Annotated in this window: 46 protein-coding genes (1 of these 46 only partly in view); 20 read left to right on the plus strand and 26 right to left on the minus strand. The window is 68.4% G+C overall.

Annotation, left to right across the window (positions count from 1 at the left end; genetic code table 11):
* Positions 1–243: the end of an alpha/beta fold hydrolase gene (locus EER30_RS49815; protein WP_127506379.1), read on the plus strand. The gene continues 1,905 nt to the left of window position 1, outside the view; 243 of the gene's 2,148 nt are visible here — the last part of the coding sequence; its start codon lies off the left edge, out of view; its stop codon occupies positions 241–243.
* A gap of 5 nt (positions 244–248) precedes the next feature.
* On the opposite strand, the gene EER30_RS38565 is transcribed toward EER30_RS49815, so the two are convergent.
* Positions 249–950: a GOLPH3/VPS74 family protein gene (locus EER30_RS38565; RefSeq protein ID WP_164842638.1), complete on the minus strand. Its 702-nt coding sequence runs from the start codon at positions 948–950 to the stop codon at positions 249–251.
* Positions 951–1,029: 79 nt separating this feature from the next.
* On the minus strand, positions 1,030–1,542 hold the full coding sequence (locus EER30_RS38570) for a small multidrug efflux protein (protein WP_127506381.1): 513 nt from the start codon (positions 1,540–1,542) through the stop codon (positions 1,030–1,032).
* A gap of 273 nt (positions 1,543–1,815) precedes the next feature.
* Here EER30_RS38570 and EER30_RS38575 point away from each other — a divergent pair, with 273 nt between their 5' ends.
* Positions 1,816–2,823, plus strand: a complete 1,008-nt coding sequence (locus EER30_RS38575; protein ID WP_127506383.1) for a zinc-dependent alcohol dehydrogenase family protein — start codon at positions 1,816–1,818, stop codon at positions 2,821–2,823.
* 37 nt (positions 2,824–2,860) lie between these two features.
* Here the strand turns inward: EER30_RS38575 and EER30_RS38580 are convergent, their stop codons facing one another.
* The 4 genes from EER30_RS38580 to EER30_RS38595 all read right to left on the minus strand — a co-directional run bounded on the left by EER30_RS38580 (position 2,861) and on the right by EER30_RS38595 (position 6,203).
* Positions 2,861–3,511, minus strand: a complete 651-nt coding sequence (locus EER30_RS38580; protein WP_127506385.1) for a hypothetical protein — start codon at positions 3,509–3,511, stop codon at positions 2,861–2,863.
* A gap of 127 nt (positions 3,512–3,638) precedes the next feature.
* Positions 3,639–4,343 carry a GOLPH3/VPS74 family protein gene (locus EER30_RS38585; RefSeq protein WP_164842639.1) on the minus strand — a complete coding sequence of 235 codons (705 nt, stop codon included), beginning with the start codon at positions 4,341–4,343 and terminating at the stop codon, positions 3,639–3,641.
* Positions 4,344–4,380: 37 nt separating this feature from the next.
* On the minus strand, positions 4,381–5,130 hold the full coding sequence (locus EER30_RS38590) for a MerR family transcriptional regulator (protein ID WP_127506386.1): 750 nt from the start codon (positions 5,128–5,130) through the stop codon (positions 4,381–4,383).
* 410 nt (positions 5,131–5,540) lie between these two features.
* On the minus strand, positions 5,541–6,203 hold the full coding sequence (locus EER30_RS38595; protein WP_205650600.1) for an NAD(P)H-binding protein: 663 nt from the start codon (positions 6,201–6,203) through the stop codon (positions 5,541–5,543).
* Between the two features lie 255 nt (positions 6,204–6,458).
* On the opposite strand from EER30_RS38595, the gene EER30_RS38600 reads away from it, so the two are divergent.
* Positions 6,459–7,586: an alkene reductase gene (locus tag EER30_RS38600; RefSeq protein ID WP_127506388.1), complete on the plus strand. Its 1,128-nt coding sequence runs from the start codon at positions 6,459–6,461 to the stop codon at positions 7,584–7,586.
* A gap of 50 nt (positions 7,587–7,636) precedes the next feature.
* On the opposite strand, the gene EER30_RS38605 is transcribed toward EER30_RS38600, so the two are convergent.
* The 4 genes from EER30_RS38605 to EER30_RS49820 form a co-directional block, all read right to left on the minus strand.
* Positions 7,637–8,551 carry a MerR family transcriptional regulator gene (locus EER30_RS38605; RefSeq protein WP_164842640.1) on the minus strand — a complete coding sequence of 305 codons (915 nt, stop codon included), beginning with the start codon at positions 8,549–8,551 and terminating at the stop codon, positions 7,637–7,639.
* Between the two features lie 64 nt (positions 8,552–8,615).
* Positions 8,616–9,488: an alpha/beta fold hydrolase gene (locus EER30_RS38610; RefSeq protein ID WP_127506392.1), complete on the minus strand. Its 873-nt coding sequence runs from the start codon at positions 9,486–9,488 to the stop codon at positions 8,616–8,618.
* Between the two features lie 82 nt (positions 9,489–9,570).
* Entirely contained in the window at positions 9,571–12,327 is a 2,757-nt protein-coding gene (locus EER30_RS38615) for an ATP-binding protein (RefSeq protein ID WP_240670567.1), read from the minus strand.
* On the minus strand, positions 12,288–12,560 hold the full coding sequence (locus EER30_RS49820) for a hypothetical protein (RefSeq protein ID WP_349290912.1): 273 nt from the start codon (positions 12,558–12,560) through the stop codon (positions 12,288–12,290). Before EER30_RS49820 ends, EER30_RS38615 begins: the two co-directional genes overlap by 40 nt.
* A 243-nt stretch (positions 12,561–12,803) precedes the next feature.
* Here EER30_RS49820 and EER30_RS38625 point away from each other — a divergent pair, with 243 nt between their 5' ends.
* Together EER30_RS38625 and EER30_RS38630 are read left to right on the plus strand one after the other, a co-directional pair.
* Positions 12,804–13,229: a MerR family transcriptional regulator gene (locus EER30_RS38625; RefSeq protein ID WP_127506394.1), complete on the plus strand. Its 426-nt coding sequence runs from the start codon at positions 12,804–12,806 to the stop codon at positions 13,227–13,229.
* A 140-nt stretch (positions 13,230–13,369) separates the two neighbouring features.
* Entirely contained in the window at positions 13,370–13,693 is a 324-nt protein-coding gene (locus tag EER30_RS38630) for an MFS transporter (RefSeq protein WP_127506396.1), read from the plus strand.
* A gap of 51 nt (positions 13,694–13,744) precedes the next feature.
* On the opposite strand, the gene EER30_RS38635 is transcribed toward EER30_RS38630, so the two are convergent.
* Together EER30_RS38635 and EER30_RS38640 are read right to left on the minus strand one after the other, a co-directional pair.
* On the minus strand, positions 13,745–14,929 hold the full coding sequence (locus EER30_RS38635) for a GDSL-type esterase/lipase family protein (protein WP_127506398.1): 1,185 nt from the start codon (positions 14,927–14,929) through the stop codon (positions 13,745–13,747).
* Between the two features lie 28 nt (positions 14,930–14,957).
* Positions 14,958–15,527 (minus strand): TetR/AcrR family transcriptional regulator, encoded by a 570-nt coding sequence (locus tag EER30_RS38640; protein WP_127506400.1) that lies wholly within the window; start codon positions 15,525–15,527, stop codon positions 14,958–14,960.
* Between the two features lie 196 nt (positions 15,528–15,723).
* Here EER30_RS38640 and EER30_RS38645 point away from each other — a divergent pair, with 196 nt between their 5' ends.
* The gene (locus tag EER30_RS38645) at positions 15,724–16,218 is read left to right on the plus strand and encodes an FBP domain-containing protein (RefSeq protein WP_127506402.1); all 495 of its coding nucleotides are present in this window, start codon (positions 15,724–15,726) and stop codon (positions 16,216–16,218) included.
* A gap of 97 nt (positions 16,219–16,315) precedes the next feature.
* Here the strand turns inward: EER30_RS38645 and EER30_RS38650 are convergent, their stop codons facing one another.
* Positions 16,316–17,176, minus strand: coding sequence for a helix-turn-helix transcriptional regulator (locus tag EER30_RS38650; RefSeq protein ID WP_127506456.1), 861 nt, complete (start codon positions 17,174–17,176; stop codon positions 16,316–16,318).
* 165 nt (positions 17,177–17,341) lie between these two features.
* Between EER30_RS38650 and EER30_RS38655 the strand changes: the two genes are divergently transcribed.
* Positions 17,342–17,971 (plus strand): class I SAM-dependent methyltransferase, encoded by a 630-nt coding sequence (locus EER30_RS38655; protein ID WP_127506403.1) that lies wholly within the window; start codon positions 17,342–17,344, stop codon positions 17,969–17,971.
* 37 nt (positions 17,972–18,008) lie between these two features.
* Here EER30_RS38655 and EER30_RS38660 read toward each other — a convergent pair whose 3' ends face one another.
* From EER30_RS38660 to EER30_RS38685, 6 genes are all read right to left on the minus strand, one after another.
* Positions 18,009–18,155 (minus strand): hypothetical protein, encoded by a 147-nt coding sequence (locus tag EER30_RS38660; RefSeq protein ID WP_240670568.1) that lies wholly within the window; start codon positions 18,153–18,155, stop codon positions 18,009–18,011.
* A gap of 36 nt (positions 18,156–18,191) precedes the next feature.
* Positions 18,192–20,897, minus strand: a complete 2,706-nt coding sequence (locus EER30_RS38665; protein ID WP_127506405.1) for an ATP-binding protein — start codon at positions 20,895–20,897, stop codon at positions 18,192–18,194.
* 450 nt (positions 20,898–21,347) lie between these two features.
* Complete coding sequence (locus tag EER30_RS38670; protein ID WP_240670569.1) at positions 21,348–22,244, minus strand: aldo/keto reductase; 897 nt, start codon at positions 22,242–22,244, stop codon at positions 21,348–21,350.
* A gap of 331 nt (positions 22,245–22,575) precedes the next feature.
* On the minus strand, positions 22,576–23,709 hold the full coding sequence (locus tag EER30_RS38675; RefSeq protein WP_127506407.1) for a DNA alkylation repair protein: 1,134 nt from the start codon (positions 23,707–23,709) through the stop codon (positions 22,576–22,578).
* A gap of 285 nt (positions 23,710–23,994) precedes the next feature.
* Positions 23,995–24,336, minus strand: a complete 342-nt coding sequence (locus EER30_RS38680) for a nuclear transport factor 2 family protein (RefSeq protein WP_127506409.1) — start codon at positions 24,334–24,336, stop codon at positions 23,995–23,997.
* A gap of 161 nt (positions 24,337–24,497) precedes the next feature.
* Positions 24,498–24,635, minus strand: a complete 138-nt coding sequence (locus tag EER30_RS38685) for a hypothetical protein (protein WP_205650601.1) — start codon at positions 24,633–24,635, stop codon at positions 24,498–24,500.
* A gap of 754 nt (positions 24,636–25,389) precedes the next feature.
* On the opposite strand from EER30_RS38685, the gene EER30_RS38690 reads away from it, so the two are divergent.
* The gene (locus EER30_RS38690) at positions 25,390–26,025 is read left to right on the plus strand and encodes a MarR family winged helix-turn-helix transcriptional regulator (RefSeq protein WP_127506411.1); all 636 of its coding nucleotides are present in this window, start codon (positions 25,390–25,392) and stop codon (positions 26,023–26,025) included.
* Between the two features lie 16 nt (positions 26,026–26,041).
* On the opposite strand, the gene EER30_RS38695 is transcribed toward EER30_RS38690, so the two are convergent.
* From EER30_RS38695 to EER30_RS38710, 4 genes are all read right to left on the minus strand, one after another.
* Positions 26,042–26,326: a hypothetical protein gene (locus tag EER30_RS38695; protein WP_127506413.1), complete on the minus strand. Its 285-nt coding sequence runs from the start codon at positions 26,324–26,326 to the stop codon at positions 26,042–26,044.
* 56 nt (positions 26,327–26,382) lie between these two features.
* Positions 26,383–26,532, minus strand: coding sequence for a sigma factor-like helix-turn-helix DNA-binding protein (locus tag EER30_RS50105; protein WP_127506416.1), 150 nt, complete (start codon positions 26,530–26,532; stop codon positions 26,383–26,385).
* 79 nt (positions 26,533–26,611) lie between these two features.
* Positions 26,612–29,368: an ATP-binding protein gene (locus EER30_RS38705; RefSeq protein WP_127506417.1), complete on the minus strand. Its 2,757-nt coding sequence runs from the start codon at positions 29,366–29,368 to the stop codon at positions 26,612–26,614.
* Between the two features lie 232 nt (positions 29,369–29,600).
* On the minus strand, positions 29,601–30,485 hold the full coding sequence (locus tag EER30_RS38710; protein ID WP_127506419.1) for an AraC-like ligand-binding domain-containing protein: 885 nt from the start codon (positions 30,483–30,485) through the stop codon (positions 29,601–29,603).
* A 135-nt stretch (positions 30,486–30,620) separates the two neighbouring features.
* Here EER30_RS38710 and EER30_RS38715 point away from each other — a divergent pair, with 135 nt between their 5' ends.
* The 4 genes from EER30_RS38715 to EER30_RS38735 all read left to right on the plus strand — a co-directional run bounded on the left by EER30_RS38715 (position 30,621) and on the right by EER30_RS38735 (position 34,914).
* Positions 30,621–32,138 (plus strand): GMC family oxidoreductase, encoded by a 1,518-nt coding sequence (locus EER30_RS38715; RefSeq protein ID WP_127506421.1) that lies wholly within the window; start codon positions 30,621–30,623, stop codon positions 32,136–32,138.
* 180 nt (positions 32,139–32,318) lie between these two features.
* Positions 32,319–33,407: an acyl-CoA dehydrogenase family protein gene (locus EER30_RS38720; protein WP_127506423.1), complete on the plus strand. Its 1,089-nt coding sequence runs from the start codon at positions 32,319–32,321 to the stop codon at positions 33,405–33,407.
* Entirely contained in the window at positions 33,407–33,916 is a 510-nt protein-coding gene (locus EER30_RS38725) for a flavin reductase family protein (RefSeq protein ID WP_127506425.1), read from the plus strand. The genes EER30_RS38720 and EER30_RS38725 overlap by 1 nt, the downstream gene beginning before the upstream one ends.
* Before the next feature lie 251 nt (positions 33,917–34,167).
* Complete coding sequence (locus EER30_RS38735; protein WP_127506427.1) at positions 34,168–34,914, plus strand: DUF2625 family protein; 747 nt, start codon at positions 34,168–34,170, stop codon at positions 34,912–34,914.
* 618 nt (positions 34,915–35,532) lie between these two features.
* On the opposite strand, the gene EER30_RS38740 is transcribed toward EER30_RS38735, so the two are convergent.
* The gene (locus EER30_RS38740; RefSeq protein WP_205650603.1) at positions 35,533–35,877 is read right to left on the minus strand and encodes a winged helix-turn-helix transcriptional regulator; all 345 of its coding nucleotides are present in this window, start codon (positions 35,875–35,877) and stop codon (positions 35,533–35,535) included.
* An 85-nt stretch (positions 35,878–35,962) separates the two neighbouring features.
* Here EER30_RS38740 and EER30_RS38745 point away from each other — a divergent pair, with 85 nt between their 5' ends.
* The 4 genes from EER30_RS38745 (at position 35,963) to EER30_RS38760 (ending at position 40,104) form a co-directional block, all read left to right on the plus strand.
* On the plus strand, positions 35,963–36,850 hold the full coding sequence (locus EER30_RS38745) for a pirin family protein (RefSeq protein ID WP_127506429.1): 888 nt from the start codon (positions 35,963–35,965) through the stop codon (positions 36,848–36,850).
* Positions 36,851–37,102: 252 nt separating this feature from the next.
* Entirely contained in the window at positions 37,103–37,573 is a 471-nt protein-coding gene (locus EER30_RS38750; RefSeq protein WP_240670570.1) for a MarR family winged helix-turn-helix transcriptional regulator, read from the plus strand.
* A gap of 146 nt (positions 37,574–37,719) precedes the next feature.
* The gene (locus tag EER30_RS38755) at positions 37,720–38,343 is read left to right on the plus strand and encodes a flavodoxin family protein (RefSeq protein ID WP_127506431.1); all 624 of its coding nucleotides are present in this window, start codon (positions 37,720–37,722) and stop codon (positions 38,341–38,343) included.
* Between the two features lie 288 nt (positions 38,344–38,631).
* On the plus strand, positions 38,632–40,104 hold the full coding sequence (locus EER30_RS38760) for an MFS transporter (RefSeq protein ID WP_127506433.1): 1,473 nt from the start codon (positions 38,632–38,634) through the stop codon (positions 40,102–40,104).
* A 27-nt stretch (positions 40,105–40,131) separates the two neighbouring features.
* Here the strand turns inward: EER30_RS38760 and EER30_RS38765 are convergent, their stop codons facing one another.
* Positions 40,132–40,488: a winged helix-turn-helix transcriptional regulator gene (locus EER30_RS38765; protein ID WP_127506465.1), complete on the minus strand. Its 357-nt coding sequence runs from the start codon at positions 40,486–40,488 to the stop codon at positions 40,132–40,134.
* A gap of 340 nt (positions 40,489–40,828) precedes the next feature.
* On the opposite strand from EER30_RS38765, the gene EER30_RS49500 reads away from it, so the two are divergent.
* The 3 genes from EER30_RS49500 to EER30_RS38780 all read left to right on the plus strand — a co-directional run bounded on the left by EER30_RS49500 (position 40,829) and on the right by EER30_RS38780 (position 42,869).
* Positions 40,829–40,960 carry a hypothetical protein gene (locus tag EER30_RS49500; RefSeq protein WP_255437093.1) on the plus strand — a complete coding sequence of 44 codons (132 nt, stop codon included), beginning with the start codon at positions 40,829–40,831 and terminating at the stop codon, positions 40,958–40,960.
* Between the two features lie 320 nt (positions 40,961–41,280).
* The gene (locus tag EER30_RS38775) at positions 41,281–41,982 is read left to right on the plus strand and encodes an alpha/beta fold hydrolase (protein ID WP_127506435.1); all 702 of its coding nucleotides are present in this window, start codon (positions 41,281–41,283) and stop codon (positions 41,980–41,982) included.
* 50 nt (positions 41,983–42,032) lie between these two features.
* Entirely contained in the window at positions 42,033–42,869 is an 837-nt protein-coding gene (locus tag EER30_RS38780) for an alpha/beta fold hydrolase (RefSeq protein ID WP_127506437.1), read from the plus strand.
* A 157-nt stretch (positions 42,870–43,026) separates the two neighbouring features.
* Here the strand turns inward: EER30_RS38780 and EER30_RS49060 are convergent, their stop codons facing one another.
* Positions 43,027–43,269, minus strand: a complete 243-nt coding sequence (locus tag EER30_RS49060) for a hypothetical protein (protein ID WP_240670573.1) — start codon at positions 43,267–43,269, stop codon at positions 43,027–43,029.
* On the opposite strand from EER30_RS49060, the gene EER30_RS38785 reads away from it, so the two are divergent.
* Entirely contained in the window at positions 43,225–45,966 is a 2,742-nt protein-coding gene (locus EER30_RS38785; RefSeq protein ID WP_240670572.1) for an ATP-binding protein, read from the plus strand. The genes EER30_RS49060 and EER30_RS38785 overlap by 45 nt on opposite strands.
* The last annotated feature ends 239 nt before the right edge of the window (positions 45,967–46,205 follow it).

Consider the following 46,205-nt stretch of genomic DNA (forward strand, 5'->3'; position numbering starts at 1 on the left):
TGGGAGAGCTTCCGCACCTACCGCGACCCGAAGGTCGACGTGCCGGTCGGCGTCAGCCTCTTCCCCGGCGACATCTATCTCGCCGGACGTCGCTGGGTGGAGGCGCGTTACCCGAACCTCGTGCACTACAACGAGCTGCCCAGGGGCGGGCACTTCGCCGCCTGGGAACAACCCGAGCTGCTGGCCGCGGAGGTGCGCGCCACCTTCCGCCACGTACGCCGAGGGCCCACAACGAATTCGTAGCTCGTTCATCGCCGGGGCAGGACGGCCGCCGCGAATATCACGTTGTCGACGATGGTCGCGGCGAAGCTGCGAGCGATCGCGTCGGCGGCTGCATCGGCGGCCCAGACGCCGTGCTCGAGTTGCTTGGCCCGGGCGGTGCTCGCGGGGGTCCGCGAGATCTCGGGATGAAACTGCGGCAGCATTCCGCTTCCGGACAGCAGTGCCACGAGCGCAGCGAGGCGGGGTTCCGGCTCCGCCTCGCCGGCCAGCACGTGCCGTACCCCGCGGAGCAGGCTCCTCCGGCGCCCGGATTCGCCGTCCGTCAGAATCTCCCTCGTGGGCGCTGCGGTCTCGGCGCCGGTTGATCGGTGGACGTCGTTGCGCTCGATGAGACGTTCGAGCAACGGACGGCGCAGCGCCGGACCGATCAGGGCGAGCGTCGCCTGGACGCCTCGCGGCCTCGAGACGAGATAGTCCCACGCGGATCGCAGGAGGTCATCTGCCGGTGGCCGCTCGGCGACGGCTTCCACCCGGGTCGACCCGCTCCACCCGGGTACGGTTCGCACGTGCCGGCCGATGCTGAGATCCGCAAGCATCGCTCCGGCGAGGACGTAGGGAAGCGTTTCCTCGCCGGCGACGACTCCGGTGCCCGCCGGCCCGGAGGACGGCTGGAACAGGAGCAGCAGAAGGTCTTCGGCCAGGATCGGCGGGCCGAGCCGCTGTGTCATCGGGTGATCCTTTCGACGGGGAATGCGACGCGAGTCCGGGAACCGCGACGCAGTCGACAGGGGCGGGTGCAACCGGAGGTCAAGCCACCACGGACGAGACGACACCCCAGACCAGGGTGGTGGTCAACGTCGTCCAGAAGACGATGGCGATCGCCTGCCACAGCAGCACCCAGGAACGCGAGGTCCCCGAGGCGATGAGCATGGCCGCGGTGAACTGAGTCGGAATGGCCAGTGGCCCGAGCATGCTGGCTCCGGGCACGCCGAAGCGCACGAGGTAGCGGCGGAAGCGCTGCCGCCCCTTGGATTCGGGACGCTCCTCGCGGCTGCTCGGTCGGTGTCCGTGGGCGAGCGCGGCGGCGCGGGCGCGCGAGCTGATCAGCACGACGACGAGGACGCAGAGGAAGTTGCCCGCGGCCGCGGCGACCCCGGCCGCCACGGGATGGATCCCACCGACCACTCCGATCGGGGAGGCGCCCTCGCCTTCGATGAACGGGATGGCGCCGGCCAGCATGACGACGAACGGCTGGACCAGTTCGGGCACCTCGGCCACGAGGTCGCGGAAGTTCTGAACGAGCGTTTCGAAGGGATTCACGGCGGACTCCTCGAGCTGGGAGATGCGTCACCACCGAGTAGAGACCGTGTGCTCAGCACAGAGTCAAACGCCCTGTTCCTGGCGCTCCTGACGATCAGACGCGTTCCCCGCCGGGTCCGCCTCGCGCCACCGGCTCAGTGATGGGCAAACCAGGCACGGTGACCCCGTTCACCGGCCTACGGCTGGACTGTGTGCTAACCACACCGTTTTCACTGGACGCATGCCGGCCTGGCCGTCGCGTCACGCACCAGAACCACGATGAGGAGCACTGATATGACTGATTCGATGAAGGCTGTTGTGCTTGCCCGTTTCGGTGGGGCCGACGCGTTCGAGTTGCGCGATGTTTCCGTGCCGCGAGTCGAGCCCCGCCAGGTGCGGGTGCGGGTGCATGCGAGCGCGATAAATCCGCTCGACTATCAGATTCGGCGCGGAGACTATGCGGATTATGTGCCGCTTCCGGCGATCACCGGGCACGACGTCTCGGGGGTGGTCGAGGAGGTCGGTTCGGACGTGACCGAGTTCCGGGTCGGTGATGAGGTGTACTACACGCCGCGGATCTTCGGCGGTCCCGGTTCCTACGCCGAGCAGCATGTCGCCGACGTCGATCTCGTCGGTCGCAAGCCGGAGAACGTCAGTCATCTGGAGGCGGCGAGTCTGACTCTGGTGGGTGGCACGGTGTGGGAGGCGTTGGTGACGCGGGCTCAGCTCACCGTGGGGGAGACGATCCTGATCCATGGCGGTACGGGTGGTGTCGGCACGATCGCGATTCAGGTCGCGAAGGCGATGGGGGCGCGAGTGATCACGACGGCGAGGCCCGGCAATCATGAGTTCGTGCGTTCTCTCGGGGCGGATGAGGTGATCGACTCGTATTCGGCGGATTACGTCGATGCGGTGGCCGAGCTGACTGGCGGCCGGGGGGTTGAAGTCGTCTTCGACACGATCGGCGGTGACACGCTGACCCGGAGCCCGTTGACGCTCGCGGATGCTGGGCGGGTCGTGAGCATCGTCGACATCGCGCAGCCGCAGAATCTTATCGAGGCGTGGGGTGTGAACGCGGCCTATCATTTCGTTTTCACGCGGCAGAACCGGGGGAAGCTGGACGCGCTCACCACGTTGGTCGAGCGTGGTCTGGTGAAGCCGGTGATCGGTGCGACTCTTCCGCTGGCTCGAGTGGGTGAGGCTCACGGGCTGCTGGAGGACAGGGGCTCGTACATGCTGCGCGGCAAGGTCGCGATCGATGTGGCGGGCGAAACCGTCGCGCTTCCCCCACGCAACTCGTAGCGGTACCGGCCAGGCACGCGCGCGATGACGGCGGTGGTCAGCAGGGGAGGCTGCGATCGACGGTCCGGGCCCGCCGTCTCACCTGGGCCATGGCGAGCAACAGTCCACCGGTCAGCACGGCGTCGATCCCGGCGGAGCTGGGCCGGAACCGCGGGACGTCGAGACCTCTGATGCGCAGCTCGGCCGACAGGTCGTGCCGGAGCAGCCGGTCGTTGCTGGTGGTCGTGCCCCAGATGACGACCGGCTGAGGCCGGCCCGCGCGAAGCAGCGGTTCGGCGAGGTCGGCCAAACGTTCGATCAGCAGCGGGTCGATCGCTCCGTCCAGGACCGCGAACTCCTCGTGGCGCAACGAGCCGTTGCGGAAGAGCCCAGCCTCCACGTGGCGCTGGGCCCGGATCAGCAGGAAGTCACCGGCCCCGATGAGGACCTTGGCCCGCGCGGCAGCCTCGGCCGTCGCCGCCAGCTCTATCGCCGTGTGCACGGATGCCGGCACCGGCAGGCCGAACTCCAGACTGGTGGCGAGCACGTCGCGCCAGTAGCGGCCGCCCGGAACGTGGCGCAGCATGCGGGCGTTGCGCAGGCTGTCGAACGAGGCGCCGACCACCAGGCTTGCCAACGACTCGGCGGGGAGACCCGCTTTCGCGGAGACCTGCCGGACGGCCGCGATCACCGCGGCGTCGAAGGTCACGCTATGACGGTACGGCGTCGTCACTGTCGCACGAACCGGTCCCGCTGTCGCGGCGCAGACCGCGGTTACCCGACCTCGCTGGATGTGGACGGCGGTGACGTACGCCTCGTTCATGCCCCGCGGCCCACTACTGGTTCTGCGGCGGCAGGACGGCTGCCGCGACGATCACGTTGCTGACGATGGTCGCTGTGACGGTGCGGGCGACCGCTACGGCGGCAGCTTCGGCTCCCCAGTTGCCCTGCTCGAGCTTCTGGGCGCGGGTGATGACGGACGAGGTCCAGGGGATCTCGGGATCGAACTGCGGGAGCGTACGGCTTCCCGACAGCAGCGCCGCCAGCGCGGCGACTCGGGGTTGCGGCTCCACGCCGTCGACCAGCACCGCCCGTACGTCGGAGAGAAGACCGGCCCGCCGGCCGGTTCCGCCGTCCTCGAGAACCTTCATGTCGAACAGGCCTAGCGCCTTGCGGGTGGACTCGCGGATGTCGCCGCGGACGATGAGCCGGTCGAGCAACGGGCTACGCAGGGACGGCCCGATCGCGGCGAGAGTCGCCTGCACGCCCCGGGGCTTCACGGCGACGTAGTCCCATGCCGATCGCAGGGTGTCGTCCGCGGGGGGACGGTCCGAGACAGCCTCCACCCGGGTCGATCCACCCCAGCCGGGGATGGTTCGCACGTGTCCGCCGAGGCCGAGATCGGCGAGTACCGCACCCCCGAGCACGTAGAAGAGCGTGTTCTCGCCGGCGATGACACCGGTGCCCCGCATCCCCGCGTTCGGCTGGAACAGGAGCAACAGGAGGTCTTCGCCCAAGGTGGCGGTCCCGAGCTGAGCCATGAGGCCTTCCTTTCGCTTCAGGATGCGTCGCGGGTGCTCAGGCCGGATGGTCAAGCCCCTTTTCGCGGCGCAGGTGCTCCTGCGCGAGGACGCTGGCCCGGCCCAGCACATCGACTTGGGCGGCGTTGTAGAGACCGACGACGGCGTCGATGAACGTCTGGCGGGTGACGTGCTCGCTCTTCGACAAATGCCGGGCGGGATCGCGCAGCCAGGGATAGTCGACCAGATGCTGCGCCAGCCGCACGGCGAGCTTCTCGGCGAGGTTCTGGCGAGTCGCCTCGTCGGCGTCGGGCGGAAGGGTGTCGATGTCATGGCTGATGGGATCCGTTTCGGCGTCCACCATGTGCCGCAGGTCCTTCATCGCGTCGTCGTCGTAGAGCTGGCTGAAGACGTGGATGAGCGAGGTGTCGGACGCGGTGAGCCGCGGCGCGACCGACTCGAAGCCCGCGGGCGCGTCGGCCGGCGCCCCGTCGCGCAGAATGATCGCGATGTCGGAACGGGCCCGGCGCAGACGCTCGACCTCGGCCGCCAGGTCGGCGTCGACCTGACGCAGCACTTCCGGGGCGGGGGCGCCGCCCGAGGTGATCGCGCCGATCCGGGAAAGGGGCACACCCAGCTCTACGAGCCGCCGGATGCGCAGGAGGACGACGAGATGCGGTACCCCGTACTGCTTGTATCCGTTCGGACGGCGCTCGGGCTCGTCGAGCAGGCCGAGCCGGTGGTAGTGCCGAATCGTGTTCACCGTGGTGCCGGCGAGTTCCGCGAGCTCACGGGTGCTCCAGGCCACGTCGGTTCCTTCCTGGGTCTGACCCGGCGGTCGGCGTCAGTTGCTGGCTCGCAGTCGACACCGTGTTCCCACCACAGAGTCAAATGCGCCGATGACCCGGATCTTGAAAGCTTCCTTAAGTCGCGCCCGCATTTCGAACACCGCCGTGTCCGGCTCCGTCGTCCGGGCTGGTGCGCGCGGACGTGCGCAGAAAATGGAGGCAACGGTGCGAAAGACTTCACGTGCCCGTACCCGGGTACTGGCGGCCATCGGCATGGCGAGCCTGGTCGGGGCGCTGGTGCGAGGACGGCGCCACGAAGGCGGTCCCGTACGGGGCGATCTATGTTTTCTGGGTGGGCAAGCGCGGCTGATCGCAGCCTCGTTGCCCGCCGTGCGTGGCGGGCAACGAGGCCGGACTCTTGCGCCGATCTCTAGCGGACGTTTGCCTGGACGGCCGTGGAGATCGGTGTCGAGCCTTGGTTGAGCTCAAGAATCTGCCGCCTCAACCGGGGCTCGTGCAGTAGTTCCAGCAGAGTCGCGGCGACGTCCTCGCGGGCGATCTCGTCGTGCGGTTGGGCCGGACCGAGGGAGACCGCACCGGTTCCGGCCCGATCGACGAGCATGGACGGCCGGAGGATCAACCAGTCGAGGACGGACTCGCTGACGGTGACGTCGACCAGCTTCTTCACGGCGAAGTAGAACTCCACGTCATCGTCGAGGTGTTGCCCGCGCCCAGCCTCGGGAAGCACGGACACCAGCGTGAAACGATCCACCCCGGCCAGACTCATCGCCTCGAGGGTTCGCATCACACCGTCCCCGTCGATGGCCGAGGTGACCTCCCGGGCGCCGCCGTTCGACCCGGCGGTGTACACGACCACGTCGAATCCATTGATCATGGCGGCCAGGGAATCGGCGGTCAGGTCCGCGAGCTCGCCGACGTACGCGTCGGCGCCTTGTGCGGCGAGCTCGGCCCGCTGATCGTCGCGGCGCACGAGACCGCGGACTATGTCACCGCGGTCGGTCAGCTTCCGGGCCAGCAGCCTCCCGACCTTTCCGCTGATCCCGAAGATGAACACCTTCAATAATTCCTTCATGCGTCCCAGCCTTCTTTGGGGGATGGCACAAGTGCCGCGGAAGACGAACTGCGAGGGGGACGTGCGCTGGTCACTGTGGATCAGGGTCGCACCGGTGACGGTGCCTTCGCGTCGGTGAAAGTTCCTTAAGGGGGGCGCGAGGCCACGGGTAAGGGACTTTCACCGACGCGAACGCCGCCCGGTCGTTGCGAGCATGACGGTACGGCGGCGACCGGCAGCGACGCGATCAGCCGACGACAGATCTCAAGGAGAATGATGGCCTCGCTTTTCGACCCGGTGCACGTCGGGGACCTTTGCCTGCCCAACCGGCTGGTCATGGCTCCGATGCCTCGGGTGCGGTCCGACGATCTCGGGCTCGCGAACGCGTCGACCGCCGCGCACTACGCGCAGTGCGCGAACGCGGGCCTGATCATCACGGAGGGCATCCAGACGAGCCGGATCGGGCAGTCCAACCCCCGGACGCCGGGGCTGCACACCGTCGAGCAGGTCGAATCCTGGCGCCCGGTCACCTCGGTGGTGCATCGTCGAGGAGGACGGATCTTCGCGCAGATCATGCACGCCGGCCGGGTGAGCCACTCGGAGACGACCGGGCACCAGCCGGTCGCCCCGTCCGCGATCGCCGCACGCGGCGTCAGTATGTTCACGCCGTCCGGGCTGCAGCCGGCCCCCGTCCCGCGGGCCCTCTCGACCGCGGAGGTCGCGGGCGAAGCCGCCTGCTACGCGGCCGCCGCGCTGAACGCGATAGACGCCGGGTTCGACGGCGTCGAGCTCCACGGCGCGAACGGGTACCTGATCGCCCAGTTCCTTTCCAGCAACGCCAACCTTCGTACGGACCGTTACGGAGGCTCGATCGACGGACGCATCCGGTTCGCGGTCGAGGCTGTGTCGATGACGGTCGACGCCGTCGGGGCGGGTCGGGTCGGCCTGCGGCTGTCGCCCGGAGCGGGCATCGCGGACGCCGCCGAGACCGACGTACCCGAGATGTACGGCGCGCTGCTCGCCGAGCTGGCCTCGCTCGGGCTCGCGTACGTGCACCTCACGGCGAGCGTCAATCAGGACCTGTTCGCCGGATTGCGTCGCGCGTGGCCCGGCACGCTGATCGTGAACCCGTCGATGCCGACCGATCCCGCCCTGTCGAGCCGGCTCGATGCCGAGTGCTGGATGGCGAAGGGCGCGGACTTGATCTCTTTAGGTCGCGCCTTCCACGCCAATCCCGACCTCGTCGAACGGCTTCGCTCCGACCTGCCTCTCGCAACCGCGGATCCGGCGACCGTCTATCAGAGCGGCGAAGAGGGTTACCTCATCTACCGAAGCTACCCGTCGGAACGGCCCGAGCCGGCCGACGCCGATGCACGCGGCCGCAAGGAGTTCTCCGATGGCTGATCCTGAGTCGGCCGCTCCGACCATGGCGATCGGCTGGATCGCCGGAGACCTCATCCACCGCTGATCAACCTCGTCGCCAACGCCTTCCGGCACGCACCGAAGCCGGCCAGGTCATACTCGACGCGGATCCGGCCGTCGGCCGGTGGTCCGGCGAGGACGGCCACCAGGCGTCGGTACCTGTCGAGGCGGTCGTTCTCGAGCAGATGATCCACCGTTCCCTCGCGGACGAGCTCGGCGGCCAGTTCGCGAACATGGGGGGAGTCGGGTGTCAGGCCGGTGCGGTGAGCGGCCAGCAGCCTGCCGATGAATTCCTCCCGGGCATCGCGACGCAGGCCCGGCCCTTCCCCGTGGTCGCGGGCGGCCGCGCGAAAGCGCTCGTCGCGCAGCAGCCCGGTCAGCTCGATCCAGGCGTGCAACTGCGCGACCGTCGGCTCGTCCGGCAGCCGTGGCCGTGGCGGGCCGTCGGGTGTCCGGAGGTCATCGGCGAGGCGCTCGCGTTCCTCGTCGGGCATCGCGATGAGTTCGCGCATCATGGCCGAAGGGTCGTCCAGTCGGCTCAGCACGCGCAGCACGGCTCGCCGGGCCCGCAACTCCCGCTCCTGGCGTTCGAGTATTGCCTGATGCTGGAGGAGCACGTCGCTCGTGCTCGTCGCCCCAGCCAGCGTCCAGCGGATGTCGTCCAGCCCCACGCCCAGCTCGCGCAGCGTCCGGACGAATTCGAGCTGGACGACGGCTCGCAAGTCGTAGCTCCGGCGGCCGCTGTGATCGATGGCCGAGGGGACAACGACGCCCTGGTCGGAGTAGAAGCGGATGGCGCTCACCGCCAGTCCGGTCCGGCGGGCCACTTCCCGGATGGAGTAGAGGTCATCGTGCTGCGTACCGCCGACGCTCTTCCAGGTGTGAGGCAAGGCGTCTCGTCCCTTGCTGGAGATGCTGGGGCCGAGGAACCCCTCGACCTCTGCCACCACTTAAAACCGTGTTCCCGCCACAGAGTCAATGAGGGTGGTGTTCGGTCGCGTCCGACGTCTATCAGGCCCGGCTCGTCAGCGCCCGGCCGAGGAAGTCGCGGATCAGGTCGGCTACGTCATCCAGGTGGCTCTCCAGCAGGAAGTGCCCGCCGTTCATGAGGTGCACCTCGGCGTCGGGCAGGTCGGCGCCGAAAGCCTTCGCCCCGTCGGCCGAGAAGATCTCGTCGTTGCGGCCCCACACCGCCAGCACGGGAATCCGGTTGGTGCGCAGATGATCCTGCAGCTGCGGATAGAGCGCGCGGTTCGTCGGATAGTCCGCGAAGAGCCGCAGCTGCACCTCGTCGTTGCCCGGCCGTTGAAGCAGCGCGTGGTCCAGGGTCCAGGTGTCGGGGCTGACCACGCTCCGGTCCGGAACGCCGTGGGTGTACTGCCAGATGATCGCGTCCACGCTCAGGGCCGTGCGCATGGCCGCCTCGGTCTCGGCGTTCCTGTTCTCGGCGTACGCCCAGACGGGCGCCCAGAATTCGGGCACGAAGCCGGCCTCGTAACCGTTGCCGTTCTGGGTGATGACGGCGGTCACCGGCGCGTCGGGTCGCAGCGCGAGCCGCCATCCGATCGGCGCGCCGTAGTCCTGGACGTAGATGGCGTACCGGCGGAGTCCGAGCTGGGCGAGCAGGTCCGCGGTGAGCCGCGCGAGGGCGTCGAAGCTGTAGGAGAACTGCTCCACCGTGGGGGTGTCGGACTGGCCGAAGCCGAGGTGGTCGGGCGCGATCACATGGTACCGGTCAGCCAGCCTTCCGATGAGCTCGCGGAACATGAACGAGCTGGTGGGGTAGCCGTGCAGCAGCACAACGGCCGGAGCGTCAGGGTCTCCCGCTTCCCGGTAGAAGAGCCGATGTCCATCGACGGTGGCAAACCGGTGCAAGACCCGCATCGCTGACCTCCCGAAGTTCACTCAGGGACTAGGGAATCCAGCCGACACTGTGTTCCTGGCACACGGTCAAGACGCCGCGGAGTCACGCGCCGGGCATCCCGGGCAGATTCAGCTCCCGGAGCTGACGGCGGGAGGTGATGCCGAGCTTGCGGAAGATGTTGCGCAGGTGCGCTTCGATCGTGCGCGGGCTCAGGAACAGCTGGGCTCCGACCTCCTGCGACGTCGCCCCCGTGGCTACCAAACGCGCGACGTGCAGCTCGTGGGCCGTGAGAGCGTCGGCCGTCGCCGCGGTTCGTTTGCGGGGGTACTCGCCGGTGGCTCGCAGCTCCCGGGCGGCACGGGCCGCGAATCCCTCGAGGCCCATGTTCGACAGCAGCTCGTGGGCGGTGCGAAGCTGTTCACGGGCGTCCAGGCGGCGGCCCTCGCGGCGCAGCCACTCGCCGTAGACCAGATGCGTACGGGCGAGGTGCCCGGCCATCCGGCAGGCCTGGAGCCACTCGATCGCCTCACGGTAGTGCTTTTCGGCACCCGGCCCGGTGCTGATCAACGCTTGAGAGCGCGCCGCCAGGCCGAGCGCCCACGGGCTGCGGCTGGCCCGGGCCCGTTCGCTGAGCAGCTCGACCGCGGTGGCCGCGCGCTGCGGCTCACCCGCGCGGGATGCCGCCTCGATGAGCTCGGGCAGGTTCAGGTTGCTGTACAGCGTCTCGTCGGTTCTGGCCGCGCTTCGTGCGGCGTCGAGCGCGGCGGGATAGTTGCCCAGACCGTTGTGCAGCACCGTCAGGGCGTACTGGGCCATCGTCACCGCGGTGCCCTCGCCTCGGGCGGTCGCCTGTTCGACGCTGGCCGCGTGCAGCCGGGTGGCCTCGGCCTCGTTGCCGCGCCAGGCGGCCAGCACGAGCTGGGCGTGCAGCAGAGGCACGCCCCCGGTCGCCTGCGTGATGCCGACCTCTTCGGCGGCCAGCTCGCCGGCGTGCTCGACCTCGCCGGCGAAGACCAGCACGACGGATTGGAAGAGGAGCGCGGGCGGCAGCACCCCGAGCGCGCCCGCTTCGCGGGCGAGCCGGACGTTGCGGTCGGCCAGCGCGAGGACCGAGTCGTCGTCGAACAGGGCCAGGGCGATGCGGCTGGCCAGCCAGAGCCACCGATGGTTGCCGGCGACCTCCTCGGCCGGCTGGTCGCGGAAGGCCTGCACCGCGCGGCGCAGTTCGGGCACGCCGGCCTCGTATCCGTGGAGGAACGCGGTCACCAGCGCGTCGAGCAGCATGTCGGCCGGCCTCGGCGGCCCTGGCGGGGCGGGCGCGTCCTTGGCGCTCTCGGCGACCTCCCGCACGCCGCGTTCGTGGCCGACCTCGCCGGTGATGATCGCCGTGTCGAACGCGTCCAGGTACGTTTCGCGGGCCAGCGCGGCGTCCAGCGGGCCGAGCGTCCTGGCCGCGTCCAGCAGCATTCCCGGCACGTCGCTGCCGCGGGTCAGATAGAAGGCGATACGAGCACGGACCAGTTGCAGCCGGCCGCGTTGCCGGGCGTCCAACGGTCCGGCCGCCGCAACCGCCAGCAGTTCGAGGGCGGCCTCGGGTGCACCGGCCTCCTGTTTGGCGTCCGCGGCCTCCAGCGCCCGCCTGGCCCGGTCGGCCGGTTCGGGCGTCAGCTCGGCCGCTTGCTGCAGGAACGCCGCGGCGGCGGCCGACCCGCCCCGCGCCCGGGCGCGTCCGGCCGAGCGCTCCAGACCTGCCGCGACCTCCTCGTCGGGGCCCAGGACCGCCTGCGCGAGGTGCCACACCTGCCGGTCCGGATCGACGAGAGGATCGATGGCGGCGGCGAGCGCGCCGTGGGCGCGGCGGCGATCCGGTGGTGAGGCCGCTCGATAGACCGCTGAGCGCACCAGGGGATGACGAAACCGCACCCGTGTGCCGATCTCCAGCAGGCCGGCGGCTTCGGCCGGCAAGGCCGCCTCTTTGGCGATGCCCAGTTTCTCGCCCGCACGCCACAGCAGGGTCACATCGCCGGTCGGCTCGGCCGCCGCGATCAGCAACTGCAATTGACTCTCGGCCGGCAGGCTGCCCGAGCGGCGCTGGAAGATTTCCTCGACGCGGCGCGGAACGCTCAGCGCGTCGGGTAGCTCGAACCCGCCGGCCAACCGGCCGGGTTGTGCGCTTCTCGGCAGTTCGAGCAGGGCCAAGGGATTGCCCCGGGCTTCGGCGACGATGCGTTCCCGCACTCCGTCGTCGAGGGGGGCCGGGACCGCACCGGTCAGCAGCGCTCGCGCGTCGGCCTCGCCGAGTCCGTCCAGGCGCAGCCCGGGCAGTCCGTCGAACACCCGGATGTCACTCTCGGTGGGGTCGCGCAGCGCGAACATCAACGCGAGCCGTTCGGCCGCCACCCGACGCGCGACGAAGGCCAGGACCTGGGCGGACGCCTGATCGAGCCATTGCGCGTCGTCGACCAGGCACAGCAGCGGCCGTTCCTCGGCCACCTCGGCCAGCAGGCTGAGGGTCGCCAGCCCGACGAGGAAGCAGTCCGGCGCCATCCCAGCCTGCCGCCCGAATGCGACTCCGAGGGCAGCCTGTTGCGGCTCGGGCAGCGCTCCGGCGCGGTCCAGCAGCGGCTCGGCCAGCTGATGCAGACCCGCGAAGGCGAAGTTGGTCTCGGATTCCACCCCGACCGAGGTCGCCATCCGAAACCCCGATCCGCTCGCGATGTCGCGGGCGTGTTCCAGCAGCGCGGTCTTGCCGATGCCGGCTTCCCCCCGCACCACGAGGGCAGCGCTGTGGCCGGACTGCGCCCGGACCAGAAGTTGTTTCACCGCTTCGCGCTCGGTGTGGCGGCCCAGCAGCTCCACGAGCTCCGCACCTCCGTCCAGCCGGGTGGCCGAATTAGGTACCGCCCGGTACTTAAGTGCGACAGCGTATCAGCAAGACCCTGTGCCCGGAACAGTCTTGCCCTTCCGCCCGTCAGCGAGGGTGGACCGGGCCGTTGTCGAACGCGAAGATCACCACTTTGGATCCGGTCGCGAGCGCCGATCTTGAACAGGACACGTCCGACGTGCTTCTTCACCGTCGACTCGGTCAGCATGAAGCGTTCGGCGATCTCGGTGTTGGTGGCCGCCGCGCCCGATCGCCTCGAGCACCTCGCTCCCGCTCGCTCAGCGTAGGTCCGGGCCGTACCCCGATCGTGGTACCGCGGTCGGCTCTTCCTGCCCGTCGTTGGTACTCAGGTTCTACGGGCCGTCGCTACGTAAGGGTGTTTCACCGACGCGAACGCCGCCCCGCCGATGCGAGCGTGGAGCCATAGCCGTACCAGGGGGGAGGAGCTGACGTGGCCTGGAGCACCCGGGAGCTCGCGGAGCTCGCCGGCACGACGGTCAACGCGATCCGCCACTACCATCGGATCGGCCTGCTCGACGAGCCCACGCGCCGATACAACGGATACAAGCAGTACGGGGTGTCCGACCTCATGCTTCTGCAGCGCATCCGGTGTTTGTCCGAACTCGGCGTGCCGCTCTCCCAGATCCGTGAGATCTGCCGGAACGGCGCGGCCGCGCCGGAGGTTCTGAGGCAGGTCGACGCCAGCCTCGCCTCGGAGATCGAGCGGTTGAGCAAGGCCCGGAGCGACATCGCGACCATTCTGCTCACCCGTGCACCGGTGGGGAGCGACCTGCTGGTCTATTCCGGCGTCGCGCCCGGGGACCTTCATGCCGGTCGCGAGCGCCGGGTCGCCGGCCGCGGCGCGGTTCACGGATGATCCGGTGAAGGCGCACCGCGGCGAAAGGCGACGACCATGTCGTTGACTCGAGGCACGCGGACGCCCGGAACGCAGCCGGTGTCGCCGCGCTGACGGCACTGATTCACGACGCCGTAGCCACCTTCGTCGTCTGGCAGGTCGTGATCGGGGCCGGCAACGGCGTGGTGCTGGCCGCCCTCTCGACATATGTGGTGACTCGGGCGCCCGCGGATGCGGTCGGCATCAGCTCCGGCGTGTTCAACACTGCTCGGGCGGTCGGAGGCGCTGTGTCCGGTGCCGCCTTCGCGGCCGTCATGTCGGCCCTGTCGAGCCACGTGCCCGGGGTCGCAACGCCGGTGACCGGTGAAGCCGGCTACGTGACGGTCTGGCTCGCCTGCGCCGTCCTGGCGATCGTCGTGGCCGCTATGGCGCTCCGTCTTGCCCACGAGAATGAGTGTTCGAACTCGAAATCCTTCGCGAGCTGACCAGGGACCTCGACGGAGGTCTGGCGGACGGACAAGCTGGCCTATCGGCGGTCATGGCCGCGACCGGATCGAGACGGCGAAGGGGTGGCTGTCGGCGAAGGCCAGCTTCGCGAAGCGTTCGCCCATGATGAGATGGGTGGCGGCGTCGGGGTGCAGGCGATCCGGGAGCGGATGGTCGGCGGCGTCCGCCTCGCCGTAGAGATCGAGCCCGTCCAAGTAGTGCAGGTTCGCGTCGGTAGCGGCGCGTTGCCGCACGATCCGGGTCAGCTCGTCGCGGATCAGCCGCAGAGTCATTTTCCCCGCGGCGCGTTCGGCGGGATCGCCGGTGGCCTTGAACTTCACCAGGCCCTCCTGCAAGGCCTCGAGGTCGAATGCACCGGGTCCGGGGGTGTCTTCGTGGATCGGGCAGTGGATCGGGGAGATGACGAGCAGTGGAGTGCTGGGATGACCGTCGCGGATGGTGTCGAGGAAGCCGTGCACGGCCGGGGTGAAGGCACGCATGCGCATCAGGTCGGTGTTGACCAGGTTGATGCCGATCTTGACACTGATCAGGTCTGCCGGGGTGTCACGCAGGGTGCGGGCGGTGAACGGGTCGAGCAGGGCGCTGCCGCCGAGTCCGAGATTGACCAGCTCCACCCCGGCGTGGGTAGCCGCCAACGCCGGCCACGTGGTGGAAGGGCTCGCGGCGTCTGAGCCCTGGCTGATGGAGCTGCCGTGGTGCAGCCACACCGGACGGCCGTCGCCGGTGAGCGGGGTGATGGGCGCATCTGTGCGCAGGGCGACGAGTTCGGTGGCCTCGTTGTGCGGCAGCCAGATCTCGACGTTCTTGTCGGTGTCGGGAAGGCCGGTGAAGGACACGGTGCCCGTCGGCCCGGTGCTGTGCTCGGTGGTTCCACTGGCCATGTCGATGGTCAGGAGGTTGCCGCCGGGCATGGTGCCCTGACCGGTCAGGGCACCATCAACGAGCAGGTCGTACACGCCGGGCGGGCGGGCCGACAGGCCGACGTAGGCGCGGCGGGACGCCAGGGCTTCCAGCTCGACGGCCGTCGAGCGGGTGCGGAAGCTGATTCGTACGCCCGAGGGCTGCGCCTCGGCCATGTGCAGCTGCGGATCGGGGGTCTGTGCGCGCGCCCGAGCCGGCAGCCGGTGCGGGCGCAGGCCGTGCTCCGTGGGCTCCATTTCGCCGGCGCCATGAATGAGGTCGGCGGTGATCGGTGTGGTGATCCAGGCGTTCATGACGTCACCTCGGGTCGAAGGGGGTGGGTCATTCGATGGGCCAGTTGCGCAACAGGGCGTCGAGCGCGTCCAGGACGCGGATCCAGGACTGCTGCGGATCTGGACTGCTGTGGTCGAAGCCGCCGGCCAGCTCGAGACTGATGTAGCCGTGGAAGGTGCTCCCGATGAGGCGGACGGCGTGAGTCTGGTCGATCTCACCCAGGCGATAACCCCGCAGGACGGCGCGCATCATCTGCGAGAGTCGCGGCCCGGCGCTGGCGGCCGCCGCCTGCGGGTCGAGCCGCAGGCGAGCCGCGGTGTACCGGCCGGGGTGTTCGCGGGCGTAGTCGCGATAAACGTTCCCCAGGGCGATCAGGGCGTCCTTGCCGGCCCGTCCGGCCATGGCCGCGGCACTGCGGTCGGCGAGCTCGGCCAGGGCGAGCAGCGCGATCCGGGTCCTGAGGTCGTGCGAGTTCCTGACATGCGAGTACAGGCTGGGAACTTTGACGCCGAACTGCCGGGCGAGCGCGGAGATGGTGACCTCGTCGAAGCCGACCGAGTCGGCCAGCTCGGCACCGGCCTGGACCAGGCGTTCCGGCGTGATACCTGCACGTGTCATCCGAAGTTCCTCCCTAGTAACATTATGCACGCGCCTAATGGTATTAGGAATCGAAGTGGCGACGATCACGGCGGTACGCCGGCCCTGCCGTGTTCGACCCTCGACGTCGGGGATGCACCCAGGCAGCCTGCCTACAAGTATTAGGATAAAACCTAGAAGCTTGTAGCCTTTTGCTATGGCATGTAGCTTGTCGGGCATGGAGCCGCTTACTGAGCGCGAGATCCGCGCGTCCTTCGTGAACTGCACCAAAGGTGAGACCAAGCGCTTGGCGGTGCCCTCGGACCTGGTCGAGCGCCCGTGGAGCGACCTGGACTTCCTCGGATGGCGTGACCCCGCCTCCTTGCAGCGTGCCTATCTGGTCGCCGAGGGCAGTAGAGGGCTGGTAGGGGTAGCGATGCGGCTGGCGTCGCCGAGCGCCGGGCAGCCTCGGCGCAGCATGTGCTCGCTCTGCCTGACCACGCACAACCCCGGCGGCGTGTCCTTGATGACCGCAGCCAGGGCAGGGCGTAGTGGTCAGAGCGGTAACTCCGTCGGCACCTACATCTGTGTCGACCTGGCCTGCTCTCTTTATCTGCGTGGCAAGAAGAAGGCCGGACCGGCCACGCGCTTCCAGGAGTCACTCACCGAAGAGGAGAAGATCGATCGTACGGTCGCTAAGGTCGCAGCCTTTCTGGCCAGTGTGACCCGCTGACCACCGAGAACCAGAGCGGGCAGTGATCCCGCTTCGGTGGGAGTCATTCGCCGTCGCCTGACCGGGGGTGGCAGGCGTGTCCTTCATGGCCACTCGGTCAGCGGCGCCGCCATAGCGCGGGCGTGATCTGGTGCTCGGTCCGGAAACGTCGGATGAAGTAGCTGGCGTCGGGAAAGCCGACCCGGTGGGCGATCGCCGCCACCGTCAGGTCGGTCTCGGTCAGCAGCCGCCGGGCCTCCTGCATCCGCCGCTCGGTAAGCCACTGCTGCACGGTTCGGCCGGTCCGGCGGCGTACCGAGGTGGTCAGGTGCCCCGGGGTCAGCGCCAGTTCGTCGGCCACATCGGCCAGCGAGATCGGCTCGGCGAACCGGTGCTCGATCACGTCGAACACCGCGGCCAGCAGCGGCTCGTCGGCCGCGCGCAGGTCACCGGCGACGTCACCGGCCAGCCGGGCCGCCGCGACCAGCACCAGCATCAGGTGTGCGAGCGACGCCTCCGACCATCCGGTTCCACGGGTCTGCAACTCGCCGTCGAGTGCGCTGATCCGCTCCACCCAGCCGGGCCGCTGCTCCCGTGGGACCCGCAGCCGCTGCGTCCGGTCGGCGCCGCAGGCGAACGGGAACAGCAGCGGGTGGGTTCGCCACGAGTACGCGCCGCCGCGGATCACATCGGCCGGGAAGAACACCACCCATCCGTCCTCGATCATTCGGTCGGCCGGCTGCGGAAAGGACAGCACCTGGCCTGGCGCAATCACAAACAGATCGCCGTCGCCCACGGTCCATGCGCGGTCGTCGATCAAGAAGCTGCCGCCAGCGCGATGTGCGTACAGCAGGACCAGGAAGTCGTGCGTATGCGTCTGCGGGCCGGGTAGCGGCTGCGGCGTCAGCGGCCGGTCGGGCAGCCGGGTCACCGCCACCGGCGGGATGCTGGGTAACCGGCGGAACACCGCGACCGGCACGCCGCCGGTGGTCCGCCGAGCCATCCGAGTCGGCCGGGCGTGCGCCGGAGCATCTGAAGAATGTCCTATCCCGGCCACGGATCCGGCGATGTCCTCGCTCTGCTTGGGCACAACGCTGAGAGTACGACCGAAGTTCGTCTGATCACTACACTGCGGGAGGCTGTCATGACCGGAGCCGTACGGCCGTACATCCCGGCGATGGGCCGGCATTGGATGCTGTTCCTCTACGACCCGTTCACCCGGGCGGCCGGCATCTCCGAGGTGCACGGGCAGCTGCTCGACCGCGCCGGCGTTCAGCCCGGCCACCGGGTGCTGGAGGTCGGCTGCGGACCCGGCGACCTGCTCATGCAGCTCGGCCGTCGAGTGCCGGAAGCCAACCTGATGGGGATCGACCCCGACCCGGCCGCGCTGCGCAAGGCTCGCCGCAAGGCCGCCCGCCGCGGCCTGACGGTGCAGTTCAAGCTCGCGTACGCTGACGAGCTGCCGTTGCCGGAAGACAGTTTTGACCGGGTGCTGTCCTCCTACATGCTCCACCACCTCGACGAGGAGCCACGGGTGGCGGCGATGCGCGAGATCCGCCGGATCCTGCGCCCCGGTGGCGAGCTGCACCTGCTCGACGCGGACGGGACACCACGCCCGGGTACGCGAGGCCACCAGCACCCGCGATTGGCCGGACACACCCCGGAACGGATCCAGGCGGTCATGCGCCAGGGCGAGCTGACCGAGGTCTCCCAGACCGGCCACGGCAGCCGCCGGATCGCCGGGCACTACTCCTTCTTCCGCGCAGTCGCCTGAGACAGCGCTCCAGGACTGGGCCGGCGCGCGCCGCTGGTCAGCTGCGGGCGTCGGCCGGCGCGTGCAGCGTGAGGTGCGCGGACAGGGCGTTGAGGAAGTCGGGGGCGTCGAAGACCGCGCCGGCGGAGACGACGCCGGTTGCCCGGGTCCGGCCGGTGAGGAGGCGGTCGACGCGTGGCCGCATTGTGGAGTGTCTCGCGGAAATCTGAGAGGGCGGGGCTCAGGCTTCGTTGAGGGCGTCGCGTAGCCCGGCCCGGGACGAGACGCCCAATTTGGGGAAGATGCGGTAGAGGTGAGCGCCTACCGTGCGGTGGGACAGGTAGAGGCGCTGGGCGATCTCTTTGTTGGTCAGGCCGGCGGCGGCCAGTCCGGCGATCTCGAGTTCCTGGGCGGTCAGGGCGGCCGGCGGCTGCTCGGTGACGGCCGGCCGGTAGCCGGTGGCGCGCAGTTCCCCAATGGTGCGGGCCAGCCACGGTTCGGCGCCCATTGCGGCGAAACCGGTGCGGGCGGCGAGCAGATGCGTACGGGCGCGGGTGTATTCCTTACGCCGTCGCAGTTTTTCGGCGAAGACGAGCCGTATGCGTGACGACTCGAACAACCACCGCTCGGTGGCGGGGTCGGTCAGCGTCCGTTCGAGCCGGTCTTCGGCCTCGTCATCGAGCGTGAGGGCGTCGACGCCGTGCTGGATCAACCGCATGCGGGGGGACAAGGCGGCCACGTCGGCTGCGCGCACGGCCTCGGCGTGGGCGCGCGCCTCGGCCTCGCGGCCGGTGCGCAGGGCGGAATCGACAACGTCGAGGATCACCCAGGTGGCGATCGGCACGTACGGCGCCAGCACCCCGGCCGGGCTGACGGCCGTCGCGTGCTGGTAGGCGGCCTCGTAGTCGCCTCCGGCCGCGGCGGCCAGCGCGCGGGGGAGGTGCGCGATGGCCAGCGAGCTCGCGACGCCGCGCGGCGCTGCCCAGTTGGTGATCTGGTCGGCCAGCTCGTACGCCTCACTGCACCGGCCACGGCCGGCCGCGATGACAGCCCGGTTGAGCAGGAAGTACCACCGCAGGAAAGGAACACCGTTGTCGACGGCGACGCGCTCGCCCTCACCGGCCAGCTCGTCGACCTCGTCCCAGCGTCCGGTGAGGTAGTAGTCGTCGCACAGGTGTATCAGCCCGGCCAACTGCCAGTGGGGCGCGCCGCCTTCGCGTCCCTGACGTACGAGCCGCCACGAATGTTCCCGGATCTCGCCCAGCCGGTCGACGTTGGAGGTGGCGGGGCCTATTCGCACGATCCGGGCCAAGTCCGTCTCGCCGCGCAGGGTGGCGATCAGCGCTTCGAGGTCGGGCAGGGCCGCGGCGCTGGTGCGTACGGGGTCGGGGAAGGTCCGGCTCAGCACCGACATGATGTCGGTCGGTGCCGGGGTGAGCCGGCCCAGGTTCCGGTGGAAGACGGTCCAGTGGTCGGCGCCGCCGGCGAACCAGGACACCAGCAACAGTGTGTGCATGGCCTCGTCGAGGGCCGGGTCGTCGGCACGCCAGCCGTGCCCGCCCGTTTCGATGGCGCCGGCGAGCAGACGGTGGGCGGTGTGCACGTCACCGTCACCATTGATCATCAACAGCGCGGTCGCGTTGGCGGCGCGCAGCGCCGCGGCCGGGTCCTGCGCCATCGTCTGTGCATCGGCCAGCAGCGTCGTGGTGTCACCGGCGCCGCCGGCTTCCGCGCCGATGTACGCGGCCTCGGCCAGCCGCCGCGCGGTGTCCTCGGGTGTGCCGCTCATCTCGGCGGCGCGGACGAGCGCGTCGATGGCGGCCAGGACGTCGCCGCGTCGCAACACCACGTGCGCGGCCTCCTCGAGCTGTACGGCGACGGCCTCGTCCGGGCCGGTAGTGGCCGCGGCGAGGTGCCAGGCGCGGCGCTCGGGATCGTCCGGCAGGTTGGCGGCGATGGCCTGGTGGGCCTGCCAGCGCTCCTCGTGGGTGGACATCGCCACGATCGCCGACTGGATCAGCGGGTGGCGGAAGACGATGCGCCCGGCGGCGTCGTCCACCCGTACGAGTTGGGCTCGATCGGCCGGTGCGAGGTGGGCCAGGTCGGTCAGGCCGCGCAAGGCGCGCAGGTCGCCGCTTCCTTCGAACGTGGCGAGCAGCAGAAGCAAACGGGCGGACTCGGGCAGATCGGCGATGCGGTGGGCGAAGATGGCCTGCAGCCGGTCGTTGAGCGGCACGACCTCCACCGGTTGGGTGGAGTCGGTGAGGCTGCCTGGCAGTTCTACCAGCGCCAGCGGGTTGCCTTGGGCGAGGTCGAGCAGGCGCTGCCGCATCCGACCGATCATGGCCGGGAAGCGGGTGTCGATGAGCCGGGCGGAAGCCTCGTCGCTCAGAGGTTCGACTGTGACCTCGGTCAAGCCGCCGCGGTCGACGAAGCTTTCCATGCCGGTCCGGGAGGCGGTGATGACGCCGACGGGCGTTCCCTGTACGCGCCGGGCGACGAAGCCGAGGACGACGGCGCTGGGCCGGTCGATCCATTGCAGGTCGTCGACGATCAGCAGGACGGGCTTCGTCCTGGCCGCGGTGGTGAGCAGGAACAGGGCGGCGTTGCACACGAGCAGGGCGGCGGGCGCCGGTCCGGGGCCGAATCCGAGGGCGACGGTGAGCGCGTCGCGCAGTGCCGGCGGCAACCGCTGGATATCGGCATAAAGCGGCAGCAACAGTTGGTTGAGCAGGGAGTAGCTGACGTCCGCCTCGAACTCGGAGCCGTTCGCGCGCAACACCCGCATGCCATCGGCGCCGGCCAGATCCGCCGCCGCGGCCAGCAACGCCGATTTGCCGACCCCGGGCTCGCCCCGGACCATGAGCACGTCGCCGCTGACGCGCGTCGACTCCAGGAAACGGTGGAGGTGCGTCAGCTCCACCTCGCGTCCGAACAGCTCCTCCATGACGGTCCCCCCACGGCATTGCACGCTGTGCAGGAACCAGAGTCAAGGGATGGCGCGTCACCCGGTCGAAGGTCGTGCCCGCCGGTAGCGATGATGCGGAATTTCGGGCAAAAGGAAAGATCGTGCGGCGTGCAATCCTTTGCCGCGTATTCCCCGAACTCTTTCCTTGATTGGGTGACGCGGCTAACCGACGTGATCTCAGCAAGATCCTGGCAGGTATTTGTATTCGAAGTGGGTCAAGTGCAGTGCGGCAGCGACAACTCGGCCGATTTCGATCAGGCGAGTACCGCAGTTCGGATGGCGACCAGCCGGTGAATTGCCGGTTCAGAACTTCCGGTTGTGCACTCACAACGACGCCAGGCTGTGCCTTCCAGTGGGAAGGCGCAGCCTGGCGATTTCGCATCCGAAACTGGTGGGTCGCCCGGCCTGCGTCCGAGGACGAGCCGTTGATCAGGCGGCTTGATCGAGCCGGGCCAGTTCCTCGGGGGTGAGGGTCAGTTCCGGGGCCTTTGCGTTGTCCGTGATGGATTCCGGCCGGGTGGCGCCGGGGATCGGGATCACCCTTTCGCCGTGAGCCAGGATCCAGGCCAGCGTCACCCGCTGCGGACTGACGTCGTGCGCCTTCGCGACCTCGCGGAATGCGCTGATGCCGGCCAGCTCACCGGCCTTGCCGATGCCGCCCAGAGGCATCCACGGCAGAAAGGCGATCCCCATCTTCTCGGTGAGCCGCAGTTCGTCCAGCGAGGAGCGGAAGACGGGGGAGTACTGGTTGGACACCGCCATCAGCCGGCCGCCGAGGATCTCCTGCGCCTGGTGGATCTGTTCGATGTTGGCGTTGGAGATGCCGGCCATCCTGATCTTGCCCGCGTCGAGCAGCTCGGCGATGGCCCCGATGGAGTCCGCGTACGGAGTGTCCGGATCCGGGCGGTGGAACTGGTAGAGACCGATCGCCTCGAGGCCGAGCCGCTTGAGCGAGCCTTCGACGGCCCGGCGCAGGTGGGCGGGGGAGCCGTCGAGCGTGAACTCCTCGCCGACCCGCACGTGACCCCCCTTGGTGGCGATCAGTACGTTCGAGGTGTCGCCGCCCCAGGTCGCCAGGGCCCGGGAGATCAGGTACTCATTGTGCCCGACTTCGTCGCCGGCCGATTGATAAGCGTCGGCCGTATCGATCAGAGTCACTCCGGCGTCGAGTGCGGCGTGAATGGTGCGGATTGACTGGTCGGCGTCGGGACGGCCCTCGAGGGACATCGGCAGGCCGCCGAGACCGATAGCGCTGACCTTGACGTCGCCAATTGTTCGCTGTTTCATGTCTGCATTTCTACACAGCCGGACGTCCGATGCACGCATGAGAACTGCCACAGAGGGCTGTCTGAACTAGCGGTCTTCTGATGCGTCTGGAAATCGAAATCCGGCCCGTAGCGGTGGGGGTTCAGATTCCCGTCGACGCTCGGCAGTCGTTCGTGCTGCTCGTTCAATTCGATCAAGACCTGATGGCTTACTCAAATGCGGGAGTCGAGCGGGACAGGAAGGGAGCCGCGCTGTTCGCCGACGAGCTCAGGGCGGCCATGACTTGGGGCCGGTGCCGGTGTCGGTGCCGGTGCGGATCTGGTATCGGGACCATTTGTGTTCGAACCAGCGCACGCGACCCGGTAGCGCGTGTCGGCGGCGCTGCGGGCGATCAGATATCGTCGCCGAACGAGGCTTGTTGATCCGGCACGAGGAGCTCGAAGTCGACCGGATCGGTGGTCAAGCCGTTCACCTGCAGGGCGACGGCGTGGCCGCCGGGATAGTAGCGGCGGGTGGTGATCGGCCGGAACGAATGCTCGCGGCTGACGGTCATGGTCTCGCCGGCCGCCAGCGTACGGGTGGTGAGCTTGAACGTTTTGCCGCTGAGGCTGCCGTCGGCTCGGCGGTGGTGGACCACATAGTCGATCGCGAGCCGCGCCGGCTCGGGACCGGGGTTGTGAACAGTGGCACTGAAGGCGAGCGTGCCACCGTACGGGATTACGGTCTGGTCGAGGACGGGCCCATCGATCTTCACGGTCGCCGGGGCGAAACCGAGTAGTTCGAGGGCACCCCGGTGGCCGTGCTTGACCAGGGTACGGAGCCCGTGGCGTACCAATTGCCTTGTCTGGGCCCCGGGCGTGGCGAGCCAGCGGCGCGCGGTGTCGACCACGAGGTCGGGCTGGTCGCGGCTGAGGTCGTTGAGATGGTTGGCGACCGAGCGCCGCACGTACTCGCTGTCGTCGCGGTACAGGGCGTTCAGGACCGGCACGGTGACCCCGGGCCGGGCGAGGATCTGCGGCACGCGGGTCGCCCATGGCAGGTAGGGACGGGTGCCTTCGGTGGCGAGACGGCGAACGTCGACGTCGGAGGAGGCAGTCCATTGCTGCACGATGGGCAGCGCCCGGTCGAGGTCGTGGCGCAGCAGCGCTCGGATGGCGAACTCGGCGGACAGTCGCTGGGTGAGCTCGGCCATGACGTCCATCGCGTCGTCGAAGGCCGCGCTCGTGTTGTCGGCGATGGCCTTCTGCGCGATGGCAGCGGTGACCGGCCAGATCAGCCAGCCGTCGAACGGCTCGCTGCCGACGGCCGCGGCCCGCACCACCTCGGCGACGTCGTCGTAGCTGCCGGGCAGGTCGCTGAGCAGGGCGTCGCGCAACAGGTCGGCCCGTTCGCGGAGAGTCAGCCCGGTGAGCGCGCCCAGGGCGGCCCGCAAGGCGACCAGGTCATGGCCGGGGGCCGCTCGGGCAATCGCGGTGACGAGGCGTTGCGCGGTATTCGTTCCGATGAGTTCGTCGGCAAACGGCATGATCGACTCCTGCGGTGCGGTGACGGCGCTGGTGATGCTTTCATGATCAGCTCCGACCGGCGGGGAAGTCGACGCCGCGGGAGATTTCTTCCGTCGCCCGGATCCCAGGCTGATAGCTGGTCGGGTTTGCGGGTGATCAAGGCGGTTCGGCCGCCGGGGCCCAGGGCTTCGTCAGCGAAGGCAGGGCCGAAGCCGCCGGGAGTGCCTCCGGTGTTGAACCAGGATTTCATCATGATCTGAAGACCTTTCGATAGGGATCTGAGAGCCGAGGCGGCCGCTCCACCGTCAGCCGGCGTACGTGATGGCCAGGCCGGAGATGCTGGTGAAGTCGGCGTCGCTCGGTCGGAAGCGGAACACGAACGGAAGCGGGCTGCCCGGGAAGGAGCCCTCGGCGCGTACCTCGACGATCGTCCCGTTCGTGTCGGTGGTCATCCCGGTCGGGGTGAGCACGACCTGGACGGCGACGTTGTCCATGTCGCTCCACTGCCGGATCTCGTCGTGCCCGCGGAGAGTCTTCCCTTCATCGGTCACCACGGCGTCCGCGGTGAACATCGTGACCACCTGGTCGGTGTCCTGGGCGTTGACGGCCTTGAAGAAGTCCGTGATGGCCTGCGACAGGTTGTCCATGTCAGGAGTCCTTTCTGCGATGGCGAACGTAGGACCATGCTGTTCGCCCGGTCCGCCGCGGCGAATCAGTCAAATGACTCCGCCGGTGGCTCCTGACCCGGGAAGCTGGAGGCCGGCTCGTGGGGCGACGGCGAGCCGGACCAGGGTGGGTGGTCGGTGGGTCAGCGAGCGCCGGCGGCGTTGCGCGCGGCGGTCATGATGACGTCGGCGACGGCGACGGCGACGGCGACGGCCTGGGTCAGGAACAGGGCGTGGCTGGCTGGGACGTTGGTGGTCGTCGCGCTGATGCGCTTGGCCACGTGCTGCAGCATGGCCTGGTCGAAGGCTCGGCGAACGCGCCGTGGACCAGTACGACGTTCTTGATCTCTTGATCGGTGGTGCTCGTGGGGCTCGTCCTTCCGTTGGTGCGCCGGCGTTGCCCGGGGCGGGTTCTGAGCGGGGCCGGGGCATCGCCCCCGAAGTGCAATATATTGCATGCAGCGGGAGGTATGCCAGGTCAGAGATGAACTGTGCCCGGGCTTACATTGCGTCCGACCGCATGACGGTCCCGAAGGTCCGGGCGTCCGCGCCGGTCCTGGACTCCGCCGCCATGAGGCTGTTCGGAAAGAAGGTGCGGCCTGAGGCCGAGACCATCGTCGGCGCCGATCCCGTCGCCCTGGAGTCGACGATGGAATACAGCGGGTCACATGGCGGACCTCGTGGGCATCCGTTATGGCAGCACGGTGAAGGACCATTGCTTGGTCTGTGGTTCCAGGCGTTGAACAGACCTTCTTTGGCGAGGGCTCGGCCGTGTGAGGAACAACGTCAGGGACGGCACCGTCAGACGGAGCGCCGGCAAGCCTGCAGCCGCTTTATCCCGACTGCGTGGTAATGGCTCGATCCGGTATTCATCACGTGATCATCAGCCGCAGGAATATCCCCCGAAAAGATCGGAGGTGTGAATTAAGGGAGCGTCTGTCCGAATCTCGTTGTTCTCGGAGGCGAAGAGAACTTGATTTGTTGTTACCGTAACAGTATTGAACATTCAAGGAGAAAGACGGCTATGCTTCCGCGATGAGTGATGACAGGCTCGAGCCTGTTCCCTGGCTCGACAGTGAAGAACGCGCGACGTGGATGACTCTGACAACGATGATCGTCTCATTGTCGGCCGCGATCGACGGCCAGCTCAAGCGCGATTCGGGGCTCAGCTTCTTCGAATATGCCATCCTGTCTGCGCTGTCTCAGCCCGAGAACCACGCAATGCAGATGAGCAATCTGGCAACACTGGCCGGCGGCTCGCGGTCCCGGCTGTCGCATGCCGTTACCCGGCTGGAGCGGCAGGGGTTGGTGCAGCGCCGCACGAACACGACGAATGAGACTCGATGCGTCGAGGCTGTGCTCACCGCGGAGGGTCTCGCCGTGATCGAGGCGGCCTCGCCCGACCACGTACGCGAAGCTCGTCGTCTGGTCTTCGACCGGCTAAACCCAGCGCAGGTACGTCACCTGCAGCGCATCGCCCACGAGCTCGCCGAGGCCGCGTCCCCCGAGGCGGTCAAAGCCGTCGAAGCGGTGATCGAGCAGGCTGCGAAGACCCCGGCCGAAGAAGCCGCTGAGCCCGCTCGACACGCGAGCGACGCGAGCGGCGCAGACGGTCACCGCGGTGATGCACGAGCCGGCGCTGCGCAGACGCCGGCCGAACCCCCGGCGTGACCGGAGGCCCTTCGTTCTAGGCCGGCGGCGCAAAGCGGCACTGTTCGACGACGTGCGCCACCGTGGTGTCCTCGCCCGCCCTGGCGATAGTGGTGATCAAAAGATCGATGTCGGCCTCGGTCAGCGGTACCGGTCCAGCCACGGCGGCGAACACGATCGCCTGCGCGACCTCGGCCTCATGGCCGTCCGCCGGCCTGGTTCTCAACCCCGTGACGAGATCGTGGGGGAGCCGGTCGGCGATGGTCATGAGGAGTCGGAACAGCCGCTGCCCTGTTTCGAGCTGCTGCGCGATCCGGTTCACTCTGGGCCCTGGACTCTCGTTGAAGGCCCGTGCGACGGTTGCCGACGGACCCGCGCTCATTCGGTGATGGGCGCGTCACGCACCGATTTCATGGCGTAGAACGCGCGGGACTTGACGGTTCCGACCGGGACGCCGAGCTCGACCGCTGCATCGTCGAGAGTTACGTCGTTGTGGAGAGGTGGCAGCGACGAGTTTAAAAGTTTCAAAAGGCCGCCGGAGCGGTCGGTCGATTAATTGTCGGAACAGTGACTGACGCTACCGGACGGTAGGGTTACTGCGCGCCGTTCAGCTGGTGATCTCGCCCATGTCCGGGCGGTCGGTATGGTGCGCCGACAGGGCGTCGCGGAGCCCGGCCCGGGACGAGATGCCGAGCTTGGGGAAGATGCGGTACAGGTGGGCGCCGACCGTTCGATGGGAGAGGTAGAGCCGCTCGGCGATTTGTTTGTTACTGAGCCCACCCGCCGCCAACTGGGCGATCTCGAGCTCTTGAGTGGTCAAGGTAGCCGTCTTGAGCTCGGTCATTACCGGGCGATATCCGGTGGCCCGCAGCTCGACGACGGTTCGGGCCAGGAATGGTTCGGCGCCGATCGCGGTGAATCCGTTCCGGGCGGCCAGCAGATGCACGCGGGCGCGGGTGAAGTATTTGCGTCTTCGCAGTTTCTCGGCAAATGCGAGACGGATTCGCGAAGCCTCGAAGAGCCAGCGTTCGGAGAGGTCGTCCAGCAGCGTGACCTCCAGTTGTTTGTCCGCCTCGTCGCTGTCCAGAACGAGTGCGTTGACGCCGTCCTGGATCAGCCTCATCCGGGGCGACAATTCCGCGACGTCGGCGGACCGCACGGCGTCGGCGTGGGCTCGGGCCTCCGCCACGCGACCGGTGCGCAGGGCCGCCTCGACCAGATCGAATATCAACCAGGTGCTGATCGGGGTGTAGGGCTCGAGGACGCCCGCCGGGCTCACGGCGACGGCGTGGAGGTAGGCGGCCTCGAAGTCACCTTCCGCCGCGGCGGCCAGCGCTCGAGGATGGTGGGCGACGGAGACCGCCCCGGCGACCCCGCGGGGCAGCGCCCAGTGAGTTATCTCGTCGGCCAGCTTGACCGCCTCGTCCGTCCGGCCGCGCCCGGCCGCGACGATCGCCCGGCTGTAGAGGAAATACCAGATCAGGAACGGAAGGCCGGCGGTGACGCAGACCTGCTGGGCCTCGTGGGCCAGTTCCTCCGCCTCGTCCCAGCGGCCGGTGAGGTAGTCGTCCAGGCACAGGTGCATCAGCGCCGACAGTTGCCGGCGCGGCGCCCCTCCCTCGCGGCCCTGCCGGACCAGCCGCCACGAGTGCTCGCGGTTGTCGCCGAGCCGATCGAGAAAGACCGAAGCGGTACCGATCCGCATGACCCGCGTCAGGTCCCCCTCGTCGGGCAGGGTGGAGATCAGCGCGTCCAGCTGGGCTCGGGCCGCCGTGCCGGTGCGTACGGGGTCGGGGAAGGTCCGGCTCATCACGGCGAGGATGTCCGGCGGCGCCGGCCTGATCCGGTTCATGTTGCGGTGGAAGACGGCCCAGTGCTCGGCCCTGCCGGCGTACCAGGACAGCAGAAGCAGCGTGTGCATGGCCTCGTCCAGCGCCGGGTCGTCGGCCCGCCAGTCGTGGTCGCCCATCTCGATCGCGCCGGACAGCAGCCGATGGGCGGTGGGCACGTCACCGTCGCCATTGATCATCAATAGGGCGGCTGCGGTGCCTGCGTGCAGCGAGACGGTCGTGCCCGGGCTGGACGCCTGCGCATCGGCCAGCAAAGTGTCCGCATCGCTGGATCCGCCGGCCTCGGCGCCGATGTACGCGGCCTCGGCCAGCCGTCGCGCCCGGCTGTTCGGGGTGGCGCTCAACTCGGCGGCACGAACCAGGGCTGCGATGGCCCCCAGGGCGTCCCCCCGCCGCAGGACGCGGTGAGCGGCTTCGTCGAGCTGAACCGCCACGAGCTCGTCCGGTGCGGCCGTGGCCGCGGCCAGATGCCAGGCGCGGCGTTCGGGATCGGCGGACAGGCCGGTCGCGGCGGCGAGGTGGGCGTTGCGACGTTCCTCATGGGTGGACAGGGCGACGATTGCCGATTGGATCAGCGGATGGCGGAAGGTGATGCGTCCGGCCGTGTCGTCCACCCGGACCAGTTCGGCCCGCTCGGCCGGCGCCAGGTCGGCCAGGCTCGCCATGCCGCGCAGGACCCGCACGTCGCCGCTGCCCTCGAAGGTGGCGAGCAGCAGGAGCAAGCGCGTTGCCTCGGGCAGGCCCGCGATCCGCAGGGTGAACGCCGTCTGCAGGCGTTCGCTCAAGGGCACGACGTCGGACCCTTCCGGGTGATGCGCGGCAGGCCTGGTCAGGGTGCCCGGCAGCTCGACGAGGGCGAGCGGATTGCCCTGGGCGAGGTCGAGCAGCCGTGCCCGGGGACGAACCGGCAGCGTGGGAAAGCGGCTGTCGAGAAGCTGGGCGCTGGCTTCGCGGGTGAGGGGCTGGACGACTACCTCGCTGAGGCCACGGCGGTCGAGGAAGCTTTCCGTGCCAGTGCGCGAGGCGGCGATGACACCCACCGGCGAGCCCTTGACCCGCCGCGCGATGAAGCCCAGCACGACAGCGCTCGGCCGGTCTCCCCATTGCACGTCGTCGACGACCAGCAGCACGGGCGTCTTCTTGGCGACGGTGGTGAGCAGCGAGAGCACGGCGTTGCCGATCAGGAGCGAGGCCGGGGTAGGCCCCGGACCGAAGCCGAGTGCGACGGTGAGCGCGTCGCGCAGGGCCGGAGGCAGGCGCAGGATCTCGGCCTGCAGGGGCAGCAACAGTTGGTTGAGCAACGAGTAGCTCACGTCGGCTTCGAACTCGGAGCCGGACGCCGGTAGCACTCGCATGCCGTCGAGATCGGCCAGGCTCGCGGCGGCGGCCAGCAACGCCGACTTTCCGATGCCCGGCTCGCCGCGCACCATCTTGACGTCACCGCCGTCCCGCACCGACTGCAGGAAACGGCCGATCCGGGTCAGCTCAGTCTCACGGCCGAATAGGTGTTCCACAGCAAGCGCCTCGATCAGGTCGGGTCGGTGCCGGAGCCGAGGGTGTCCAGCAGGGGGCCAGGGTTTACCAATTGGCGCGGGCGGCCGCGGCCTTGAGGTCGTCGTTCTCGCGGCGGGCGACGACGAGCTCGTGCTGGGCGACCGAGCCGCGACCGCAACGCATCATGCAATATATTGCACAACGTCCGGTGATTGGTGTCAAGAAGCGTCTCGTGTGACGGACGTCCCTAGGTCACCGGGCTTCGGCTAGGCCCGCGCGACGCACCGCTGAGGGCGCGAGGCCGTACCGTGCTTGGAACGCCCGCGTGAAATGAGCCTGGCTGGAGAAGCCCCAGCGGGCCGCGATCCGGGCGATGCTGAGGTGGGTCAGCAGCGGATCGGCCAGATCCCGGCGGGTCGATTCCAGCCGCCGCAGGCGGATGTGCTCGGTGACCGTGTGCGGCTCGTGCTCGAACAGCCGGTGCAGCGTGCGCGGGGCGAGCCGGTGGGCGGCGGCGACGCGATCGTGGGTCAGTCCCGGGTCGCCCAGATGGTCGCGAACGTACTGCAGGACCCGGATCCGTTGGGCGTCCTCGACCGCGTCGCCGCCGGCCGGAGCCACCACCCCGAGAGCGCCCGCGACGAGGTGCAGCCCCGCCTCCCCCAGGCGGTCCGCGGCGGCGCCGAGGGACTTGCGCTGGCCCACCGCGGTGGCGATGAAGCCGGCCAGCACGGCGCCGGAGCCCTCGCCGAACGAATGGGCCCGCTGCATCGCCTGCCGGACGACATTGTCCGGCAGGGACAGGGCGCCGCGCGGGAAGGCGAGCACGGCGCACGACCATCGGTGCTCCAGCCGTAGGTCGTAAGGGACATCGGTGTCGTACAGGGTCATCTGCCCCGGCCCGATGTGCACCTGCCGGCCGTCCTGGCTCACCGTGGCCGCGCCGTCGAGCTGCAGGCAAAGCTTGAGGCGGTCGATCGGGTCCCGCCGCACGGCCCCTTGAGTGCGGCGCAGATGCTGCGGCGCGCCGCTGATCTGATAGGCGAGCAGCGGACCCATCTCCGTGCCGGCCATCGTGCCGGTCGCCTCGCCCGGAGGAGCCGGTGCGAGCCCGCCGAACGACTGGCTCAGGGTCATTCGCCACAGCTCGGAAACGGAGGAGGTCACACTCTGCCATACGTGGGCGGGTCGGCAATGTTCAGTCGCCGATGGTCAAAAGCAGAGGCGGGAATCGTCAATCACCCGCGGTGAGACCGAGCAACCGTGGGCTGCATGTCTACTCACTATGACTTCATCGTGGTCGGCGCGGGCTCGGCCGGCTCGGTCATCGCCGCGCGCCTGTCCGAGGACCCGCAGGTTCGGGTGCTGCTGCTCGAGTCGGGCCCGGCCGACACCCTGCCCGCCATCGCGGCTCCGCAGGCCTGGCCGGCGCTGTGGGGCAGCACCGTCGACTATGCCTACACCACGGTGCCGCAGACCGGCTTCGACGGCGCCGTGCACAACTGGCCGCGCGGCCATACCCTCGGCGGCTCGAGCAGCATCAACGCGATGGTCTACCTGCGCGGCAACGCGGCCGACTTCGACGGGTGGGCCAAACAGGGCGCCGACGGTTGGGACTTCGCCTCCGTGCTGCCGTACTTCCGCAAGATGGAGACCGTCAAGGGTGACGATCCGGCTTTCCGTGGCGACAGCGGCCCGATGCTCCCCGCGGTGGCGGTCGATCCCAACCCGCTCTCGCAGGTCTTCGTGGACGCGGCCGTCGCGGCCGGCTATCCGCGGACGGAGGACTTCAACGGCGCCACCGCCGAAGGCGTCGGCTGGCACGAGCTGTCCATCGCCGACGGGCGCCGGCAGAGCACCGCGGTCGCCTATCTGCGCCCGGCCGAGCAGCGTCCCAACCTGACCATCCTGACCGGCGCCCGCGCCCACCGGCTGCTGTTCGAACGAGGGCGCTGTGTCGGCGTCACCTTCGCCCGCGACGGTGAGGTGACTTCGGCGTACGCGGACTACGAGGTCGTGGTGAGCGCCGGCGCGGTCGACTCGCCCCGGCTGCTGCTGCACTCCGGCATCGGCGACGCGACCGACCTCGGCCGGCTGGGCATCCCGGTCGTGCAGGATCTGCCCGGCGTCGGCCGGAACCTGCATGACCACCCTCTGGCCAGTGTGGTGTACGAGGCGACACAGCCCATCCCGGCCGGACTGAACAACTATGCCGAGACGTCGATGCTTTGGCGCAGCGACGCCGGGCTGCCCGGCCCGGACATGCAGCTGATGTTCATCCACGTGCCCTTCCACACACCGGCGCTGCAAGCCCCGCGCAACAGCTTCACCTTCGGCGTGGCCCTTGTGCCGGAGGCGCGCGGCTCGATCCGCCTGGCCTCGGCCGACCCCACGGTCGCTCCGCTGATCGACCCGAACTACCTCGGCGACGAGTCGGACGTCCGGCGCCTGGTCGAGGGGATCAAGGTGGCCCGCACGATCGCCGCGACCTCGCCGTTCGACGGCTGGCGCGGGCGCGAGGCGCTGCCCGGCCCGGACGTTCGCACTCGGGACGGCCTGCGCGAGTATCTGCGCCAAGGCACGGGAACCTACTACCACCCGGTGGGCACCTGCAGGATGGGCACCGACGGGGAGGCCGTGGTCGGCCCCGACCTGAGCGTGCACGGCCTGGACGGGCTGCGTGTGGCGGACGCCTCGATCATGCCGCGCATCGTCTGCGTGAACACCAACCCCGCGACGATCATGGTCGGCGAGAAGGCGGCCGACCTGATCCGCGCCGCGCACTCCTGACGGCGACGCCGGTGCGGGCGGCAGCTCCGTCTGCGCGGCGTCCGCGTACACAGGACTCGACGGCCGGGAGGTCACACCGTTCAGAGCCGTCTGTCCCGCGTATGGCCTGGCTCACGAACGGAGTGTTCAGGCCGGGGTTACGCCTTCATCGTCGTCAGCCTTCGATCAGAGAACGGAATCATGGTGAACTACGACCCTCGCGACATCCCGGAGCAGTTGGCCCCTTTGATCAGGTCGGCCGCCGGCGAGATGGAACGGCTTCGAGACGTGCCGGAGAGCCTCATGAGCGAATTGGCCGAGGCCGGCGCGTTCAGCCTGTTCACACCGCGCGAGCTGGGCGGGTACGAGGTGCCCCTGGCGACCGCGGTCGACGTCTACGAGCGGTTCGGCCGTCTCGATGTGTCGGTCGGCTGGGTCGTGTGGAACGGCAACTGGGGCTTTGTCGGCGCGTTGCTGGGTGAGCCCGGCACGAACCAGATCTGGAAAGCGGGACACCCCGTTTTCGCCAACGCCGCGCAGCCCGCGACCGCAGTGTCCGTGCCGGGTGGGTATCGGGTGTCGGGGGACTGGAAACTGGTCACCGGTGTGCGGAATGCGGACTGGGTGATCACCGTCGCGATGGTCGAGGGTCTGCCGGGACCCGCGCTCTTCGCCATTCCCCGCGATCAGGTGACGGTGCACGACACCTGGCGATCATCGGGGTTGCGTGGTTCGGGCAGCAACCGGGTCACCGTCACCGACGTCTTCGTGCCGGCCGACCTGGTCGGTCATGACACCCGCGTACGGGTCGACCGGCCGCTCTACCGCGGTCACATCCCCGCGCTGGTGTTCCCCGGCTCGGCGGCGGTCGTCCTCGGCGCGGCCCGTGGCGCCGTCGAGGAGACCATGGACCTGATCGGCGACAAGCGGGAACTGCCACGGGTGCAATCGGTCATTGCACAGTCCGAGGCCTCGGTGACAGCAGCCCGCCTGCTGGTCTTGAGCGCCGCCGAAGCAATGGACCTCGCGCATGAGCGGGACGAGCCGGTGACGATGGTGCAGCGGGCTGACCTGCGCGCGGCGATCGCCCACGCGGGAAAGATCAGCCGGCAGGTGCTGACCGACATGTACGTGCTGGGCAGCTCGGCCTCGACCGCCGAGGGCAGCCCCGTGGAGCGGCTCTTCCGGGATGGGCTGGTCGCGTTGCAGCATTTCAGCATGGCCGAGTCGTTCTTCGAGGCGGTGGGCCGGACCCGGTTCGGGCTGGATCCGGGCACGCGGCTCTTCTGATGCCCGACCTGAGACGAGAACTGCTCAGGACCACGTTCCGGCAGCATGCGGCCGGAGTCGCGGTCGTCACGGCGTACGAGGAAAGGCCTGTTGGTTTCACCAGCACCTCGCTCACCTCGGTGGCGCTGGATCCGCCGCTGATCTCGTTCGGGGTGAGTCGTTCGTCGTCGAGCTGGCCGGCCATCGCGCGCACGTCGCACGTGGCGGTGCACATTCTGGCCGACGACCAGCAGGAGTTGGCGGCACGGTTCGCCACATCGGGGGCTGATCGTTTCGGGGTGGGCACCGGCTGGCGTCGTGGCCCGGAGGGGGTGCCCGTGCTTGACGGGGTGCTGGGCTGGCTGGTGTGCCGGATTCGCGAGCGCGTGCCGGCGGGTGACCATCGGCTCGTTATCGCCGAGGTGATCACCGGATCCGGCCGGACGGGGGAGCCGCTGCTGTATCACAACGGTCGATATCGACCCTGGCCTCAGTCGAGCAGGTGTCGACGAAGCTGTTGTGCGGCGTAGCGGACGCGTGATCGCACGGTTCCCACCGGGATGCCGAGCCGGGCGGCGATCTCGGGCGCGGCAAAAGGCCCGCTGAACTTTGCCGGTTCAGGCTTCGTCGTCTCAGGTATGGGACACGTGCCGTGCGAAAACCGACTGCTTCCCGGTTGGCGGAGCCTTGGTACCGCAATTGCACCTTTGTGCGGCGTGCTGTCCCTTTCCGGCAATCTAGCTCGTGCTGTTGCGGCCCTGAGAAAAGGGGTGACCCGGTAATGGGTGACCTGGATCTATTCGTCGAAGACGGTCGGCCCTCATGGCTGGCGTTGCTTGATTTGTTGTCCCAGAGCTTCGCCGCGCCGCGGGTCCTGCCGGCCGACGGCGAGGTGGCACGGGCCAGTCTCGTGCAGTTGCAGGTGGCGGCGACCTCCCCGTTGGGGGCCATCGCGCTCAACTCCGGCGGCATTCTGCTGTATGACGGCTGGCTGCGAATTTTCGGTGGCTCGCCGTGCGCCGAGGTAGGTCTTCCCAGCATCGGGCAGATCAACGACTTCCCGGTCGACGTGGATCCCGGGTGGACGCCCACGCAGGGTGTGATCGTGGCGCACGACGTCCTCGGCGGGGTGTTCTTCCTCAATGGCCTGCGCCCCGGCGTGCAACGGCCAGGGGTGCCCGGTGAGGTGATCTATTTCGATCCGTCGTCGCTGGAGTGGACGAGGATGGGGATGTCGCACGGCGAGTGGCTGACGTGGTGCCTGTCCGGTGACCTGCCGAATTTCTACGGCGATCTGTTGTGGCCCCGGTGGCGCGAGGACGTGATGGGGCTGCGAGCCGATCAGGGCATCGCCGTCCATCCCTCGCTGCTGAGCAGGGAGGAGGTCACCCGGGTGGTCGCTCCGATGGTCGAGATCTTGAACTGTCACCTGCATGCCGCCCGGTCGCCAGGGCAGCGTTTCGACGGCGCGCTCGGCCGGTATCCCGCGGTACAGCCTTCCGGCGTGCCGGCCGGGGAAATGTCTTGAGCCCAGGCCGATCCGAGCGCCTCCGCGCCGCTCGGCCGGCTCTTTTCGGTTTCTTCTCGGATCTCGAACCGGCCCGGCCGGCCGAGACATTGCAGCCGCTGCCGACCTTCATTCTTAACGGCAGGATGGCGTTGCCCGTACGGCTATGAAATTCGAACTCGTTGACCTTGCCACACCATTGAACAGCGATATTTCGCGCAGGTTACGCGATGATGGTTGGGCCACCTACCGGTGCAGTGTTGTTCCAAGGCTCACGAGGTTGAAAAGGATTCTAAGGCATGGGAATTCGCGATCGCATTCGGCGCCGTTCGGTCGCCGACCCCGTGCTCCCGGCGTGGGAACGTGCGCGAAACGGTGCGCGCAAGCCCGAGCGCGGCTGCATGGCTGAGGTTCACATCATGCGTCAGCCATTGTTCTGATCCGGTCTGCCCACCTCGTCCCCGGTCAAGGGACGAGGTGGGCACTTTCCTGTCAGCGGGTCGTCGAAGGACGCCACATGCGGTAAAGAAGCGTGCCGGCGGAGACGGCGAGGGTGGCGGGGTCCACGTCGGAGCCGTCAGTTCTCGCTGACCTCTCCCTCAAGCAGACGCGGCTGGGCGATGCGGGTTCATCCAGCTCTTACGCGTCACCGGGCGGGAGATGGCGCGCGCTCCAATCTGACAGCGGTTGAAGGGCGGAGATCAGCTCTTCGGCCTCGGGGGTGAGGGTGTAGGTGATCTGCACCGGCGTGCTGGGGACCACGTTCCGGTCGATGAGCCCGCGGGCCTCCAGCTGCTTGAGTCGAAGGGTGAGCTGGGGGTCGGAGATGCCCTCGACCATGGCGCGGTATTCCTTGAAGCGGCGGGCGCCGCGTTCGGCGGCGAGCAGGATCGGACCCGTCCAGCGGACCCCAATGATGTCGATCGCGCGCAGGATGCGGAAGCAGGCTTCTTCGTTGACCGGAGTGCGGGGCGGCGTATTCACTTCTCCAAAGTAAGTAACTTGCGTGGAGTTTGCCAACCCCGATCGCGGGGCGGACGCTGGTCTGACCGATGAGCGGGAGGGCTCCATGACCACGCAGACGACCCCGGTGACGCGCAAAGTGGACCGGGTCAACGACAAGCTCAATCTCGGTGCGACCCCGATGTCCGACAGCAGTTCGATGATCATTCCGCCGGGCAACGACACCTGGACCGACCCTTTCCTGGTGATGGGGGAGGAGCTGATGAACCGTCCGGGTTTCGACTGGCATCCGCATCGCGGGCTGGAGACAGTGACCGTGCTCCTGGACGGGGCCATGGACCACGGCGACAGCATGGGCAACACCGGCGTGCTCGAGGCGGGGGACGTGCAGTGGATGACCGCGGGACGCGGCATCATCCACCGCGAGGCCGCGACCCGCTCGGACAACGCCCACATCATCCAGCTGTGGGTCAACATGCCGGCCGACCAGAAGATGGCGTCCACCCGATACCAGGACCTGCGGGCAGGCATGCAGGCCGTGCACACCGAGCCCGGCGTGCTGGTGCAAATGATTTCGGGTACGACCGGAGCGGCGCGGGGGCCGGCACTCAACCACTGGCCGATTCTCGGGGCTCTGATCACGCTCGACCCGAGGACCGACTATCGGCAGCTGCTCGCCGGGGACGAGCGCGCTTTCGCGTACGTGATCTCGGGTCGCCTGACGATCGGCGGACGCCGCCTGCGGGCCGGGATGGTCGCCTGGTCGGACCCGGTCGCGCGGCCGAATGAGCCGACGACACTCGAGTTGGCCACCGGTGACGGCGACGAGCAGGCCAGGGTGATGCTGTTCGCTGGGCGGCCTATCGGTGAATCCGTGTATGCCAGTGGCCCCTTCGTGATGAACACCCGCGCCGAGATCGAGCAGGCGTACCGGGATTTTCACTCGGGCAAGTTCGGCAGCATCCCGCGGCACACGCGCCTGCCCGCTGGCTGATCGAGCGGTTTTCGCTGTTCCGCTTCACCGAAAGCCCCGCTCGCCCCGGCCCACCTGCCGCCGGAGCAGTGCCGGCGCGGCGGGCACACGAAGTGACAGGCGGTTGACGGTGCGGGCGGCCACCTCTCCGGCGCGAGTAGAGGGCGGCCGCCGCACACTTCCGCCGCTGATTCGGTCGATCAAAGGATGACTTGTCATCTACTCAACCCCGCTGAGGCGTACGCCGGAGGCATGGTTGCCTAGCATGCAGTGGTGACGAAGTCTGACCGGCTCAACGACCGGGAACTGCGCGCTTGGCGGGGATTCCTGACGATGCAGGACGATGTGCGGCGCCACATGAACCGCCAGCTGACGAGCGAAGCCGGGATATCCCTGGCCGAGTTCTCGATCCTGAGCGCTCTGCGCCTGCAGCCGGATCGGCCGATGCGGGTCTTTGAACTCGTCGACACCCTCAAGTGGGAGAAGAGCCGCATCATTCATCAGCTCTCCCGGATGGTCCGCCGCGGCCTGGTCGAACGACGCGCCAGCGAGGAGGACGGCCGGGGCACCGACATCGCGCTGACGGCCGAGGGGCGCGGTGTGATCGACAAGGCTCTTCCGCTGCACATCGACCACATCCGCCGGCTCTTCTTCGATGTGGTGACCCCGCGGCAGCTGGACATGCTGGCCGACTTGTCGGAGGCCGTGCTGGAGAACCTCGAGGGCGAGCCCTTCGACCAGTGACGTCGGATCTCAACTGATGATGTGTCACCTACCACATATGGGTGACACATCATCTTCTTCTCCCTAGCTTGGTCCTGGGTGCTCGTGCACCCCGGCCTGCGCTCCGACGTCTGGCCGAAGCTCTTGCCTTCGGAAGGAACTCCGCCATGTCCCAACCCGTCAAGCTTGCGGTGATCTACTACTCGTCGACAGGCACCGGGACGGCAATCGTCAACGAGATGGTCCCGGCGGCCGAAGCCGTCGGCGCCGAGGTCCGGGTCCGGAAGGCTGCCGAGCTGGCGCCCCAGGCTGCGATCGACGCAAATCCCATCTGGGCCGCCCACCACACGGACACCTCGGACGTGCCTGCCCCGACCGCCGAGGACATCGACTGGGCCGATGCGGTCATCTTCGGTTCGCCGACGCGGTTCGGCAACATGGCCGCTCAGCTGAAGCAGTACATCGACACACTGTCCCCGCTCTGGCTGCAGGGCAAGCTGGCCGACAAGGTCTACAGCGGTTTCACCTCGACCGGAACCCGGCACGGTGGTCACGAGTCCACGCTGCTAGCGATCTACAACAGCGTTTACCACTTCGGTGGCATCATCGTCCCGCCCGGATACACCGACCCCATCAAGTTCGTCGACGGCAACCCGTACGGGACCTCGCACCACGCCGAGTTCGGTCCGAGCCTCGGCACGATCGACGAGGACACGCGCAACGCCGCTCGACACCAGGCGAAGCGAGTCGTGCAGATCGCCGCAGCGGTGAAGAAGGGCCTCTCCGCCTGACGATCACGAGGTAAGTAGGCCGAGGGCGGTGTCTCGGATTGGTCAGCGCTATTAGTGGACATCGAGTCTTCGTCGCGGTCCGAAAGGGTCGTTCAGCAGCATGAAGAAGCAGTTGTGAAGAATTTGTTCATCACCAGTTACATCGAGCCGCCGGCAATCCGTGCACTAACCGGAACGCGGGTAAAAGTAAGTTACTTGGGTGCCATTTGCCGACGCTTGACAAACCGCGAATCCTGACATTGCGCGGCCGATCCGAACCCGGCCGAAGTTCATACTTGTGAGGGAAAAATGGCAAGGTCCAAGACGGTCCTCTGGATCGTCCTCGTCGCCCAGTTCATGGTCGTGCTGGACGCAACCATCGTGACGGTCGCACTGCCGTCGATCGGCTCGGGTCTGGGCTTCGACAGCCAGCTCCAACTGCAGTGGGTGATCAACGCCTACATACTGTTGTTCGGCGGCTTCCTGCTGTTCGGCGGCCGGGCCGGTGACCTTATGGGCCGGCAGCGACTCCTGGTCATCGGCTTGGCGTTGTTCGGGATCTCGTCGGCGATCAACGGGTTCGCGCAGAACCCGGAGACGCTGATCATCGGCCGGGCGGTGCAGGGCCTCGGCGGCGCGCTGATCTCGCCCGCCGTGCTGTCCATCATCATCGTGACCTTCGACGGGGTGAAGGAGCGGGCCAAGGCGCTCGGCGTCTTCAGCGCGGTCACCGCCTCCGGCAGCGCCGCCGGCATGCTGGCCGGCGGCGTGCTCACCGAGTGGCTCGACTGGCGGGCCATCTTCCTGGTGAACCTGCCGATCGCGGCGCTCGCGATCATCGGTGCGCTGAAGTCCATCCCGAACAGCCGGAACGCGGCCGAGGGCAAGACCCGCATGGACCTTCCGGGCGCGATCACCATCACGGCCGGCTTGCTGCTGCTGGTCTACGGCGTCGTGAACGCGGCCGAGTGGGGCTGGGGCTCGGGCAAGGTGTGGCTGTTCATCGGCGGAGCCGCCGTCCTGATCGTGCTGTTCCTCGTCATCGAAGGTGTGTCGAAGCAGCCCCTGGTGCGTCTGGGCATCTTCAAGGTGCGGGCGCTGACGTCGGCGAACCTGGCGATGATCCTGATGACCGGCGGCATGTTCGTCATGATGTTCTTCCCGACGCTTTACCTGGCGCAGGTCAAGGGTTACAGCCCGATCGAGGTCGGCCTGGCCTACCTGCCCTGGCCCGTCGCGATGGCCGTCGCCGGCACGATGGCGCAGAAGATCATCGCCAAGGCGGGGCCGAAGCCGGCCCTCTGGATCGGCCTGCTCATTCTGGCGGCCGGCCTCTTCCACCTGGGCCTGCTCGACGCGGGCAGCTCCTACGCCGGCGGGGTCCTGCCCGGCATGCTGCTGACCGCGATCGGCGCGGGCTTCGCCTGGGCGGCGATGTTCCTGGTGGCCTCGGTCGGCGTGCAGCCCGAGGAGAGCGGCCTGGCGTCCGGTCTTATCAACACCTCGCAGCAGTTGGGCAGCGCGATCGGCTTGGCCGCGCTGAGCTCGGTCGCCGCGGCGTACACGGCTGACCTGATCGCCGGGGGCACCGGAGCGAACGAGGCCCTGGTCGAGGGCTTCGACCGCAGCTTCATGATCGCCGGGGTGATTCTGCTGGTCTCGGCCGCGGTCGTCATCATCGGTATCCGCTCGTCGGACGGCCGGCACCTCGGCGGGCCGGAGGCGCAGGCGGACTCCGAGAATGCGCCGGTCATCAACCTGGAGCCCGCGCTGGGCGATTGAGAGAACGGGCACCCGGCGGCCGCGTGGTCAAGAGGCGGGAGCGTGGACATGCGCTCCCGCCTTCGCCATGTGCTGCTTGCCCCACCGGACCAACGGTTGTACGGCCTGCATGAGATCGATGGCGTGCTGAGTGGGCGCATAAAGCACCTGCACCGGCGAGGTCGGCACGACCGTGCGGGACAGCAGCCCGAGGCTTTCGAGCTCGCGCAGCCGCTGGACGAGCATCCGGTCGGAGATGCCGTCGACCGCGCGACGATATTCACGGAAACGCTGGGCGCCTTCCACCCCGGCGCTGAGGATGTCACCTGTCCAGCGGCGGGCCAAGGTATCGAAAACGCCCTGTACCGAATGCATGACGCTCTGCGCTTCTTCACAATCTTCCATCACGGTCACGGGAGAAGACCTCCGATCAGATGCGGGTTAACAAGGCTCTGGCGACGAAGGTCGCCGCATCGAGGCGGGCTAGGGGTGCCTTGGTGGCGTGGCTCGGGCGAGCCGATCCCGTTCTCTCGGTACGACGAGCCCCGTACGCGACTGTTCAAGCGCGGGTACGGATTGTGAGGTGCCGCGTTTCTCCGGTGTGGTCGATGGGCGGGTGAACCGTCGAGCGTGAACGACCTGGACATCCTGTAACCGCACCCCGGGGCGCCGGTGACCGCGGTCACGGCGCCTTGAGCGGCTCGTGCGTTGACCCTCTCCCGGCGGGAGACCGAACGCTTGAAACATGACCGAAGACCTCTCCTGGGCCGAGCTCCCCACCGTGATCACGGCCTACCTCCCCGCGCACGAGGCCCGCGACACCGACTCGGCCGTCAGCGCTTTCGCCGCCACGCCGCCCGCGAGCGAACCACCATGATCCCTTCGAGCGTGCGTGTTACCGCATCGGCCCTGTTGGATGCGGGAACAGCCGACTGTTCAGCGATGGCGCTATGAGTCGAATGACTTAACCGGAGCAGCGGATCAACGCCCACGATCCGCCCGCCCGGGCGGGGGAGAACGGGTGACGACGCCGCGATCCCGGGCCTGGCCGGGCCACGGAGGCGGGCCGGGAGTCATTACCGGAGGGCGAATGACTGATTCGTCGGTCCCGGTCGGCGGGCGACGGTGGAAACCAGCGGCGGCCCGGTTGCCCGGCATCGCCGACGTTTCTGATCCGAGTGTTGAAGGGGGTGAGTCGTGAAGCCCACCATCGTGCTGGTCCATGGTGCTTTTGCTGAGTCGGCGAGCTGGAACGGCGTGATCGGCCGGCTGCGTGCCGCTGGTCACCGCGTGATTGCGGCTGGTAATCCGTTGCGCAGTCTGTCCGGGGACGCGGCTGCGGTGTCGGATGTGCTGGCGTCCATCGAGGGTCCGGTCGTGCTGGCCGGTCACTCGTACGGCGGTGCGGTCGCCTCGAATGCCGCGACCGGCAGTGACAACGTCAAGGCTCTGGTTTATGTGGCGGCGCTCGCTCCGGACAAGGGCGAGAACGTGCCGGACCTGCTGGGCAAGTTCCCGGGCGCGACGCTGGGGGAGCATCTCTACGAGGTGCCGCTGGCTGACGGCACCGCTGATGCATACGTGGACCCGGACGCCTACCACGAGCAGTTCTGCGCCGACCTAACGCCGGAGCAGGCCGCGCTGGACGCGGTGACTCAGCGGCCGTTCAACTCGGCGGCGGTCGGTGAAGGTTCCGGCGAACCGGGGTGGAAGACGATTCCGTCCTGGTTCATCTCTCCCGAGCTCGACCGGGCCATCCCGATTGAGACGTTCCGGTTCATGGCCGAGCGGGCCAACGCACGTGAGCACGTCGAGGTGCCGGGCGCCTCCCACGCTCTGCCGGCCTCCCAGCCGCAGGCCGTGGCCGAATTCATTCTCCGCGCCGCGGCCGAGGTCTGAACCTCTCTCGCTTCCTTTTCGCCTGTCTGACGAACCCCGAAGGAATCCTCATGAATCTCAAGCTCTCGCGTATGTCGAGGCGCGCCGCCCGCTGGACGGCCGTGACCGCGGGTGTCGCGGCCGCAGCCATGGTGGCCGGCACGGCGGCGGCGTCGGGTCACAGCGGGTCGGCGAGCAAGCCGACTGTCGTGCTCGTGCACGGCGCGTTCGCTGACTCGTCGAGCTGGAACGGCGTCGTCAAGGACCTGCTGCGGCAGGGTTATCCGGTGGTGGCGGCGGCGAACCCGCTACGCGGCCTGCACTCGGACGCCGAGTACGTGAAGAACGTGCTCGACAGCGTGAAGGGGCCGATCGTGCTGGCCGGCCACTCCTACGGCGGTTCGGTGATGAGCGAGGCCGCCGACGGCGACAAGGACGTCAAGGCGCTCGTCTACATCGCGAGCTTCGCCCCGGACAAGGGCGAGAGCACGTCGGCGCTGGCAGCGAAGTTCCCGGGCGGGCAGCTGGGCGAGGCGCTCGTGAACGTGACGGTGTCGATCCCCGGCGCCGGCGCGGGCACCGACCTCTACATCAAGCAGGACCAGTTCCAGCGGGTGTTCGCCGCCGACGTGCCTCGTTCGGAGACCCGACTGCTGGCAGCGACGCAGCGGCCGATCACCAGCGCGGCGCTGGACGAGAAAGCGACGAAGACGGCGTGGAAGACCATCCCGTCCTGGTTCATGATCACCACGCAGGACCTGGCCATCCCGGCTGAGTCGATGCGCTTCATGTCCAAGCGGGCCAAATCGCACATCGTGGAGATCAACGCCTCGCACGCGGTCACGGTCTCCGAGCCGGAGGCGGTCGCCGACCTCATCGAGAAGGCTGCGCGCAGCGCCGCTCGCTGATCGACCGAGCCGGCCGCCCGGTCTGCCCGGCGGCCGGCTCCGCGCTGTTCCCCACGCCCAGCCGCGCTGATGAATGAACGGCAGCCTTCGGGACGCGTCGTGTGAAATGACACGACGTCTGCAACAGAAGGGACGGACATGGCCTCCGCTGAACGTTTCATAGTGCATATAGGAGGCTGGGCTCGTGCCTGTCAGTGACGACGAAAAAACGCTGCGATTCAGTGTGCTGGGGCCGGTGCAGGTCTGGCGGCAGGGCATCGAGCTGGATCTCGGCCCCCGGCAGCAGCGCCTGATCCTGGGTTTGCTGCTCACCAACGCGGGACAGCCCGTCGCTCTCGGCGAGATCGTCGGGGTGATGTGGGGCCAGCATCCACCATCGAGTGCTGTAAATGTCGTGCACCGGTACATCGGCGCCCTACGGCGTTTGTTCGAGCCGGGTCTGCCGGCCAGGTCGCAGGGGCGCTGGCTTCTAGGGGACGCCGCCGGATACCGGATCCCGGTCCCCGCCGACCAACTAGATCTGCTGAAGCTGCGCGCGCTGGCTGAGCGGGCCAGGTCGGAGCAGGTCGCCGGACGGGACGCCGAGGCGATGTCGGCCTACGAGGCAGCCCTCGCTCTATGGCGGGGTCCCTGCGCCGGCGCGGCGGAGCTGGCCTCGTACGAGCATCTCGCGTTCAGCGTCGTTGACCACGAATGTGCCGACCTCCTCCGCGAGGCCACGTCCATGGCGTTGCGCCTGGAACGCGTCAGATGCATCCTGCCCGTGCTTCGGCGTATGGCGGAGTCTCGCCCCTGGGACGAGGCGCTGCAGGCCCAGCTCCTGTTGGCGCTGTCCGCCGACGGTCATCAGGCCGAGGCGATCGCGCTCTACCGGACAGTTCGGCGCCGGCTCGCCGATGAGCTGGGCGTGGACCAAGGCGAGGAACTTCGCGAGGCCCATCAGGTGGTCCTGCGGCAGGGCGTCGCCGGACCCGTGGAGCAGGATGTGGTCCCCTCGTCGACCACCGATCCGCCCCCGGCCGGTGTGCAGAGCAGGATGTCGTCGCTGGCCGTGGTGCTTCCCGCGCAACTGCCGGCCGACCTTCCCTGGTTCACCGGCCGCGATGAGGCTCAGCGCCGAACGCTCAGCCTGGTCAACGGGCACGTGATGACCCAGGTGTCAACACCGGTGCTGGCCATCGACGGGATTCCCGGCATCGGGAAGACCACCCTGGCCATCCACCTGGCCCACCAGTTGTCCGACGCCTACCCGGACGGCCAGCTCTACGTCGATCTGCAGGGTTTCGACCCCGACCAGTCCATGTTGCATCCGGCGGAAGCCCTGCAGGGATTTCTCAACGCTCTGGGTGTTCCGGATACCGATATCCCCGCGAGTCACCACGCCCGATCCGGGTTGTACCGCAGTGTCCTGGCCGGCCGCCGGATCCTCGTTGTGCTCGACAACGCGCACAGCGTGGAACAGGTGCGCCCGTTGTTGCCCGGTGCTCCCGGCTGTCTGGTTCTGGTGACCAGCCGCAAGCGCCTCACCGGCTTGGCCACAGCGCACGGCGCACACCTCATGAGCCTGGACGTTCCGCCACTGGAGGACGCGCGAGCCTTTCTGACCTCCCGGATCGGCGCGGCTCGGACCTCCGTCGATCCGCAGGCCCTGGATGAGATCGTCGAGCGCTGCGGACGACTCCCGCTGGCGCTGGCCGTGGTCGCCGGTCGGGCGCTGGCCCATCCCGATCACCGATTGACCGATATAGCGCGCGAACTGCGCGACGCGCAGGGCAGCCTCGACGGCTTCGCGGGTGACGACATGGACAACGACATCCGGGCGATCTTCTCGTGGTCGTATCGAATGCTCGGCGCTCGTGCCGCCCGCACGTTCCGGTTGCTTTCACTGCATCCCGGGCCTGATTTGACGATTCCGGCAATCGCCAGTCTCGCCGGCGTACCGCTGAGCGAGGCGCGGCTACTGGTCGGCGAACTGGTGCGGACCGGTCTGCTGACCGAACACGCTCCGGGCCGGGTCACCACGCACGACCTCATCCGGTCGTACGCTCAGGAGCTGGTGCGTCTACACGAAAACGAGTCGGACCGGCACGAGGCGCTCCGCCGGCTCATCCACCACTACCAGCAGACCGCCTACGAGGCCAACCTGCTCCTGGGTCCCACCGTCGTCCTGGATCCGCCTGCAGTGATCGAAGCTGTGACGACCACCCACCTGGGTAGCGCCAACGAGGCCAGCGCGTGGTTCAACGCCGACCGGAACGTGCTCAAGTCCGTGGTTCAGCGCCAGATCGACGCAGGAAGCACCGCGGAGGCCTGGCAGATGGTTCTGAGCCTGCTGCGGTTTTATCATCGCGAGGGCTGGTGGCACGACTGGGCGACGATCACCCGTGCAGGTCTGCAAGCGGTCACCGCCACCGGGGACGAACTCGGTCGTGCTCACATGTCTCGTGGCCTCGCCGGTGCGCTGCTCGTGCTGGGCGATCACGATGCCGCGGCCCGATACCTCCGTCAGGCGCTCGAGCTGTTCCACGGACTCGGAAAACAAAGTGAACAAGGGTTGGTGTATCGCAACCTCGGACAGGTCAGTTTCGCGCAGGACAACTATCACGACTCGATCGCCTACTATGAGCGCGCCCTGCGCCACTCGGAATCGTTGAATGATTTACCTGGTCAGGCCACGGTGCTGTGTTGCCTGGCCGACGCGTATACCCGCCTCGGTAAGTACGACGAGAGCCTCGATCTGGTCCACCGGGCCTTGGCGATCGCGGAGGCGCTGGATGACCTCAACGGCCAGGGATTGTGTCACGAGACGGCCGCACGGTGCTATTTGGCGAACGGAGATCTGTCCGCCTCGCTGATGAGCTGGAAACATGCCATCGAGATATACCGGCGCACCGGGTGGCGCATGAACTTGGTTGAGGGTCTGACGTCCCTGGGCGACACTGAGCTGACGATCGGGGATCGCACCGGTGCTAGAGCGGCCTGGCAGGAGGCGCTGGATCTACTGCGCCATCTGCGACTGCCGCAGGTGACCGAGGTGCAGAACCGCCTGGCCCGCCTCGAACAGGTGACGGCCGCCGGAACGCGGGGCGGGCGGTGAATGCCCGGGGCGAGTTGGTGCAGGTGGGCGGTCTCGGTGTCGGCGAGCCGCAGGGCGCGGGCGACGGCGTCCAGGACGCTCTCGGAGGCGCCGGCGAGGGGGTCCCTGCCGGTACCCCTTAGACCGCATCTCATTAGGGGTTGTTGCTGGTCAGGAGGTTGAGGCGGGCGGCTCGGCGGTAGCAGATCAGAGCGCAGGCCAGGCGCAGGAATCCGGTGAAGTGGGAAGCCTTGCGGTCG

The sequence above is a fragment of the Actinoplanes solisilvae genome (assembly GCF_003999975.1).
Taxonomy (GTDB): domain Bacteria; phylum Actinomycetota; class Actinomycetes; order Mycobacteriales; family Micromonosporaceae; genus Actinoplanes; species Actinoplanes solisilvae.

What these genes read in the sequence shown, in the direction of transcription:
- EER30_RS38670 (WP_240670569.1), bottom strand. Translation starts at nt 22,244, where the DNA reads ATGCGTGCATCGGACGTCCGGCTGTGTAGAAATGCAGACATGAAACAG.
- EER30_RS38710 (WP_127506419.1), bottom strand. Translation starts at nt 30,485, where the DNA reads ATGACCCTGAGCCAGTCGTTCGGCGGGCTCGCACCGGCTCCTCCGGGC.
- EER30_RS38675 (WP_127506407.1), bottom strand. Translation starts at nt 23,709, where the DNA reads ATGCCGTTTGCCGACGAACTCATCGGAACGAATACCGCGCAACGCCTC.
- EER30_RS38660 (WP_240670568.1), bottom strand. Translation starts at nt 18,155, where the DNA reads ATGCGGCCACGCGTCGACCGCCTCCTCACCGGCCGGACCCGGGCAACC.
- EER30_RS38735 (WP_127506427.1), top strand. Translation starts at nt 34,168, where the DNA reads ATGGGTGACCTGGATCTATTCGTCGAAGACGGTCGGCCCTCATGGCTG.
- EER30_RS38565 (WP_164842638.1), bottom strand. Translation starts at nt 950, where the DNA reads ATGACACAGCGGCTCGGCCCGCCGATCCTGGCCGAAGACCTTCTGCTG.
- EER30_RS38690 (WP_127506411.1), top strand. Translation starts at nt 25,390, where the DNA reads ATGAGTGATGACAGGCTCGAGCCTGTTCCCTGGCTCGACAGTGAAGAA.
- EER30_RS38780 (WP_127506437.1), top strand. Translation starts at nt 42,033, where the DNA reads ATGAATCTCAAGCTCTCGCGTATGTCGAGGCGCGCCGCCCGCTGGACG.
- EER30_RS38645 (WP_127506402.1), top strand. Translation starts at nt 15,724, where the DNA reads ATGGAGCCGCTTACTGAGCGCGAGATCCGCGCGTCCTTCGTGAACTGC.
- EER30_RS38680 (WP_127506409.1), bottom strand. Translation starts at nt 24,336, where the DNA reads ATGGACAACCTGTCGCAGGCCATCACGGACTTCTTCAAGGCCGTCAAC.
- EER30_RS38725 (WP_127506425.1), top strand. Translation starts at nt 33,407, where the DNA reads ATGCCCGACCTGAGACGAGAACTGCTCAGGACCACGTTCCGGCAGCAT.
- EER30_RS38745 (WP_127506429.1), top strand. Translation starts at nt 35,963, where the DNA reads ATGACCACGCAGACGACCCCGGTGACGCGCAAAGTGGACCGGGTCAAC.
- EER30_RS38760 (WP_127506433.1), top strand. Translation starts at nt 38,632, where the DNA reads ATGGCAAGGTCCAAGACGGTCCTCTGGATCGTCCTCGTCGCCCAGTTC.
- EER30_RS38610 (WP_127506392.1), bottom strand. Translation starts at nt 9,488, where the DNA reads ATGCGGGTCTTGCACCGGTTTGCCACCGTCGATGGACATCGGCTCTTC.
- EER30_RS38665 (WP_127506405.1), bottom strand. Translation starts at nt 20,897, where the DNA reads ATGGAGGAGCTGTTCGGACGCGAGGTGGAGCTGACGCACCTCCACCGT.
- EER30_RS38785 (WP_240670572.1), top strand. Translation starts at nt 43,225, where the DNA reads ATGTGGGGCCAGCATCCACCATCGAGTGCTGTAAATGTCGTGCACCGG.
- EER30_RS38595 (WP_205650600.1), bottom strand. Translation starts at nt 6,203, where the DNA reads ATGAAGGAATTATTGAAGGTGTTCATCTTCGGGATCAGCGGAAAGGTC.
- EER30_RS38585 (WP_164842639.1), bottom strand. Translation starts at nt 4,343, where the DNA reads ATGGCTCAGCTCGGGACCGCCACCTTGGGCGAAGACCTCCTGTTGCTC.
- EER30_RS38640 (WP_127506400.1), bottom strand. Translation starts at nt 15,527, where the DNA reads ATGACACGTGCAGGTATCACGCCGGAACGCCTGGTCCAGGCCGGTGCC.
- EER30_RS38715 (WP_127506421.1), top strand. Translation starts at nt 30,621, where the DNA reads ATGTCTACTCACTATGACTTCATCGTGGTCGGCGCGGGCTCGGCCGGC.
- EER30_RS49500 (WP_255437093.1), top strand. Translation starts at nt 40,829, where the DNA reads ATGACCGAAGACCTCTCCTGGGCCGAGCTCCCCACCGTGATCACGGCC.
- EER30_RS49820 (WP_349290912.1), bottom strand. Translation starts at nt 12,560, where the DNA reads ATGCTGACCGAGTCGACGGTGAAGAAGCACGTCGGACGTGTCCTGTTC.
- EER30_RS38635 (WP_127506398.1), bottom strand. Translation starts at nt 14,929, where the DNA reads ATGAACGCCTGGATCACCACACCGATCACCGCCGACCTCATTCATGGC.
- EER30_RS38755 (WP_127506431.1), top strand. Translation starts at nt 37,720, where the DNA reads ATGTCCCAACCCGTCAAGCTTGCGGTGATCTACTACTCGTCGACAGGC.
- EER30_RS38655 (WP_127506403.1), top strand. Translation starts at nt 17,342, where the DNA reads ATGACCGGAGCCGTACGGCCGTACATCCCGGCGATGGGCCGGCATTGG.
- EER30_RS38720 (WP_127506423.1), top strand. Translation starts at nt 32,319, where the DNA reads ATGGTGAACTACGACCCTCGCGACATCCCGGAGCAGTTGGCCCCTTTG.
- EER30_RS38575 (WP_127506383.1), top strand. Translation starts at nt 1,816, where the DNA reads ATGACTGATTCGATGAAGGCTGTTGTGCTTGCCCGTTTCGGTGGGGCC.
- EER30_RS38600 (WP_127506388.1), top strand. Translation starts at nt 6,459, where the DNA reads ATGGCCTCGCTTTTCGACCCGGTGCACGTCGGGGACCTTTGCCTGCCC.
- EER30_RS38765 (WP_127506465.1), bottom strand. Translation starts at nt 40,488, where the DNA reads ATGGAAGATTGTGAAGAAGCGCAGAGCGTCATGCATTCGGTACAGGGC.